38 protein-coding genes, 1 tRNA gene and 1 pseudogene (2 of these 40 cut by a window edge) are annotated in these 57,671 nt (G+C 69.5%); 25 read left to right on the top strand and 15 right to left on the bottom strand.

The window, feature by feature from the left end:
- Positions 1-352, bottom strand: the start of a protein-coding gene (locus tag IAG44_RS05795) for a LacI family DNA-binding transcriptional regulator (RefSeq protein ID WP_187746046.1). The gene continues 674 nt to the left of window position 1, outside the view; only the first 352 of its 1,026 coding nucleotides appear in the window; its start codon is at positions 350-352; its stop codon lies beyond the left edge, outside the window.
- Positions 353-520: 168 nt separating this feature from the next.
- On the opposite strand from IAG44_RS05795, the gene IAG44_RS05800 reads away from it, so the two are divergent.
- The 4 genes from IAG44_RS05800 to IAG44_RS05815 all read left to right on the top strand — a co-directional run bounded on the left by IAG44_RS05800 (position 521) and on the right by IAG44_RS05815 (position 4,190).
- Positions 521-1,714 (top strand): phytanoyl-CoA dioxygenase family protein, encoded by a 1,194-nt coding sequence (locus tag IAG44_RS05800; RefSeq protein ID WP_246561526.1) that lies wholly within the window; start codon positions 521-523, stop codon positions 1,712-1,714.
- An 11-nt stretch (positions 1,715-1,725) separates the two neighbouring features.
- Positions 1,726-2,493: an SDR family oxidoreductase gene (locus tag IAG44_RS05805; RefSeq protein ID WP_187746047.1), complete on the top strand. Its 768-nt coding sequence runs from the start codon at positions 1,726-1,728 to the stop codon at positions 2,491-2,493.
- Between the two features lie 48 nt (positions 2,494-2,541).
- On the top strand, positions 2,542-3,546 hold the full coding sequence (locus IAG44_RS05810; protein WP_187746048.1) for a Gfo/Idh/MocA family protein: 1,005 nt from the start codon (positions 2,542-2,544) through the stop codon (positions 3,544-3,546).
- Between the two features lie 200 nt (positions 3,547-3,746).
- A complete protein-coding gene (locus tag IAG44_RS05815) occupies positions 3,747-4,190 on the top strand; it encodes a GNAT family N-acetyltransferase (RefSeq protein ID WP_187746049.1) in 444 nt (147 codons plus the stop codon).
- Here the strand turns inward: IAG44_RS05815 and IAG44_RS05820 are convergent.
- The gene (locus tag IAG44_RS05820) at positions 4,171-5,619 is read right to left on the bottom strand and encodes an MFS transporter (RefSeq protein ID WP_187746050.1); all 1,449 of its coding nucleotides are present in this window, start codon (positions 5,617-5,619) and stop codon (positions 4,171-4,173) included. The two genes, IAG44_RS05815 and IAG44_RS05820, sit on opposite strands and share 20 nt — an antisense overlap.
- A gap of 103 nt (positions 5,620-5,722) precedes the next feature.
- Between IAG44_RS05820 and IAG44_RS05825 the strand changes: the two genes are divergently transcribed.
- Positions 5,723-6,583, top strand: coding sequence for a helix-turn-helix transcriptional regulator (locus tag IAG44_RS05825; RefSeq protein ID WP_187746051.1), 861 nt, complete (start codon positions 5,723-5,725; stop codon positions 6,581-6,583).
- Positions 6,584-6,626: 43 nt separating this feature from the next.
- On the opposite strand, the gene IAG44_RS05830 is transcribed toward IAG44_RS05825, so the two are convergent.
- The 4 genes from IAG44_RS05830 to IAG44_RS05845 all read right to left on the bottom strand — a co-directional run bounded on the left by IAG44_RS05830 (position 6,627) and on the right by IAG44_RS05845 (position 10,273).
- Positions 6,627-7,130, bottom strand: coding sequence for a GNAT family N-acetyltransferase (locus tag IAG44_RS05830; RefSeq protein ID WP_343075721.1), 504 nt, complete (start codon positions 7,128-7,130; stop codon positions 6,627-6,629).
- Positions 7,131-7,293: 163 nt separating this feature from the next.
- A complete protein-coding gene (locus IAG44_RS05835) occupies positions 7,294-8,205 on the bottom strand; it encodes an ATP-binding cassette domain-containing protein (protein WP_187746052.1) in 912 nt (303 codons plus the stop codon).
- Positions 8,206-8,210: 5 nt separating this feature from the next.
- A complete protein-coding gene (locus IAG44_RS05840; protein ID WP_187746053.1) occupies positions 8,211-9,251 on the bottom strand; it encodes an ABC transporter permease in 1,041 nt (346 codons plus the stop codon).
- On the bottom strand, positions 9,251-10,273 hold the full coding sequence (locus tag IAG44_RS05845) for a sugar ABC transporter substrate-binding protein (protein ID WP_187746054.1): 1,023 nt from the start codon (positions 10,271-10,273) through the stop codon (positions 9,251-9,253). The genes IAG44_RS05840 and IAG44_RS05845 overlap by 1 nt, the downstream gene beginning before the upstream one ends.
- Positions 10,274-10,480: 207 nt before the next feature.
- Between IAG44_RS05845 and IAG44_RS05850 the strand changes: the two genes are divergently transcribed.
- Positions 10,481-11,266 (top strand): GntR family transcriptional regulator, encoded by a 786-nt coding sequence (locus IAG44_RS05850; RefSeq protein WP_246561530.1) that lies wholly within the window; start codon positions 10,481-10,483, stop codon positions 11,264-11,266.
- Between the two features lie 3 nt (positions 11,267-11,269).
- Here IAG44_RS05850 and IAG44_RS05855 read toward each other — a convergent pair whose 3' ends face one another.
- From IAG44_RS05855 to IAG44_RS05865, 3 genes are all read right to left on the bottom strand, one after another.
- Positions 11,270-12,028, bottom strand: a complete 759-nt coding sequence (locus tag IAG44_RS05855) for an SDR family NAD(P)-dependent oxidoreductase (RefSeq protein WP_187746055.1) — start codon at positions 12,026-12,028, stop codon at positions 11,270-11,272.
- A 2-nt stretch (positions 12,029-12,030) separates the two neighbouring features.
- Entirely contained in the window at positions 12,031-13,209 is a 1,179-nt protein-coding gene (locus IAG44_RS05860; protein ID WP_187746056.1) for an acyl-CoA dehydrogenase family protein, read from the bottom strand.
- A 137-nt stretch (positions 13,210-13,346) separates the two neighbouring features.
- Positions 13,347-13,919: a TetR/AcrR family transcriptional regulator gene (locus IAG44_RS05865; RefSeq protein ID WP_187746057.1), complete on the bottom strand. Its 573-nt coding sequence runs from the start codon at positions 13,917-13,919 to the stop codon at positions 13,347-13,349.
- Between the two features lie 211 nt (positions 13,920-14,130).
- Between IAG44_RS05865 and IAG44_RS05870 the strand changes: the two genes are divergently transcribed.
- From IAG44_RS05870 to IAG44_RS05880, 3 genes are all read left to right on the top strand, one after another.
- Complete coding sequence (locus IAG44_RS05870) at positions 14,131-15,468, top strand: gluconate:H+ symporter (RefSeq protein WP_187746058.1); 1,338 nt, start codon at positions 14,131-14,133, stop codon at positions 15,466-15,468.
- Between the two features lie 14 nt (positions 15,469-15,482).
- Positions 15,483-16,814, top strand: a complete 1,332-nt coding sequence (locus IAG44_RS05875) for an enolase C-terminal domain-like protein (protein ID WP_187746059.1) — start codon at positions 15,483-15,485, stop codon at positions 16,812-16,814.
- A 157-nt stretch (positions 16,815-16,971) separates the two neighbouring features.
- Positions 16,972-17,784 carry an SAM-dependent methyltransferase gene (locus IAG44_RS05880; protein WP_187746060.1) on the top strand — a complete coding sequence of 271 codons (813 nt, stop codon included), beginning with the start codon at positions 16,972-16,974 and terminating at the stop codon, positions 17,782-17,784.
- A 333-nt stretch (positions 17,785-18,117) separates the two neighbouring features.
- Here IAG44_RS05880 and IAG44_RS05885 read toward each other — a convergent pair whose 3' ends face one another.
- Positions 18,118-18,606: a GNAT family N-acetyltransferase gene (locus tag IAG44_RS05885; protein ID WP_246561532.1), complete on the bottom strand. Its 489-nt coding sequence runs from the start codon at positions 18,604-18,606 to the stop codon at positions 18,118-18,120.
- Between the two features lie 47 nt (positions 18,607-18,653).
- On the opposite strand from IAG44_RS05885, the gene IAG44_RS05890 reads away from it, so the two are divergent.
- From IAG44_RS05890 to IAG44_RS05925, 8 genes are all read left to right on the top strand, one after another.
- On the top strand, positions 18,654-19,250 hold the full coding sequence (locus IAG44_RS05890; protein WP_187746061.1) for a TetR family transcriptional regulator: 597 nt from the start codon (positions 18,654-18,656) through the stop codon (positions 19,248-19,250).
- Positions 19,251-19,921: 671 nt separating this feature from the next.
- A complete protein-coding gene (locus IAG44_RS05895) occupies positions 19,922-20,932 on the top strand; it encodes an ATP-grasp domain-containing protein (RefSeq protein WP_187746062.1) in 1,011 nt (336 codons plus the stop codon).
- Positions 20,920-21,579 carry a hypothetical protein gene (locus IAG44_RS05900; protein WP_187746063.1) on the top strand — a complete coding sequence of 220 codons (660 nt, stop codon included), beginning with the start codon at positions 20,920-20,922 and terminating at the stop codon, positions 21,577-21,579. The genes IAG44_RS05895 and IAG44_RS05900 overlap by 13 nt, the downstream gene beginning before the upstream one ends.
- Positions 21,534-21,695 carry a hypothetical protein gene (locus IAG44_RS05905; RefSeq protein ID WP_187746064.1) on the top strand — a complete coding sequence of 54 codons (162 nt, stop codon included), beginning with the start codon at positions 21,534-21,536 and terminating at the stop codon, positions 21,693-21,695. Before IAG44_RS05900 ends, IAG44_RS05905 begins: the two co-directional genes overlap by 46 nt.
- Positions 21,696-21,828: 133 nt before the next feature.
- Positions 21,829-26,175: an NACHT domain-containing protein gene (locus IAG44_RS05910; protein ID WP_187746065.1), complete on the top strand. Its 4,347-nt coding sequence runs from the start codon at positions 21,829-21,831 to the stop codon at positions 26,173-26,175.
- Positions 26,176-26,690: 515 nt separating this feature from the next.
- Complete coding sequence (locus tag IAG44_RS44215) at positions 26,691-37,178, top strand: LamG-like jellyroll fold domain-containing protein (protein WP_187752527.1); 10,488 nt, start codon at positions 26,691-26,693, stop codon at positions 37,176-37,178.
- A complete protein-coding gene (locus tag IAG44_RS05920; protein ID WP_246561534.1) occupies positions 37,163-37,789 on the top strand; it encodes an SMI1/KNR4 family protein in 627 nt (208 codons plus the stop codon). The genes IAG44_RS44215 and IAG44_RS05920 overlap by 16 nt, the downstream gene beginning before the upstream one ends.
- A 1,334-nt stretch (positions 37,790-39,123) precedes the next feature.
- Positions 39,124-40,530, top strand: a complete 1,407-nt coding sequence (locus tag IAG44_RS05925; protein ID WP_187746066.1) for a tyrosine-type recombinase/integrase — start codon at positions 39,124-39,126, stop codon at positions 40,528-40,530.
- A 676-nt stretch (positions 40,531-41,206) separates the two neighbouring features.
- Here the strand turns inward: IAG44_RS05925 and IAG44_RS05930 are convergent.
- The 3 genes from IAG44_RS05930 to IAG44_RS05940 form a co-directional block, all read right to left on the bottom strand.
- On the bottom strand, positions 41,207-42,106 hold the full coding sequence (locus IAG44_RS05930; RefSeq protein WP_246561536.1) for a hypothetical protein: 900 nt from the start codon (positions 42,104-42,106) through the stop codon (positions 41,207-41,209).
- 1,250 nt (positions 42,107-43,356) lie between these two features.
- Positions 43,357-45,921, bottom strand: coding sequence for a CHAT domain-containing protein (locus tag IAG44_RS05935; protein ID WP_187752529.1), 2,565 nt, complete (start codon positions 45,919-45,921; stop codon positions 43,357-43,359).
- A gap of 215 nt (positions 45,922-46,136) precedes the next feature.
- The gene (locus IAG44_RS05940; RefSeq protein WP_187746067.1) at positions 46,137-49,541 is read right to left on the bottom strand and encodes a P-loop domain-containing protein; all 3,405 of its coding nucleotides are present in this window, start codon (positions 49,539-49,541) and stop codon (positions 46,137-46,139) included.
- Between the two features lie 180 nt (positions 49,542-49,721).
- Between IAG44_RS05940 and IAG44_RS05945 the strand changes: the two genes are divergently transcribed.
- The 3 genes and pseudogenes from IAG44_RS05945 (at position 49,722) to IAG44_RS43350 (ending at position 52,324) form a co-directional block, all read left to right on the top strand.
- Entirely contained in the window at positions 49,722-50,618 is an 897-nt protein-coding gene (locus tag IAG44_RS05945; RefSeq protein ID WP_187746068.1) for a serine peptidase, read from the top strand.
- Between the two features lie 309 nt (positions 50,619-50,927).
- Positions 50,928-51,293: pseudogene (locus tag IAG44_RS44720) on the top strand (hypothetical protein); the annotation flags it as partial.
- Positions 51,294-51,568: 275 nt separating this feature from the next.
- Complete coding sequence (locus tag IAG44_RS43350) at positions 51,569-52,324, top strand: site-specific integrase (protein ID WP_246561540.1); 756 nt, start codon at positions 51,569-51,571, stop codon at positions 52,322-52,324.
- Positions 52,325-52,355: 31 nt separating this feature from the next.
- Here IAG44_RS43350 and IAG44_RS05955 read toward each other — a convergent pair.
- Positions 52,356-52,429 (bottom strand) — tRNA-Pro (locus IAG44_RS05955).
- Between the two features lie 83 nt (positions 52,430-52,512).
- On the opposite strand from IAG44_RS05955, the gene IAG44_RS05960 reads away from it, so the two are divergent.
- The 4 genes from IAG44_RS05960 (at position 52,513) to IAG44_RS05975 (ending at position 56,756) form a co-directional block, all read left to right on the top strand.
- Positions 52,513-52,995, top strand: coding sequence for a DUF309 domain-containing protein (locus IAG44_RS05960; RefSeq protein WP_187746070.1), 483 nt, complete (start codon positions 52,513-52,515; stop codon positions 52,993-52,995).
- Between the two features lie 42 nt (positions 52,996-53,037).
- Complete coding sequence (gene cobF / locus IAG44_RS05965; protein WP_187746071.1) at positions 53,038-53,802, top strand: precorrin-6A synthase (deacetylating); 765 nt, start codon at positions 53,038-53,040, stop codon at positions 53,800-53,802.
- Between the two features lie 399 nt (positions 53,803-54,201).
- On the top strand, positions 54,202-56,265 hold the full coding sequence (locus IAG44_RS05970; RefSeq protein WP_187746072.1) for an MDR family MFS transporter: 2,064 nt from the start codon (positions 54,202-54,204) through the stop codon (positions 56,263-56,265).
- Positions 56,266-56,312: 47 nt separating this feature from the next.
- Positions 56,313-56,756 carry a hypothetical protein gene (locus tag IAG44_RS05975; RefSeq protein ID WP_187746073.1) on the top strand — a complete coding sequence of 148 codons (444 nt, stop codon included), beginning with the start codon at positions 56,313-56,315 and terminating at the stop codon, positions 56,754-56,756.
- Here the strand turns inward: IAG44_RS05975 and IAG44_RS05980 are convergent.
- A complete protein-coding gene (locus IAG44_RS05980; protein ID WP_187746074.1) occupies positions 56,743-57,543 on the bottom strand; it encodes a cobalt-precorrin-6A reductase in 801 nt (266 codons plus the stop codon). The genes IAG44_RS05975 and IAG44_RS05980 overlap by 14 nt on opposite strands.
- Positions 57,544-57,639: 96 nt before the next feature.
- Here IAG44_RS05980 and IAG44_RS05985 point away from each other — a divergent pair, with 96 nt between their 5' ends.
- Positions 57,640-57,671 carry the 5' portion of a methylenetetrahydrofolate reductase gene (locus tag IAG44_RS05985; protein ID WP_187746075.1) on the top strand. Its footprint extends 871 nt past the window's final position, so only the first 32 of its 903 coding nucleotides appear in the window; its start codon is at positions 57,640-57,642; its stop codon lies beyond the right edge, outside the window.

Here is a 57,671-nt window from a genome sequence, read left to right on the forward strand (position 1 = left end):
CGCGCCGGGCGATGCGCTCCAGGGCGGCGACGGTCTCGCGCGCGGGGCCGGTCTCACGGAAGTGGAAACGGGAGCGCAGGACCGCCGGGTGCAGGGCGGGCAGTTCGGCCTCCAGGGCGGCGCGTACGGCCGTCGTGAAGCGTTCCGGCGCCTGCATGACGATGTCCAGCATGAACGTCCGTCCGACCAGCCGGACCTGGGTTCGCTGGCGGTCGAGGTCGGCGATGGCCCGGCGCACCTCCTGCTCGGTGGAGGCGCGCACCCCGCCCCTGCCGTTCAGCACCCGGTCGACGGTGGCCTCGCTGAGCCCTGCCTGACGTGCGATCTCCCTGATCGGGAAGGGGTGCCCCACAGCTCGCTCCTCGTCCTCACCGCTCGCTGCCCGTCCTCGCCGGCGCCGGTTCTTGAGGGGTTTTTGATGGCCCTCTGCCGGTTGTTAGAGGGGTTTGTGCTGACAAGAATGACAGAGCCGCGGCACCCCGCGTCCCGAGTCGCCCTCCTGTGCCCCGAAAGGACGAGGATGTCCTTCTCACCCGAAGCGCCCGCCGCGCCCGCCGCACCCCCGGCGCCCGCAGCACCCTCAGCCCTCACCCCCGGCACCTGGCTCACCCCCCAGGACTGCGACCTGGACGCCTTCCGCGCTCTCGTCGAACGCGCCGCCGACCCGGCCGACTACCCGCGCGCGGCGTCCGTCGAGGACAACGTCCTCGTGTACGACAGCGACGCGCTGGACGACGGTCTGCTCCCCGAGCTGGTGCGCGCGCTCACCGACGGCCCCGGCGTCGTCCTGTTCCGGCGCGCCTTCCCCGATCCGGCGGTCGTCGACCGGATGACCTCGGTCTTCGAGGCTCTGCTGAACGAGCAGCGCGCGGCGGAGGCCCCCGCGGGCGACCACTTCGCGAAGCCGGGCGCCAACGAACGCGTCTGGAACGCCCTGGAGAAAGCCGCCCTGTACGACCCGGCGGCGTTCGCCGACTACTACGCGAACCCGGTCCTCGCGCTCCTCGCGCGCGCGTGGCTGGGCCCCGGTTACCAGGTCACCTCGCAGGTCAACGTCGTCAACCCGGGCGGTGCCGCGCAGACCGCGCACCGGGACTACCACCTCGGGTTCCTGTCCGCCGAGGCCGTCGCCGCGTACCCGGAGCACGTGCACCGGCTGTCCGCCGTCCTGACCCTCCAGGGCGCGGTCGCGCACTGCGACATGCCGGTGGAGTCGGGGCCGACGCTCTATCTGCCGTACTCGCAGACCTACACCCCTGGATATCTGGCGTGGCACCGGCCCGAGTTCCAGGCGTACTTCAAGGAGCACCACGTCCAGCTCCCGCTCGCCAAGGGCGACGCGGTGTTCTTCAACCCGGCGGTGTTCCACGCGGCCGGCACCAACCGCACGCTCGACGTCCGCCGCGTCGCGAACCTCCTCCAGGTGTCGTCGCCGTTCGGGCGGGCCATGGAGACGGTCGACCGGGAGGCGATCGCCAACGCCGTCTACCCGGCGCTGGTCCAGCACGCCGACGACCCCGCGTGGGTGGAGCGGGTGATCGCCGCGAGCGCCGAGGGCTACGCCTTCCCCACCAACCTCGACCGTGACCCGCCGGTCGACGGCATGGCCCCGCCCTCGCAGGCGGACGTCGTGCGCCGGGCGCTCGCCGAGGGCTGGACCACCCGGGCCCTGCGGGACGCGCTGCGGGCCGGCGCCGTGCGGCGCGAGAGCTGAAGGGGACCGGCATGGCACTCCTGAAGGACAAGGTCGTCCTCGTCAACGGCGGCAGCCAGGGCGTGGGCGCGGCGATCGCACGCGCGTCCGCGCGCGAGGGCGCGAAGGTCGTGATCACCGGACGGCGTCCCGGGCCGGGCGAGGCGCTGGTGGCCGAGCTGGGCGGCGACGCGCTGTACGTGCGCGCGGACCTGTCCGACGCCGAGCAGGCGAAGGCGTCCGTGGCGGCCACCGTGGACGCGTACGGGCGCGTCGACTGCCTCGTCAACTCCGCGGGCCTCACCGCGCGCGGGACGCTCCTGGACACCACGCCCGAGCTGTTCGACGCGCATATCGCCGTCAATCTCAAGGGGCCGTTCTTCGCGATGCAGGCGGCCGTCGCCGACATGCTGGCGCGCGAGGCGCCCGGCACGGTCGTCAACATCATCACCTCCTCGGCGCACGGCGGTCAGCCCTTCCTCGCCCCGTACGTCGCCGCCAAGGCGGGCCTCGCCGGGCTCACCCGCAACGCCGCGCACGCCCACCGCTGGGACCGGATCCGCATCAACGGCCTGAACATCGGCTGGACGGCCACGGAGGGCGAGGACGCGACCCAGCGGGCCTTCCACGGCGCCGAGGACGGCTGGCTCGCCGAGGCGTCCGCGAAGCTGCCCATGGGCAAGCTGGGCCAACCCGACGAGATCGCCGACTTCGTCGTCCTCCTGCTGTCCGACCGGTCGGGCGTGGTGACCGGTTCGGTGATCGACTGGGACCAGAACGTCCTCGGCGGCCTCGACTGAACCCCCTTCCCCCCTGTTTTTCGCACCACCTCTAGGAGCTGCACCCCCATGCGCATCGGAATCCTCGGCCTCGGCCGCATCGGCGCCTTCCACGCCGAGACCCTGTCCGGACTCGACGCCGTCGACTCTCTCGTCCTCACCGACCCCTTCGCGGACGCCGCCAAGGCCGCCGCCGAGAAGTTCGACGCGGAGGTCGTCGACTCGCCCGAGGCGCTGCTCGCGGCGGGCGTGGACGGCATCGTCGTGGCCGCCGCCACCGACGCCCACCCGGCGCTGATCCTCGCGGGCGTCGAGGCGGGCGTGCCGGTCTTCTGCGAGAAGCCGGTCGCCAAGACGATGGCCGAGGGCGTCGACGTCCTCAAGGCCGTCCAGGGCAGCGGTGTGCCGATCCAGATCGGCTACAACCGGCGCTTCGACGCGGGCTTCGTCGCCGCGCGCGCGGCCGTGCAGGCGGGTGAGCTGGGCACGCTCCACACCGTCCGCTCCACCACCCTCGACCCCGCGCCGCCGCCCGCCGCCTACGTCGCCGCGTCCGGCGGGATCTTCCGCGACTGCTCCGTCCACGACTTCGACATCATCCGCTGGGTGACGGGCCGCGAGGTCACCGAGGTGTACGCGGTCGGCGGCAACCGGGGCGCCGACTACATCAAGGACGCGGGCGACGCCGACACCACGGGCGCGGTCCTCACCCTCGACGACGGCACCATCGCCGTCGTCTCCAACTCCCGCCACAACGGCCGCGGTTACGACGTCCGCATGGAGGTCCACGGCTTCACCGACTCCATCGCCGTCGGCCTGGAGGACAAGCTTCCCCTCCGCTCGGTGGAACCCGGTGTCACCTTCCCCGCCGGCACGCCCCACGACTTCTTCATGGACCGCTTCACCGCCGCCTACCGCGCCGAACTGACCGCCTTCACCGAGGTCGTCGCCGGCACCCGCCCCTCCCCCTGCACCATCGAGGACGCCCTCGAAGCCGGCTGGATCGCCGACGCCTGCACCCTCTCCCTCCACGAGCACCGCCCGGTGACCATCTCGGAGGTCCGGGGCGGCTGAGCGACGGGGGTGTGATGCGTGATGTGTGATGCGTGATGTGCCGCACGACTACATGGCTGTCGTGCGGCACATCACGCGTCGTGTACCGGGCGGGTGGGGGTGGTACATCACGCGTCATGTGCCGGGCGGGTGAGGGTGGTACATCACACATCACGCGCCACACATCACACATCACGCATCACACATGCCACCCTCCCCCCATGCCCACCACCATCACCCCCGCCCACATCACCGACCTCCCCCGCCTCCTCGCCGACCACCCCCGCTACTGGGGCGACCGGGACCTCCGCGCACTCCATCTCCGCGCCCTGGTACAGGAGTTCCCCGACACCTGCCTGACCGCCCGTGCCGAGGACGGCATCCGTGGGTACCTGATCGGCTTCGTCACCCCGGTCGGTACCGGGTACGTGCATCTCGTCGCCGTGCGCGACGACGCCAGGGGAACCGGGCTGGGCCGGGAGCTGTACGCGGCGTTCGGCGAGGCGGCGCGGGCGCAGGGTGCCGTGCGGTTGAAGGCGATCACGAGTACCGGCAACGCGGGGTCGATCGCGTTCCACCGTTCGCTGGGGTTCGACGTGAGCGTGGTGGACGACTACAACGGGCCCGGCGAGCCCATGGTCGTCTTCACCCGAACCCTCGCTTGACACGGGGCAGTTGACGCAGCGCGATCGCACCGAGGGCGATGTGGAGCAGCCCGGCCACGACGACCGCGACCTGGTACCCCACGACGAACGCCGACGTCGCCGCGTACCCCGACTCGCCGCCGACGCCGGTGAGTTCACCCGTTCCGTGAAGCCGCTGGACCCACGCCGCGAGGGAGCCGAGGAGCGCGATGCCGAGGGCGTTGCCCAACTCGTTGGCGGTCTCGGCGATCGCGGCGGCGGACCCGGCGCGCGAGAGGGGGACGGCGCCGACGGCCGTGTCCGCGACGACGCTGAAGGAGATCCCGTACCCGACGCCCGCGACGACGGTGGACGCGAGATACCAGCCGAGCCCGCCGCCCGTCCCGATACCGGCGAGCACCAACATGCCGGCGGCGACGAGGAGATGGCAGGCGACGAGCGCGGCCCGCGTACCGGTGCGGATCACCAGCGCCGGCGTGACGACACAGGTGACCGTCAGCACCACCGCCCCCGGCAGCGCGGCCGACGCCGCCTGAAGGACCGTCAGCCCGAGAACCGACTGGAGGTACACCCCGCCGAGATACGCGGACGCGGACCAGGCCGCCAGCGGCAGGAACCCTGTGGCCACGGCGACCGCGAACACCCGGTCCCGGAACAGCCGGACGTCCAACAGCGGCTCCTCCAAACGGAGTTGGCGCCGCACGAACCAGCCGAGGACGACCGCTCCGCCGACGCCCGTGACCACCGCACCGGCGTCGGCCCCTTCGGCGGCCGACTGCTTGACCGCGTGGACGACCGCCAGGATCCCCACGGCGGACGACACGACACTCGGCAGATCAACCCGATCACCCCAGTCACCCCGCCCGCCCCGCACCTCGCGCAGCAGCACCGGCGCCAGCCCCAAGAACCCCACGACCACAGGCAGGTTGACGAGGAACACCGACCCCCACCACAGCCCGCTCAGCAGCCATCCGCCGACCACGGGACCGATCCCGAACCCGGCGGCGAAGGTGGCCGCGAAGATCCCGATCGCCCGCGAGCGCTCCCGGGGATCGGCGAACAGCCCGCTCACCACGGCCAGCGCGGACGGCAGCAGTGTCGCCCCGGCCACCCCCATCAACGCCCGGCAGACGATGAGGAGTTCGGGACCGGGCGCGAACGCCGCACCCACAGACGCCAGCCCGAACGCCCCCGTACCCGCCATCAGCAGCCGCAGCCGCCCGTACCGGTCCCCGAGGCCCCCGAACGCGACGAGCAGCGCACCGACGGCGAACCCGTACGCGTCCAGGATCCACAGCGCCTGCCCGTCGGTCGGCTCCAGCGCCTCGGCGATCCGGGGCATCGCCAGGAACAGCACGGACCCGTCCATCGCCACCAGCAGCACCGGCCCGAGCATGACGGCCAGCCCCCACCAGGCCCGCGAACGGGCCGCGACATCAACAGAGTTCATGTGGACGACGGTGCTGCGGGCGCCACCGGTCAGCCATCCCCCCGCTATGGGTACACCTCGCAGGGGCACCCACCATCCACGCCGGCCCGCCTACGCTCACCTCATGGAACTGGAGACCCTGGGCGCCTACTTGAGGACCCTCCGCAGTCGCGTCACCCCCGTCGGCGCCGGACTGCGCGTCCACGGCACCGCCCGCCGCGTCCCGGGCCTGCGCCGGGAGGAACTGGCCCAGCTCGCCGGGGTGAGCGTCGGCTACTACACGCGGCTGGAGCAGAACCAGGCGGGCACGGCGTCCGAACAGGTCCTGGACGCGCTGGCCCGCGTGCTGCGCCTGGACCGCGCCGAGACGGCCCACCTGCACAACCTCGCGCGCCGGCAGGCGAGTTCACAGCACCGGCGGCTGAAGCGGCCGGCGCCGGAGACTCCGCACCCCCGGGTCCTCGCCCTCCTCGCGTCCCTGGGCGACCGCACGCCCGCCGTGATCCTCGGCCGCCGGGGCGACGTCCTCGCCTGGAACCGCACCGGACACGCGCTGGTCGCCGAGCACGTCCCCTTCGACGCGCCGCACGATCCCGCCCAACGCCCCTGCATCCCACGGATGTTCTTCCTCGACCCCCACACCCGCGCCCTCCACCGCAACTGGAGCGACCTCGCCCGTATCCACGTCGCCTACCTCCGCCTCACCGCCGGCCGCCACCCCACAGACGCCCACCTGACCGAACTCATCGGCGAACTCGCCATAAACAGCCCCGAGTTCGCCGCCCTCTGGCCCCAGGGCGAGGTCGCCGACTGCACCGTCGGCACCATGCTCCTACGCCACCCGACCGTCGGCGACCTGACCGTCGACTACCAGGTCTGGCTCCAACCGGACAGCCCGGACCACCGCTTGGAGGTCTACACCCCGAACGACCCTTCCTCTGCAGACGCGTTGAGCCTACTCAGCGTCAACTCGACAGCCCACTGAGCCTCATCCCAACACCCCGCCCGGCCTCAGCCGAACACCCCACTCAAGCTCGACCCGACACCCCGCCAAGCCTCAACTCCGCACCCGCACATGCAGATGCCCCTCCAACGGATACACCGGCGGCAACGCATCCAGCACCCCCCGCAAGCCCATACCCACCCTTCTCCGCGACCCGGCAGGACGCCACGTTGTCGACCTGATGGATCAACTCCACCCGCTCCAGAGCCGGATACTCCCCGAACGCCCACTCCGTGAGCCCCCGCAGCATCTCCGAGGCGACTCCCCGCCCCCGCGCGGCGGCAGCCGTCCAGTACCCGACCTCGGCGACGGCGGCACCCGGCCGCTTGAGCACCGCATGCCCCAACACCCGCCCGCCCGCCTCGACAACCGCGAACGCCAGCCGCTCCCCACGAGCCCACCCCCGCCGCTGCTCCCCGATCCACCGCAGGGCATCGCCCTCGTCACCGATGTCGAGACCGCCCCAGTGCCGCAGAACCGGGTCCCGTCCGGCCTCCACCAGCGCCGGCGCGTCCGACTCCCCCCCCACGCCCGCAGGAACAGCGCGGAAGCCGACCCCGAAGAGCCGGCTTCCAGCGCGATGACGATCTTGTCCATGCGGAACATGCGGAACACACGGACAGCGTAAGCGGACGGCGTAAGACACTCATGTCCCGCCCCCCGAACGCCGGTTCACCCGCCCCCCGGAGCGTTCATGACGCACCCTCAGATACCCCCGAAGCCCCGGCCCCCTCCGCCTCCGCCCCCACCGCGTCCGGCAGCTCATCCACATCCACCCCCCGAACCTGCGCCAACTCATGCTTGAGCGCCGCCAGTTCGGCCCCACCGGCCATGTGGTTGGTCAGCTCCTCCAGGCTCACCTCACTACGCGCCGCACTCAACTCCAGCGTCCCGAGCCGCAGGACGCTGAAGTGGTCCCCGACCATGTACGCGTGATGGGGATTGTGGGTGATGAAGATGACCCCGAGCCCCCGGTCCCGCGCGGCGGCGATGTACTTGAGCACGACCCCGGACTGCTTGACCCCGAGCGCGGCGGTCGGCTCGTCCAGGATCAGCACGCGCGCACCGAAGTAGACGGCACGGGCGATGGCGACACACTGCCGCTGCCCGCCGGAGAGCGTCCCGATGGGCTGTTCGAGGTCGTCGAGGACGATCCCCATGTTGCGCAGTTCGTCGTCGGCGGTCCGCTTCATCCGCTCGATGTCGAGCCGCCGCACGGGCCAGGGCCCTTTGGTCATCTCGGAGCCGAGGAAGAAGTTCCGCCAGACGGGCATGAGCGGGACGGTCGCGAGGTCCTGGTAGACGGTGGCGATGCCCTGCGCGAGCGCGTCACGCGGGGTGGTGAACCGCACCGGCCGCCCGTCGACGAGGAATTCGCCCTCGGTGTGCTGGTGCAGCCCCGAGATGATCTTGATCAGGGTGGACTTGCCGGCGCCGTTGTCGCCGAGGACGCAGGTCACCTTGCCGGGGTGCACCTGGAGCGAAACCCCGTGCAGGGCACGGATGTTGCCGTACGCCTTGCCCGCGCCGCGCAGTTCGACGATCGCGCCGGTCGCGGGGGCGTCGTCCGCGAGAACCGCCCCATGTGTTCCTTCGGTCGTCATGGAAGTCACCTCCGGGTGGCCGTGCGCTGGATCCACAGGTTGATGAGGACGGCGCCGAGCAGCATGACGCCGAGGAACGCCTTGAACCAGTCGGGGTTCCAGCCGGCGTAGACGATGCCCTGCTGGACCATGCCGAACATGAACGCCCCGAAGACCGGGCCGATCGCGGAGCCGGAGCCGCCGGTCAGCAGGCACCCGCCGATGACGGCCGCCGCGATGTAGATCAGCTCCTGCCCGACGCCCTCGCCGGACTGCACGGTGTTGAAGGAGAACAGGTTGTGCATGCCGATGAACCAGGCGCCGAAGCCGACGGCCATGAACAGGGTGATCTTCGTGAAGTTCACCGGGACCCCGACCGCGCGGGCGGACTCCTTGTTGCCGCCGACGGCGAAGATCCAGTTGCCGTACTTGGTGCGCAGCAGGATCCAGGTCGCGAGCGCGGCGAAGACGATCCACCAGACGACCGTGATCTTGATCTCGACGCCGCCGACGTCGAAGGAGGAGGCGAAGACCGTGCGGGCCTGGTCGAAGCCGTCCATGTCGCTGATGTCGTCGCTCGCGACGTTGCCCGTGACCAGTTTGGTGACGGCCAGGTTGACGCCCTGGAGGATCAGGAACGTGCCGAGCGTGACGAGGAAGCTGGGCAGCCCGGTCCTGACGACCATCCAGCCGTTGAACGCGCCGACGGCCAGCGAGACGATCAGGGCGACGATCACGCCGGTCCACACGTTCATGGTGAGCTGGTAGCTCAGCATCGACGCGGTGAGCGCGGAGGAGATGACCGCGACGCCGGACGAGAGGTCGAACTCGCCGCCGATCATCAGCAGCGCGACCGGCAGGGCCATGATGCCGATGGTGGACGACTGGTAGAGGACGGTGGCCATCGAGCCGCCGTCGCGCAGCGTGGGCGCGGCGATCAGGAAGAAGACGAAGACGGCCGCCGCGCCGAGGAAGACGCCGACCTCGGGGCGCGCCAACCACCGTACGGCCAGGGCGCGTTCCCTGGTGCGGCCGTCCTTGAGGGGGGCGAGCTGTGCGGTGCTCATCACCGGGTCCCCTTCGCCGCGTACTCGGCGACCTTCGCGACGTTGGTCTTGTCGACGAACGCGGGCCCGGTCAGGACGGCCTGCTCGCCGCCGCCGCTGTAGTTGCCGTTGTTCTTGTAGAGCCACAGCCCGTCGACGGCCAGGTAGCCCTGGAGGTAGGGCTGTTGGTCGACGGCGAAGGTGATCGTGCCGGCCTGGACCGCCTTGACGAGTTCCTTGTTGAGGTCGAAGGTCGCGACCTTCGCCTTCGAGCCCGCCTCGGAGACCGACTTGGCGGCGGTGAACGCGAACGGGGCGCCGAGGGTGACGACGTGGTCGATCGCGGTGTCCTGGCGGAGCTTGGCGGTGATCGTCGACTGTACGGACGGCATGTCGGTGCCGTTGACGTACAGGATCTCGGTGGTGCCCTTGAAGGTCTTCTTCAGGCCGTCGCAGCGCTGGGTGAGGCCCACGTTGCCCTGTTCGTGGATGACACAGGCGACCTTCTTCGCGCCGTCGGTGTTCAGCCGGTTGCCGAACGCCTCGCCCGCGACGGCCTCGTCCTGCCCGAAGAATTCGAGGAGGCCGAGCCGCTTCCAGTCGCTCATACCGGAGTTGAGGCCGACGACGGGTATCCCGGCCCGCTGCGCCTTGGCGAGGACGGCCTTCAGCGCGTCGGGCTTGGCGAGGGTGACGGCGATGCCGTCGACCTTCTGGTCGATGCCGTTCTGCACCAGGTTGGCCTGGTTGCCGGCGATCGGGTCGTGGGAGTAGACGAGTTCGATGTTGTCCTTCTGGGCCGCGGCCTCGGCGCCCTTGCGGACGGTGTCCCAGAAGGTGTCGCCGGGGGCGGCGTGGGTGACGAGGGCGACCTTCATCCGCGGCGTGGTGGCCTTCCCTGCGGAGGCGCCGGACGCGGCGCGCTCCTCGGCCTTCTTGCCGCCTGAGCTGCTGGAACATCCCGCGAGGGTCAGGGCCGCGGCGGCGGCGAGGGCCACGACGGGGACGAGTTTGCGGGGGCGGGCTGGCGTTGCACTGTCCATCTTTCCGGCACCTCACTGTGCGGGACGCTGCGCTGTTGGGACGGGATCAAAGCCCCTGCCGAACCCGGTGTCAATACTTTGTTAAGACATTACTTCAGGAACAGGTCAGAATGTCAGAACAAATCATTGACAGGGGTGGCCACCGGGACCTACACCTGAGGAACGCACACTCCGGAGCCGATCTCTACCCCCGAGGAGGTGCCTCGCATGCCGAAGACCGGTGCGCGGGCCCGCGCCGTGTCCGCCTCCGCGCTGGACGCCGTGCACTTCGCGCTGGACCGGGGCAGCCCCGTCCCGCTGTACTACCAGCTCGCCCAGCAGCTGGAGGCGGCGATCGAGCACGGCGAGCTGGCGCCGGGCAACCTCCTCGGCAACGAGATCGACCTCTCGAACCGGCTCGGCCTCTCCCGTCCGACCGTCCGCCAGGCCATCCAGTCACTCGTCGACAAGGGCCTCCTGGTCCGCCGCCGGGGCGTCGGCACACAGGTCGTGCACAGTCAGGTGAAACGCCCCCTCGAACTGAGCAGCCTGTACGACGACCTCGCCGCCGCGGGCCAGGGCCCCACCACGGTCGTCGTCCGCAACGAAGTCCTCCCCGCGCCCGCCGATGTCGCCGCCGCCCTCGCCGTCCCCGAAGGCAGCGAGGTCATCCACATCGAACGCCTGCGCGCGACGCACGGCCAGCCGGTCGCCCGCCTCTCCAACTACCTCCCCCCGAACCTCCTCGACCTCTCCACCCCCCACCTCGAATCCACCGGCCTCTACACCCTCTTCCGCACGGCCGGCATCACCCTCCACAGCGCCCGCCAGACCATAGGCGCCCGCGCGGCAACTCCCGAGGAAGCAAAGCTCCTTGAGGAAACCCCGGGCGCGGCGCTCCTGACGATGCAGAGAACGGCGTACGACGACACGGGCCGCGCGGTGGAGTACGGGACGCACATCTACAGGGCGTCCCGGTACGCCTTCGACTTCCAGCTCCTGGTGCGGACGTAGGGCCTACCTCGGCGCCATCCTCAACGCCCCGTCCATCCGGATCGTCTCCCCGTTCAGGTAGTCGTGGTCGACGATCGCCAGCGCCAGCTTCGCGTACTCCTCCGGCGAGGCGAACCGGTGCGGGAACGGCACGCCCGCCTCCAGGGACGTCCGGAACTCCTCCGAGACCGTCCCCATCATCGGCGTGTCCACGATGCCCGGGGCGATCGTGCACACCCGGATCCCGTACTGCGCGAGATCCCGCGCGGCGGGCAGCGTCAGCCCGACGACACCGCCCTTGGACGACGCGTAGGCGGCCTGCCCGACCTGCCCGTCGTACGCGGCGATGGACGCCGTGTTGACGATCACCCCGCGCTGCCCGTCACCGTCCGCCTCGGTCGCGGCGATCGCCTCGGACGCGAGCGCGAGCACGTTGAACGTCCCGACGAGGTTGATCTGCACGACCTTCGCGTACAGCGCGAGATCGTGCACCCCCTTCTTCCCGAGGATCCGCATGGACGGCCCGATCCCGGCGCAGTTGACGACGGCCCGCAGCGGCACGTCCGCCCCAGCGGCGGTGGCGACGGCGGCGGCCACCTGCTCGGGGTCGGTGACGTCGGCGGCGACGTACGTCACCCCGTCCACCGAGGGCGCGTTGTCGATCCCGGACTTGAGGTCGACGGCGAACACCTGCGCACCGGCTTCGGCGAACGCCCTGGCCGTCGCGGCGCCGAGACCGGACGCCCCGCCCGTGACCAGCGCGGCGGTCTGTGCGAGCTGCATCATCACTCCTTGCCGAGGACGGTGAGCGCACCGCCCTCGCTCCGGTCCAGCGCACGCGAGATCACCATGCGCTGGATCTGGTTCGTTCCTTCGAAGATCTGCATGACCTTGGCCTCGCGCATGTACCGCTCGACGGGGAAGTCCCGCGTGTAGCCGTACCCGCCGAGGACCTGGACGGCGTCCGTGGTCACCTTCATCGCGTTGTCCGTGGCCACGAGCTTGGCGATGGACGCCTCGCTGGTGAACGGCAGCCCCTGGTCCTTCAGCCGCGCGGCGGCCAGCGTCGTCGCGCGCGCGGACTCGACGGCCGCGCCCATGTCCGCGAGGACGAACGCGAGCCCCTGGTGCTCGATGATCGGCTTGCCGAACGTCTCGCGCTCGCGCGCGTACCGCACGGCGTGGTCGAGGGCCCCCTGCGCGAGGCCGGTGGCGACGGCGGCGATCCCGAGCCGTCCGCAGTCCAGCGAGGCGAGCGCGATCCGCAAGCCCTGGCCCTCCTCCCCGATCCGCCGGGCGACCGGCACCCGGACGTCGTCGAACCGCATCGTCGCGGTCGCCGAACCGGTCAGCCCCATCTTGCGCTCCGGCGGGTCGGCGCTGAGCCCCGGGGTGCCGGCGGGGACGAGGAAGCAGGTGATGCCGTGCGTGCGGTCCTCGGACGTGCGCGCCATGACGGTGTAGAAGTCGGCGTAACCGCCGTGCGTGGTCCAGGCTTTGGCGCCGTTGATGACGTACTCGTCGCCCTCGCGCACCGCGCGCGTACGCATGGCCGCCGGGTCGGAGCCGGCGTGCGGCTCGGAGAGGCAGTACGCGCCCAGCAGTTCCCCGCCGAGCAGTTCGGGCAGCCACTCGGCGCGCTGCCGCGCCGTCCCGAACCGGGCCAGCGGGAAGCAGGACAGGGCGTGCACGGAGATCCCGACGGCGACGCTCGACCAGACGGCGGCGACCTCTTCGAGGACCTGGAGGTAGACCTCGTACGGCTGGCCCGCCCCGCCGTCCTCCTCCGCGAACGGCAGCCCCAGCAGACCACTGCGGCCGAGCGTGCGGAAGACGTCCCGGGGGAACTCCGCCTCGGCCTCCGCGTCCGCGACGCGCGGCGCCAGCTCCTTCGTGGCGAGGGTCCGCGTGAGCCGGACGAGGTCGAGGGCGTCCTCGGTGGGCAGGGCGCGAGTGGCGGGCACGGTGGCCTCCCCGGAAGGAAAACGATACTGGAACGAGTACCTGCGTATCATTAACAGTACTCCAGTGAGGCGTGCGGGAACAGTGCTCTGCCGCTTCCGGCAAAGGTCGGGTAATACGACTTACCTCCGGCCCACGACTACGACGACACCGCGTGCACGATCAGCGAGGCCAACTGCTCGTACGCCTCCGCGTCCGACAGCCCGGTCCGCGCCTTCAGCTCGCCCCCCTGGATCTGCCGCATGGTCGCCGCCGCCACCTCCCCGACGAACCCGGCGTGCACGTCCCGGAACGCCCCGTGCGCGACCCCGTCCGCGATCAACTGCCGCACCCGCTCCGACGCCCAGCGTGTGTTCGCCTCGTACACCTCGCGCGCGGGCGGGAATTCGGCCACGTCGTCGACGAACCGGCGCGAGAGCGGGCGCAGTTGTTCGGCGACGGCCGTCAGGTAGACCCGGACCCGGTCGGCGGGGTCGGCGGTCTGCGCGACCCGCTTCTCGACGGCCTCGGTGGCGCCCCGGAAGTAGTGCTTGACCGCCTCGACGACCAACCCCTGCTTGCTGCGCGCCAGTTGGTACAGGGTCGTCTTGGAGCACCGCAGCCGCTCCGCGAGGTCGTCCAGCGTGAGATCGGCGAACCCTTCCGCCGTGACCAGTGCGACGAGACGTTCCAGCAGGTCCGCCTGGCGGGCGGTGCGGCGAGCGGAGGGCATGATCCCAGCGTAGTCCAGAAGTGACCGGTGAGTAGGGACCGCGCGAGCGAACCGTTTCCGCGCCGCCCACCCGTGTCATTCCGTCCCTGCACGCTCATTGATTAACTCCCGTCCACATATCTAACCTTCGTCTCAGGACATAGACAGTTGCCGTGCACAGACAGTCGCAGGACATAGCCAGCGTTTCCGTTCGCCCGAAAAGGAACCGCACATGCCGCTCGTGGTCGTCGGGATCAGCGTCCTGGTCCTCCTGTTCCTCATGACGAGGCTCAAGCTCAACGGCTTCGCCGCCCTCCTCCTGGTCGCCGTCGGCGTCGCGCTGGTCAGAGGTGTCCCGGTGGCGACGATCCCGGACGTCCTCGCGGACGGCGTCGGCGGGCAGATCGGCGACACGATGCTGACGATCGGGCTCGGCGCGATGGTCGGCCGGGTGATGGGCGACTCGGGCGCGGCGCAGCGCATCGCGGACAGGCTGCTCGCCGTGTGCGGGCCGCGCGGCGTGCAGGCCGCGATGGTGCTGACGGCGATGCTGATCGGCGTGACGATGTTCTACGAGGTGGCGTTCGTCATCATCGTGCCGGTGGCGTTCACCCTGGTCAGGGTCACGGGCGCGAACCTGCTGTGGGTGGGCCTGCCGATGTCGATCGCGCTGTCGACGATGCACAGCTTCCTGCCGCCGCACCCGGGCCCCACGGCCGTCGCCGCGACCTTCCACGCGTCCGTCGGACTCACCCTGTTCTACGGCCTGTTCATCGCCGTCCCGATCGGCGCGGCGATCGCCCTGGTGTGGCCGCGGCTGCCGTTCGTCCGCGCGATGAACCCGAGCCTGCCGACGGGACTGGTCGGCGAGCGGGTCTTCGAGGAGGACGAGCTGCCGGGCCTCGGCTGGTCGCTGGGGGTCGCGCTGCTGCCGGTCGCGCTGATCGCGGGCGCCGCCGTCACCGACATGGCGACCGACTCGGAGTCGGGCCTCGTCCACACCGTGGAGTTCGCCGGCTCGGCGCCGGTCGCGCTGCTGCTGACGCTCCTCGTCGCGATCTGGGCGTTCGGGCCGCGGATCGGGCGGAGCCTGGAGGAGGTCAGCGCGTCCTGCCGGGGCGCGGCGCAGGCGATGGCGATGATCCTGCTGGTGATCGGGGCGGGCGGCGCGTTCAAGCAGGTGCTGGTGGAGGGCGGGATATCCGACTACATCAAGGACGCCACCGACGGCTGGTCGATCTCGCCGATCGTCCTCGCCTGGCTGGTCGCGGTGATCCTGCGGGTCGCGCTCGGCTCGGCGACCGTCGCCGTCGTCACCGCCTCCGGTGTCGTCCTGCCGCTCGTCGCGGGCAGCGGGGTGCATGCCGAGATCATGGTCCTCGCCGTGTCCTGCGGCTCGATCGCGTTCTCCCATGTGAACGATCCGGGGTTCTGGATGTTCAAGGAGTACTTCAACCTGTCCGTCGTGCAGGCCCTCAAGACGCGCACGACGTACACGACCGTCCTCGCGGTCCTGGGCCTCGGCGGCGTGCTGCTGCTGGAACTGGTCCTGGACACCATCGGCACCTGAAAGGGATCCCCGTCATGCCCCAGCCCGTCGTCACCCGCTACTCCGTGCACCCCGTCGCGGGCCGCGACTCGATGCTCCTGAACCTCTCCGGCGCGCACGCCCCCTTCTTCACCCGCAACGTCCTGGTCGTCGAGGACTCCGCCGGCCGCGTCGGTCTCGGCGAGGTCCCGGGCGGGGAGGCCATCACCCGCACCCTGCGCGACGCCGAACCCCTGGTCGTGGGAAGCGAGTTGGGCGACCACAAGCGGGTGCTGCGGGCGGTGTCGGAGACCTTCGCCGGTCGGGACGCGCACGGCAGAGGCGAGCAGACCTTCGACCTCAGGACGACCGTCCACGCCGTCACGGCGATCGAGTCGGCGCTCCTGGATCTCCTGGGGCAGCACCTGGAGGTGCCCGTCGCGGCCCTCCTCGGGGACGGCAAGCAGCGGGACGCCGTCCGCGTGCTCGGCTACCTCTTCTACGTGGGCGACCCCGACCGCACCGACCTGCCGTACGTGCGCGAGCCCGGCGCGGACGTGGAGTGGTACCGGGTGCGCCGCGAGGAAGCCCTCACGCCGGAGGCGGTCGTGCGGCAGGCGGAGGCGGCGTACGAGCGGTACGGGTTCCGGGACTTCAAGCTGAAGGGCGGTGTGCTGGCGGGCGCGGACGAGGTCGAGGCGGCCCTGGCGCTCAAGGAGCGGTTCCCCGAGGCGCGGATCACCCTCGACCCCAACGGCGCCTGGTCGCTGGCCGAGGCGGTCGAGCTGTGCCGTCCGCTGCGCGGCACCCTCGCCTACGCCGAGGACCCCTGCGGCGCCGAGGGCGGTTTCTCCGGGCGGGAGATCCTGGCGGAGTTCCGCCGGGCGACCGGGCTGCCGACGGCCACGAACATGATCGCCACCGACTGGCGCCAGCTCACCCACGCGCTCGCGCTCGGCTCCGTCGACATCCCGCTGGCCGACCCGCACTTCTGGACGATGGCCGGCTCGGTCCGCGTCGCCCAGCTCTGCAACTCCCTGGGCCTGACCTGGGGTTGCCACTCCAACAACCACTTCGACATCTCGCTCGCGATGATGGCCCACTGCGGTGCCGCCGCCCCCGGCGCGTACAACGCCCTCGACACCCACTGGATCTGGCAGGAGGGCCTGGAACGCCTCACCGTCGAGCCGCCGCGCATCGTCGCCGGTGAGGTCGCGGTGACGGACGCGCCCGGTCTCGGCGTCACGCTCGACCCCGACCGGCTGCGCGCCGCCGAGGCGCTGTACGAGGAGCACGGGCTGTCGGGGCGCGACGACGCCGTGGGGATGCGCTACCTCGTCCCGGAGTGGACGTTCGACGCCAAACGGCCGTGTCTGGTGCGGAGTTGACCAACTCGGGCCGGTAGCCGGGGCGGTCGTCAACTGCCGTCGGGGGCACGGGATTTCACGGGCGGGCCCCGGAGCCGGGCGGCCTTCGCCCCGTGCCAAGATGAGGTCCGAACAGTGACCGGCTCTCTGGAGCCCACCGCCAGGACGGAGCCCGCCCATGACCGCCCCCGACCCCATCACCCGCCCGCCGAAGATCGACACGAGCCGTCCGCACCCGGCGCGGATGTACGACTACTTCCTCGGCGGCAAGGACAACTACCCGGTCGACCAGGAGGCCGCCGAGCGTTTCATCGCGGCGGCCCCCGAGGTGAAGGTGGCCGTCCGGGCGAACCGCGACTTCATGCGGCGCGCCGTGCGGCACGTGGTCGGCGAGGGCGGCATCCGGCAGATCCTCGACATCGGCACCGGCCTGCCGACCGAGCCCAACGTCCACCAGATCGCCCGCGAGATCGCGCCGGAGACCCGCGTCGCGTACGTCGACAACGACCCCATCGTCGGCACCCACTCCATGGCCCTCCTGGACGACGACGAGGGCATCTCCGTCGTCCTCGCGGACCTGCGCGAGCCCCGCGCGATCCTCGACCACCCGGATGTCCGCAAAGTCATCGACCTGAACGAGCCGGTCGCTCTGCTCCTCGTCGCCGTCCTGCACTTCGTCAAGGACGAAGAGGATCCGGCCGCCCTCATGACGACCCTCCTGGATGCCCTCCCCGCCGGCTCCTACCTCGTCCTCACCCACGCCACCGTCGACTTCCACGAGGACCGCCGCGCGGACGCCGTCGCCGTCTACAAGAACGCCTCCGCGACGATGAACCCCCGCCCCCACGCCGAAGTCCTCACATTCTTCGGCGACTTGACCCTGCTGGAGCCCGGCCTCGTCACGGTCCCGTCATGGCGCCCGGACGCCGCGCCCGATCCGACGCTGCCGCCGATCGGGTTCTACGGGGGTGTGGCACGCAAGGACGCGTAGCGGGTGGGGGTTGGTGGCGGGGGCGGGTCGGCAAGCCGGAGGCCGGTGGACGAGGGCCAGAGGACGGGGGCCGGTGAGCAAGAGCCGGTGGACAAGGGCCGGTTGGCAAAGCCGGCGGGCGAAGGCCGGTGAGCGGGGACTGGCGGGCGAGGGCCAGGGGGCAGGAGCCGATGCGCGGGAGCCAGGGGGCGAGGGCCGGTGAGTGGAGGCTGGTGCGCGGGGCCGGGAGACGAGAGTCGGCGGGCGGAGGCTGTGAGCGGAGGCCGCCGGGCGAAGGCCAGTGGGCGACGCCCCCCGGCCCGGGCAAGCCCTACCCGGCTCCACCCCGCCCCGTCACAGATCCCGGCGCCACGTCTGTCCGACGAGATCGTGCCCGAAGCTGTGGTGCGGTTCCTCCGCGACCAGCTCGAACCCCTGCTTCCGGTAGATCCGCCGGGCGGCGTCGAGCACGTCGTTGGTCCACAGGGTGATCGCGCCGTACCCGGCCTCACGGGCGTACGCCAGGCAGCGTTCGACCAGCCGGTTCCCGAGTCCCAGCCCGCGCGCCGCCGGATCGACGAGGAGCATGCGCAGCCGCGCCGTCCGCTCGTCCTCGCGCACGCAGAAGACGCACCCGGCGCGCGCCCCGTCGACCTCGGCGATCCAGGCGGCCCGCGGCCCGGCCCCGTCCGCGTAGTCGGCGGCGATCCGCGCGACGAACCGCTCGAAGCCGGCGTCCCACCCGAACTCCCGGGCGTAGAACTCCCCGTGGGCCATCACCACCCACCCCAGATCACCGGGCACGCCCAACGGCCGCAGGACCACCTCGCGCTCCACCGTCACGCCCGCACCCCCAGCGACTGAAACGACTGTTTCAGTAGACTACGGCGGTGACTCCGCCCGAAGCAATCCCCTCCGCGCGCCGTCAGGAACTCCTGGAAGCGGCCTACGCGTACGCCCTGCGCACCGGCCTCACCGGCCTGTCCCTCCGCCCGCTCGCCGAGGCGATCGGCTCCAGCCCGCGCGTCCTGCTGTACCTCTTCGGCAGCAAGGACGGCCTGATCCGTGCCCTCCTCGCACGGGCCCGCACCGAGGAACTGGCCCACATCGAACAGCTCCCCACCGGTGAACTGCACGAGACCGCACGGGAGTTGTGGCGCTGGCTCGCCGCCGACACCCACCGCGGCCTGCTGACCCTCTGGGTCGAAAGCTACTCCCGCTCCCTGACGGACCCCGACGGACCCTGGTCCGACTTCGCCCGCGACACCGTCACCGACTGGCTGACCCTCCTCGCCACCGCCCAGCCCCCCGCCCTCCGCGACACCGCCCCCGCCCTGGCCCGACGCACCCTCCTCCTCGCCGTCCTCCGCGGCGCCCTCCTCGACCTCCTCGCCACCGGCGACACAGCCCGCACCACCGAGGCGGTCCACCTCCACCTGTCGACCCACCCGGAAAGCCCGCCCTCCCAGCCTTGCGAGAACGACTGACGACGCTCAGGTCGGCGCAGCCACAGCAACACGTCGAAGGCCCCGCCGGATCTCTCCGACGGGGCCTTCGACCCACGACTCCACAAAGTCGGGACGACAGGATTTGAACCTGCGACCCCTTGACCCCCAGGAGTAAGGGTCAGGAGGATTATCCTGACATAACAGACTAATTATGGACGCGAGTTGTGAGCGAACGACCATCACGTTCACCATCGTGCACACCGTGTGGTCCCCAACTGGTCCCCAACTCTGCAACTCTGCTCCACCGTCAGAGCACCCACCCAACAGACAATCCCTGGCGTACGGGACTCAACCGCATCGTCGGGCCTCCGACGTGATCACCATGCCCAGTCCGGTCGCCGCCCTCGGCACCGAGTTCCCGGACGCCACCGGCTATAAGGTTCTTCGGCACCGCCGACCGGCTTGCCGGTTTCGATGGCGTCGCCCAATCCCCCGAAATCCTGGGAAGATCAGCGGCGACCTGCTTCGGCCTTGACGCTACGTTCTACGACCGTAAACACGCCGCATCCAGGCCCTCCGTCGATGTACCAACGCCCAGTGGGCCCTTCTACGCGAAGGACGGTGTTACTCAGTAACTGCGACGGGGCGAGCGGAAAGCGCGGAAACCGGTCTGCGCCGTACGTCACCGCGCATACCTATACGATCCCGGTATGAGATCGTCCGCCGCGTCCCGGAACGGAGGCACGCCGTCCGAAGCGTCGGAAACCGCCGATCGGCATCCTCCGGCTCTGCTGGTCGGTGATCCTCAAGACCCGCACATGGCGGCGGTGCTGGCCCGGCTCCCACGCCGCGGCACGATCGTCGTCGACGCCGCCTCGCTGCCCGACACACTGCACTATCTCGATCTCCAGCACATCACCCTGCTCGATCAGTGCGGACGACCCGTGCGCCTCGGCGTGGACAATCCCGCCCGAGGGTGGATCCGGCGGCTCGCACCGGCGGGTTGGGACGCCGGCGCCGTGCTCGGTGGTCCGGCCGCCGCCGCGCTCGCCGCGCGCATGACGCTCCTGGCCGCTCTCCTGAGAGACGACAGCATCACCTGGCTGACTCCCGTCGACGCTCTCTTCGCAGCCGAGAACAAGATCGTGCAGTACCGGACGGCTCATGCCGCGGGTGTCCGCACCCCTACGACTGTCGTCAACGGCCTAGCGGCCGACCTGACGGCAGTCCTCGGTGAGCCATTCGTCGTCAAGCCCTTGGGACCGGCCAACTTCACAGGTGTCGACGGCCAGGAGCACGTCGTGCACGCGCGCACGGTGAACGCCGCCGATCTCGACGGAACCGATCTGCTCGACGCCCCCTTCCTCGCTCAGCAGCGCCTCACAGCACGGACGCATCTGCGGATCGCCACGGTCACCGACCACGCTTGGACAGCCGAACTCGACGCAACAGGGCTGCCACTCGACTGGCGCCGCTCTCCTGCGGCGCACCACGCCTTCCGTCCTTCGTCCCGGTGGCCGCAGGCAGAACGCGCTGCTCTCGAACTCGCCGCACGGCTCGGAACCGGCTTCACCTGTCAGGACTGGATCGTCGACGCGGACGGACCCGTTTTCCTCGACCTCAATCCCGGCGGCCAGTGGCTGTTCCTGCCGGACAACGCGACCGCGCAGATCGCCGATCACCTCGCCGGCTGGCTGGGAGACGCTGAATGTCGACCGTGACCGGCCGGTTCGCCGAAGCTCGCCTCTACCTGGTGTACTGCGCCGCCGTCCTGTGGCCGGGCCGCTCGCTGCCCACCTTCGCCGAACCTCACGTTTCCACCGTCACCCTCGACCACCTCCAGCCCGACGACCTCACCTTGGTGATCGAGGAAGGCCGCCGCCAATTCGACCGGCAGGCGGCCGACCTGGACCGCATCCGCAACCGGGCCGGCGCTCTGGCCACCGTCTCGCTGGCCCTGACCGTCGGCCTCGTCTCACGGACCCACGACATGATCTCCGGACCGTGGCCGCTCACCGCCGCGTGGGTCCTGTCGTGCCTGCTCGCTCTCCTGGCCGTGGCCGGAGCCTGCGCGGTCATGGCCGGACGTGCGGTTCTGGGTCGGATGGACACCGGACTCGTCGCCCAGATGCCTCATCCCGTCCAGAAGTCGCTGGCCGCCGGATACGTCGAGCACGTCGGCGCTGGCGAGGAGACCGTCAGAACCGTTCTCACGGTCCTGCGCGATGCCGTGACACTGGTCGTCGTCTCCGCCCTGATCTTCCTCGTCCTGCTGCTCTGCACGCTGCGCAGCAGTCCCGCCACCGACACCACGGAGCCGAAATGCCCAACCTCTACGACCTGCTCGCGGACCACACCCCCGAGATGACCGAATCCACCCCTACCCCCGGCACCCCGCCGACTCCCGGAACCTCCTACACCGCCTCGGTCGAAACCATCGACAACGACTGCTCCGGAAGGCTTCTCGGGACCCTGAACATCTGATCCGACGCCGACGAGCTGCCGGACTGCGCGTCCGATTCCGCAGGGCAGGTCACCTGTGACAACCCTGTCCGACCGGCGAGCGGAGCAGGGCTGCGCAGCGGTAGGTTCGAGGTCCTTGCCAAAGGGGGACCGTATGGAGTTGGAGAGATTCTGCGTTCCTGTGGGGGACCGCATTCCTGTCGACTCCGACGGGTTCCTCGTCTCTTCGTCGTTCTGGTACTCCGGATCGTGGACGGCCGTGCCGCTGGCCGAAGCGTGCTCCGCCTCCGCCGTCCTGCTCGGGGAAGCCGGCATCGGCAAATCACACGCGCTGTCCACTGTCCTCGAGGCACGCAAGAACAGCCGGAACTCGGGCGCTTGTGCGCGGGTCGACCTCGGGGAGGTCCGGTCCTGGGAAGACCTGACCCGCAAGGCCCGCCCGGTGCTCAGCCGGCTTCCTCCCTCGTCGCCATCATCGGGTCCCGCCCCAGGGGACGACAGGGCTCCGTCCGAACACCTTCTTCTCCTTCTGGACGGTATCGACGAATGCCAAGCCACCGGCAAAGAACTCGCCGGCTGGTTCACCGACCTGGCCGACGCCTACGACTGCCGCTCGCTCCAGGTACTGATCGCGTGCCGCCGCATGGCCTATACCGACACACTGCGGCAGGCCGTCGCAACGGCCTTCGGCATCACCGACGACCACACCTACGCCCTGGCTCCTCTGCGCCAGAGCGACTTGACCGACGCTGCCAAAGCCAGAGAAATCGATCCTGACCGGTTCGTCGAGGCCGTGTCAGCCGCCGGCGCCCAGTCGCTCGCGCGCACCCCTCTGGCCCTCGGCCTGCTCCTGGACACGTTCCTGGAGCAAGGCTCGCTGCCAACGACCCGCGCAGACCTGTACGCGTTCGCTCTCCCTCACGCGGTCATGCACCAGGGTGAGGACCGTGCCCCGCAGGAACTCGTCGGGAGCCAGGACCAGCGGTTCGCCATCGCCGCCCGCCTCGCCTGCTACTGCCTGCTCACCGGTGCCGACGGCATCACCATGATGCGCCGTCCCGACCCAGGCAGAACCCTGCTGCCGATCGACGCCTTCCTCGGCGCTCGCGAAGACACCGCCGGGGAAAGCTTCGTCATCGAGCGTCCCCTCATCGAGAGCGTTCTGCACAGTTCCCTGTTCAGCAGCCGCGGTCCGGCAGCCGCCGGCCCCGCCCACGCCTCCATCGCCTCCTACCTCACCGCACGGCACCTCTGCGACCATCGCCTTCCCCAGGAGCAACTCCAAGGACTCCTCGTACACCGCGGCGAGATCGACGCCCCCGGCATCCCGACGGACCTCCACGAGTTGGCCGCATGGATCGTCGCCATGCGACCGGACCTGGGGCCGTGGCTGATCGCGACCGACCCACACGCCATCGCCTCCTACAGCTCCCACGTCAGCGACCCTCACTGCATCGAGCTCATCGTCGACGGCCTATTGGAACAAGCCCGCGAAAATGCTCCACGAAGCGACCGTTACTGGCAGTACGTGACGTCCCTGCGGCACCCCGGCCTCTCCGGGCAACTCACGCGAGCCCTCAACGAGGCCACGACTCGTCCGACGCAGGGCGTGCACGAACTTGAACTGATCCTCACGCTCGCCGCCGAGAACCAAGTGGCAGAACTCCTTCCCGCTGTGGCATCCATCGCGTGCGACCCGCAACGGGATCACGGACTGCGCCGCACGGCCGCCCAGTGCGTCCGCCGCGCGGCCGGGAACACGGGTACTCCCCTCCTCAAACCCATCCTGGCCGAACTGGCGCGGCATCCCGAACGCGACCCTGACGACAGTCTGCGCAGCGCCGCGCTCGACACCTGCCATCCCTGGCTCACCACCGATGAACTCGTCGCGGCCCTGACTCCGCCACGAACCAATCCGAGTTCCTACTCGTATGTCTGCACACGCATCCCGTCTCTCCTCACGGACGACCAGGTCACGCCGTTCTTGAACTGGGCCGGCACACGGGTGATGGATCCCGCTTCCCCCTGGGCAGGCTGGTCCGGCGCGGACACGGTGATCGAAGGTCTCCTCGACCGAGCGCTGAGCGGGCCGAACGCCGAAGCACGCGTCCCTGTCGTCGCGGCATGTCTGCGCCCTTACCTCCGCAGTTACCCGTCGTTGGCAGTTCCCGCCCCACTCCGCGCCCGGCTGAACGATCCCGGCGACCAACGACCCCGTCTGCTGCGCCGCGCATTGGTCCACGAGTTCATCGCCCTCGCCACAGACGCTGAAGACGCGTTCCAGTTGGCCGAAGGGTGGGACACACACCCCAGACATGCCTTTCGCTGGAACCCCGCGAGCGACATCGGCGGCGAACGGGAGCATCGCACCAGCCTGCTCGACGCCGTCGATCTCGCCTGGCTCGTGGACATCGAGATGGACCTCACCGACACTCAGGCTCCCCACGCGTGGCCTGCGCTCCAGTACGTGTGGCACTTGGCCAAGGTCACCGATGCCGGACAGGACATCGCGTGGGACACACGCGGCACCAGGGTCTGGTCGAAGGTGTTCGCTCACGACTTCGAGGCCATCCCCATCGACAGTCCCTACGCCGACCAGCTCAGAAGCAGAGAAGCTCGTCGGCAGGCCCGGACACAGCCTTGGGACGGCCGCGCCGAATACGTCTCCAACACCCGCACCCTGCTCGCGCAAGCCGAGTCAGGCGATGGCGACAGTTTCGTGGTTCTGTTCAGACACCTGCACTACGACCCGGAAACCGGCGGATACGCCGTGACCGACTTCGACAGCGACCTGTTGTCGCTACCCGGCACCACTGTCCTCCCGGAGGGGCACGGTCCTCGGCTGCTGACCGCTGCCCGCCGCTTCGTCACGGAGAATCTTCCCGAAGACGACGGCTGGATCAATACCCGCGACGTCCCCTGGCAGCCCTGGGCGGCGGTCGCAGCCTTCACCACGCTCATCCGGGACAAGGCGCTGATGACTCTCCCCGCGAGCCAGTGGCGTGCCTGGGCCCCCTCTCTCCTCGCCTTCCCTCTCACCAGCACGGCTGCCCGGCACATCGACCCGCGCCTTCGGCTGCTCGAGATGGCACACCCTCATGCCGCTCAGGAGCTGGAAGCCACCTACGACACGCTGGTGCGGAAGTGCTTCACGGCGCAAGAGTCCCAAGCCGCACTCGACCTGGTCTCCGCCATCTGGAGCTCGGAGTTGGAGACACGTCTGCTGCACACGCTCACCGACCTCACCGCCCAGGCCCACGAGAACCCGACCGGTCCGGCTGGCCATGAAGTACTCGTTCGTGTCCTCTCCGCTCTTCTGGAACACAGCAGCTCCCCGATTCGCCACCAGCCCCTGGAACGATTCGGCGCACCGCTGCGCGATCCCGACCCCGCGCACGACGATCAGTTGGACGCCACGTACCTCCGCGTCCTCCTCGACAAAGCACCCGAGGACATCTGGCCGACAGCAGAGCACCGTCTCCTGGCCGACCCCACCGTTCTCGATGCCGTCGCCGAGTCCTTCCTGTACTCCAACCGCACCCAGCCGTGGCTCGCCCGGCTCTCCACCCCAGCCGTGGCCCAGATCGCCCGACTCCTCCTCGACCACAACTCGCCGGCGTCCTCCTCGGACCTCCCCCCGACCCAGCACAGCACCGTCGTCCTCAGCCACCTCGCGTCCCGCGCGACCGACGAAGCCATCCACTTCCTGAGCACCCTGGCAGGTGAACGGCCCCAGAACAGCGTTCTCCAGGAACTGCTCCAGGAAGCCGAACAGACCCGCTGGGAACGCTCCTGGGTTCGTCCCACCCCCGACGAATTGAGCAAACTGATCCAGGACCCCCGGCGCCGCCTGGTGAAAGACGGAACAGACCTCCTGGACCTCGTCCTCGTCCTCCTCGCCAAGATCCAGGAAGACCTGACGCAAGGGACTCTCCCCGCAGCGATCCTGTGGAACGAAACCAAGTTCGGCACCCTCCCCGGCGGGAAGAAGACAGCGCAGCGGCTGCGCTTCCCCAAGGACGAGAACCTGGTGTCCGACTATCTCGCTCACTCTCTGCGCCGCGAACTCACCGACAACGGCATCCTCATCAACCGCGAGGTGCAGGTCTACCGCAACATCAAAGGAGCGGGCGACCGCATCGACCTGCTCCTACAGGCACCCACCGCGACACCACCACGCCGAGACGAACCCATCGCGCAACTCGCCATCGAGGTGAAAGGCAACTGGCACGACAAGATCGCCACAGCCATGGAGACCCAGCTCGCCGACGACTACCTCACCGCGCTCCACACCCGCAACGGCCTCTACCTGATCGCCTACTTCCCCCACGACCAGTGGACCGCGAGCGAACGCAAACGGCCATCGGCCGGCCAGACCTGGGAAAGCCTTCGGGAGACCTACGACGCCCAGGCCGCTCAACTCAGCGAGAGGAGGAATCTGGACGTCCGTGCGTTCGTACTCGACTGCTCCCTTCGCGACTCCGCTTCACGCAACACGTGACCGGCACTCCCACGGCCACCAGCTGTCCCCGCGACGACGGGCATGAGCACGACGGCAACGGCCCCAGCCTCGGCGGACCCCCGGCATCGGCCCCGCACCGACAGCCGACTCGCTGGTGTCCGGCTCATAAGGCGCAGACGGCGCCGGATGGTGCAGCTCCTCGCGGACCTTCGTGTAGCGCTGGTACTCAGTCGCTGCGGCGGCCGAGATGAACACGGTGGCGCCCAGCGCCATGGAGATCCCCGAGTTCGGACCGGCCAGGTCCTTGCGCTAGCGGAGTGCTACCGGTGCGGGACGCAAGGCAAGCTGGAGAAGTTGCCCGACATAAGGCGATGAATCTGTGTAGATTTTTTGTATTTTCAGGGGTGATCATTTTCACTTCTCATGACTTGATCATGAAAATCCCTTGTGTCCACCCTTAAAAAATCTTTAAATCTCCCTCGCTCTTGATCTTCTGGGTGGGGGGATTCACCGTGCGTCCAGCACGTCCGCTTGTCATCGCTGTCGCCTTCGTCATGGCTGTCCTGGCCGGTACCGAAGGGGTGGCGTCCGCACAGACGTTCACCGCCCCGCGTCCAGAGTCGGTCGAGGCTCCTGAGCAGCGATGGGGTTCGGCGGACGGCCACCCGTCTACGGCCACTGCGGGTGAGACGTCGGCGAACGCATCCGGCGGGCGGCGCGGTCACACGGCCGCGCCGGGGGAGTTGCCGCCGGAGAGCGGAGTCTCGTCCGTCGTCGGCGCGGCGAACGCGCCAGTCCCGGACGCGGAGACGGCCCCGGTGACGGTGCGGACGGCTGAGCCGAAGGGCTTCGACGCCGCGACGAGCCGTGAGGTCGTGGGCGAACGGGAGCGCACCTCCCGCACGTTCGAGAACACGGACGGCACTCTCACCACCCGCTTCTACGACGAACCGGTCAACTTCCAGAACGCCGCAGGCAACTGGACGCCGATCGACACGACTCTGAAGCCGGCCGCGCAGAGCCACGGGCACCTGGGGCAGGCGGTCAGCGCTGCCGAAGACGGCTGGAAGATCACGGCCGGTGACGCGGAGACCACCTTCGCCGGGCACGCCGACGGAGCGCCGCTGGTGTCGCTGCGGACGGGCACGGACACCTCGGTCGGCTTCTCGATCCAGGATGCCGCCCACGCTCCGGGCGAGGCCGACGCGAGCACGGTCGTCTACCGGAGCGTGCGCCCCTCGGCGGACGTCCGGTTCGTCGCCGGCGGGACCTCGGTCAAGGAAGTCATCACCCTCGACAGCGCCGACGCCCCCACGGAGTGGATCTTCCCACTGCACACGCAGGGTGTGACGGCCCGTCTGGAGGCCACAGGCGCGGTGACGTTCCGCGACGCGGCGGGCGGCGTGCGGGCCACGATGCCGGCCGGGTGGATGGAGGACGCGAACCTCGCTCCCGACTCCAACCAGGGTGAGATATCCACCGGGGTCCGCTACGAACTGCTCGACGTCACCGGCGGCCAGGCGCTGAAGGTGTCGCTGGACACGGAGTGGCTGAACGCGCCGCAGCGCGTCTTCCCGGTGAAGGTGGACCCGACCGTCACGACCGTGACCTCGACCAACGCCACTTCCGGCACCTACGTCCAGTCCCCCTATAACGCTGACTTCTCCGGTGACACGAACGTCAAGATCGGCACGTACGACGGCGGCGGTCACAAGGCGGCGGCGTTCCTGCGGTTCGCCGGTGTCGAGAACACGCTGAAGAACGCGTGGGTGGTCGGCGCCCGTCTCGCCGTCTACAACACCTGGTCGTATTCCTGCACGGCCCGCCCCGTGACCGTCCACGCCATCACGTCGAACTGGGCGGAGTCGACCACCAGGACCTACCCGGGTCCTTCGACGGGTTCCGCGCTCTCCTCGAAGTCCTTCACCCACGGCTGGCGTCCGGAGGGGCAGACCGCCTACCCGTGCGGGGCCGCGGCGTGGGAGTCGATCCCGCTGGGGTCGGCGGGCCGGCAGTTGGTGGACGACTGGACGCACGGCCGGAAAAAGAACTACGGCCTCGCGCTGAAGGCGTCGACCACGGACTCCAAGGCGTGGAAGAACTTCGGCTCCGACGACTACCCCAACGGCAAGCCGTCCCTGGACGTGACCTGGACGAAGTACGGCGCCACCTACAAGCTGGGCGAGTTCGTCACCCCGATGACCGCGACCAGCGAGGGCGTCTTCAAGGTCACGGTCACCAACCGGGGCCAGCAGACCTGGCCCAAGGGCGGCAACTTCACCCTGCGGTACCTGCTGTACGACGCGGCGGGCAAGGAGATCACGGACACCTCGAAGATCCGCTGGTCGACGATGCCTGCCGATGTCCCGCCGGGTGCCACGGTCACCGTCGACGCGAAGATCGCACCTCTCACGCCGGCCGACTACACGCTGGCCTGGACGATGAACGACAACGGCGTCGCCACGTTCAGCGGCGCGGGTGTCCCGGTGTCGGCGATGCGGGTGTCCGCCGTCAACGTCCCGCCCTATCTGACCGGTGCCGCCCCGGCGTCCGGCGCGGTGGTCAGCACCCTGACGCCGACCTTGTGGGCCTCCGGCGCCGACCGCGACCGTTACCCCAAGGCGCTCCAGTACCAGTTCGAGGTCTGTGAGGTCGAGGGCAAGAACACCCGCAAGAACTGCAAGACGGGTCCGCGGGTCTCCTCCCAGCAGTGGGCGGTCACCAGCGGCTGGCTGTCCTGGTCGAAGACGTACGCCTGGTACGGGTACGCCTACGACGGCAGTTCCACCTCCACACGTCCCGGCCCTTCGCTGCTGACGACCCAGGTGCCGCAGCCGGTGATCACCAGCCACCTCGGCGGCTCCGACAGCGGGCGTATCTTCGGTGAGCGCTCCGGGAACTACGCGACCTCGGCCACGGATGCCGCGGTGCCCACCGTCGGCCCTGAACTGTCGGTGACGCGCACCTACAATTCGCAGGATCCGCGGCAGAGGAACGCCTTCGGCGCGGGCTGGGCGACCCGCTGGGATATGCGCGCCGAGGCGGAGAGCACCGGCAGCGTCGTCCTTACTCTGGCGACCGGCACCCAGGTCCGCTTCGGCAAGAACGCCGACGGCACCTACGCCGCCCCGTCCGGATCCGCCGGTGTCCTCAAGGCGCAGTCCGGCGGCGGCTGGACCCTGCGCGACGGCTCCGGAACCCTCTCCACCTTCAGCTCCGCCGGACTCCTGACGAAGATCGCGGACGGACACGGCCGTGCTCAGGAACTCACCTACACCGACGGCAAGCTGACGCAGGCCAAGGACGTGCTGTCCGGCCGCACCCTGACGTTCACCTGGTCCGGCGGACACGTCACGGCCGCCGAGACGAACGCGGTGAACGGCACCGGCACGGGCCTGAAGTGGGCCTACACCTACGACGGGGACCGCCTCACCAAGGTCTGCCCGCCCTCGTCCACGACCGAGTGCACCGTCTACACCTACGAGAGCGGCAGCCTGTACCGCAGCACGGTGCTCGACGACGGCCCCACCGGGTACTGGCGCCTGAACGAGCCCGAGGAGGAGAGCGCGGCCAGCGAGGCCGTCTCCAACACCGGCCTGAACGACGCCCTCTACCGTGACGTCACCCGCGGCGCCACCGGAGCCCTGTCCGGGACCGGGAACAAGGCCGGCTCCTTCGACGGCGCCGACTCCCACCTCGCCCTGCCCGACGACGCCCTGGGCTCCTCCCCGTTCGCCTCGGTGGAACTGTGGTTCCAGACCACGAAACCCGGCGTGCTGCTCTCCCAGGCCAACGAGCGCATGGAGGACGTCGACCCGTCCGTCAGCCAGTCCACCCCGCTCCTGTACGTCGGCACGGACGGCAAGCTGCGCGGCCAGTTCTACTTCCCCGGCACCACCTGGACCCCGCTGACCTCCACCGGTGCGGTGAACGACGGCTCCTGGCACCACGTCGTCCTCTCGGGCGCGGGCACCACCCAGACGCTCTACCTCGACGGCGTCGCGGTCGGCTCCAAGACCGGCGTGATCGACCACCTCGAACAGCGCTACACCTACGTCGGCCTGGGCTGGACCAGCGTGCCCTGGGCGGGCATCGACAAGACCGACCAGCTCGGCCACTTCACCGGGTCGATCGACGAGGTCGCCGTCTACGGCCACACCATGGACGCGAGCACGGCCGCCGCCCACTACGCGGCCAGGACGGCCGTCTCCCGGATCACCAAGGTCATCCTGCCGTCCGGACGTGTCAGTTCGGAGGTGTCGTACGACTCCGACACCGAACGTGTCACGCAGGCCAAGGACAACAACGGCGGGGTGTGGAAAGTGTCCGCGCCGGCCTACTCGGCGGGCTCCGCCGCCTACAGCGACGCCGTACGCGCCTCCGGACCCAACGAGTACTGGCGCCTGGGCGACCGGCGCGGCACCACCGCCGCCACCGCGCTGCCCGAAGGCTCCGACGGAACCTACGGCGACAACGCCGCGCTCGGCACGTACGGGGCTTTCGCCGCCGGTGACGACACTGCCGTCGGCCTCAGTGGCGACTCTTACGTCCAGCTCGCCGACGCCTCCCTCAGCGGTGCCGCCCTGTCGGCTGAACTGTGGTTCCGCACCGACAAGCCCGGCATCCTGCTCACCGAGTCGAACACCGACATCAGCGAGGACGAGGTCCCCTCCCGCGCCACCCCGCTGCTGTACGTCGGCACCGACGGCAAACTGCGCGGCCAGTTCTACTCGGACACCACCAACTGGACGCCTCCGGCCTCCAAGAGCACGGTCACCGACAGCCAGTGGCACCACGCCGTCGTGACCGGCAACGGAAGCACCTCCGCCCTCTACGTCGACGGAGCTCTCGCCGGCACGGTGTCCGGCGCGATCACCCATCTCGACCAGACACGGATCTTCCTCGGCAAGGGCCGTACCGGCAGCCGCTGGGCAGCTCTCGACTCCACCGACCCGTGGGGGCACTTCAGCGGTGCCCTTGACGAAGTCGCCTTCTACCCCAAGGCCCTCACCGCGGCCGAGATCGGCGCGCACTACCGCTCCCGCACCGGCATGGTCACCGGCGACGGCCCGCACTACCGCGGCGCTGTCACCGTCGACGCCCCGGCCGGATACTGGCGCCTCGACGAAAGCACCGGGACCACCGCTCACAGCCAGGTAGCCGTCCTCGACGGCGACGGCACCTACACCAACGCCACGCTCGGCGCCGACGGCGCCTTCGGCACCGGCGACAACACCGCCGTCACCTTCAAGGGCAACGGCTACGCCGAGATCCCCGGCTCTATCCTGCGCGGCTCCACCGACCTCGCCGTCGAGCTCTGGTTCAAGACCACCAAGGCCGGCGTCCTGATCGGCGACCAGTCCGCCCCCATGGGCGCCACCGTCACCGGCACCTACGCGCCGCTGCTGTACGTGGGCACCGACGGCAAACTCAACGGCAAGTTCTTCTCATCCGGCCTCGGCACCGCGAAGGTCGCCTCCGCCGACTCCGTCACCGACGACCAGTGGCACCACGCCGTCGTCACCGCCACCGGCACCGCCCAGACCCTCTACCTCGACGGCGTCCAGGCCGCCACCCTCACCGGAGCCGTCAACCACCAGTCCAACACCCGCACCTACATCGGCGCCGGCTTCGCCAAGAACTGGCCCGCCGCACCCGCCGATGCCAGTTACTTCACCGGCCAGATCGACGAAGTCGCCGTCTACCAGCACGGCCTGAGCGCCGACCAGGTCGCCGAGCACTACCGCTCGCGCGAACACTCCGGCAGCTCCGCCCTGGCCATGACGGTCACCGTCACAGACCCCGTCGGCGCCACCACCAGCACCACCTACGACGCCCTGCGCGGCCAGCGCCGTACCGCCACCACCGATGCCGACGGCGGCGTCACCACCTACGCCTACGACACCGGCGGCTACCTCCACACCGTCACCGATCCGGCCGGTCACTCCACCGTCACCGGGCACGACGCCCGCGGCAACACCGTCTCCACCACCACCTGCCGCGACGCGGGCTCCTGCGCGACGAGCTTCACCACCTACTTCCTCAACGCCGGTGATCCGCTCGACCCGCGCAACGACAAAGCCCTCACCCAGCGCGACGCCCGCTCCACCGGCCCCGCCGACAACCGCTACCGCACCACGTTCGCCTACAACACCCTCGGCCTGCCCACCGCCGCGACCCGCGCCGACAACACGGCCGCCACCACCACCTACACCGCAGGCACCGAAGCCGCCGTCGGCGGAGGCACTGCCCCAGCCGGCCTCGCCCTCACCCAGACCACCCCCGGCGGCGCGAAGACCTCCTACCGCTACTACGCGAGCGGTGACCTCGCCGATGTCACCTCCCCCTCCGGACTGGTCACTTCGTACACCTACGACGGCCTGGGCCGTAAAACCGCCGAGAAGCAGGTCTCCGACAGCTTCCCCGCAGGCGTCACCACCGCCTACGGCTACGACCAGGCATCCCGCATCGTCAGCGAGACCGGCACGGGCGTGAAGAACGAGATCACCAACACCGTCCACACCGCCGCGATCACCCGCACCTACGACGCCGACGGCAACCTCCTCACCGAGACGACGAAGGACACCACCGGCGGCGACGCGGAACGCACGACCGTCAATCACTACGACGAACACGGCCTCAACGACAGCAGCACGGACGCCGAGCAGAACACCACCACCTACGAACACGACCTCCTGGGCCGCGTCACCAGCCAGACCGACCCCGCCGGCACCCGCCAGACCTACACCTACACCGCACGCGGCCAGCACGCCACGACCGTCCTGAACGACTGGACCGGCGACCCGTCCGGCACCACCCGCGACCTGACCGTCGCCGCGAACGCCTACGACCCCTCCGGCCGACTCGCATCCACCACCGACGCCATGGGCGCCACGACCGCGTACACCTACTACGACGACGGCCTCCCCGCCACGACCACCGCACGGCAGGTCACCCAGGCCGACGGCACCCGCCACGACATCGTCACGCAGGCCGACACCTACGACCTGGCCGGCCACCTCACCCGCCGCACCACCGGAAACGGCACCACCACCCAGACCTTCACCGTGGACGCCCTCGGCCGCACCACCGCAAGCGTTCTGGACCCCGGAGGACTGGGCCGCGCCACCACCTACACCTACGACAGCGACGACCGCGTCACGGAGACGGCCCAGAGCATCGCCGGAACCGGCAAGCTCATCACCACCTCCGCCTACGACGCCGCCGGCAACGTCACCCGGCAGACCGCCACCGACGGCACCACCACTCACACCGTCACCACCACCTACGACCGCCGCGGCCTGCCGCTGACCACTGTCAGCCCGCGCGGCAACACCACCGGCGCCGACCCCGCCGCCCACACGACCACCTACCGCTACGACGCGCTCGGCCGCCTCGTCCAGCAGACCGCCCCGGCCGTCCAGACGGAAGAGAACAACGCCGCGCCCACCACCCTCAACCCGGCCACCCTGACCGGCTACAACACCTTCGGTGAAGCAACCGAGGCCAAGGACCCCCGCGGCAACATCACCCGCGTCCAACTCGACCGCCTCGGCCGGACCACCACCGTCACCCTCCCCGATTACACCCCGCCTGGCGCCACCGCCCCCCTCACCGCCACTTCCCGCACCAGCTACACCCCCACCGGCCTCCCCCAGACCACCACCGACCCGCTCGGCCGCGTCACCCGCTACGCCTACGACCAGCTCGGCCAACTCCTCACCCGCACCGACCCGGCAGCCGACGCCACCGCCGCCCTCGCCGCCGAGACCAACTCCGCTCTCCTCAACCCCACCAGCACCGACGGCGGCGGTATCACCCGCTACACCTGGACCCCCACCGGCCTCCAGCTGTCGGCCACCGACCCGCTGGGCGCCCGCACCGAATCCACCTACGACGAACTCGGCCGCACCCTCACCGCCACCACCGTCGAGCGCCGCCCCACCACGGCCAACCTCGTCTCCCGCTACACCTGGGACGACGCGGACAACCAGACCGCCTCGACCACCCCCGCCGGCGTCACCACCACCAGCACCTACAACCCGGCCGGCGAAGCCAAGACCGTCACCACCCCCGCCGGAACGACCAAGTTCGACTACGACGGCCTCGGCCGCCGCACCCAGACCACCGACGCCACCAACCGCCGCACGACCACCACCTACGGCGCCCTCGGCAACGCCACCGCCACCACCGACTACGGCACTGGCACCACCGCCCTGCGCACCGTGAACGCCGAGTACGACGCCGAAGGCAACCTCACCGCAGCTGTCTCACCGCAGACCAGGGCCCGCACCACCTACACCTACGACGCCCTGGGCCGCACGACGCAGCAGACCGAACCCCTCTCCGCGACCACCTCCATCACCACCTCGTTCGGCTACGACGCGGCAGGCAACCGCACCCGGCTCACCGACGGCCGCGGCAACACCACCACCTACACCTTCACCCCCTGGGGCCTGCCCGAATCCACCATCGAGCCCTCCACCCAGGCCCACCCGGCGACATCCGACCGCACCTGGACCACCGTCTACGACAAGACCGGCCAGGCCGTGAAGGAACTCCTGCCCGGCGGCGTCCAGCGCGAGAAGACCTACGACGCCCTCGGCCGCCTCACCCGGGAAACCGGCACCGGCGCCGAAGCCGCCACCACGACCCGCACCCTGGAGTACGACCTCGCCGGCCACCTCACCGCCACCGGCACCGCGGACGCCCTCACCCGCAACACCTACACCTACAACGACCGCGGCCAACTCCTCACCGCAGCAGGCCCCGGCGGCACCTCGGAGTACAGCTACAACGCCGACGGCGCCATGACGATGCGCAAGACCGGCGCGGGCACCACCAGCTACGGCTACGACACCGCCGGCCGCATCGACTGGACCGCCGACGGCATCACCGACAACCAGATCTGGTACGACTTCGACGCCGCAGGCCGCCCGAAGCAGGAGCAGTACGCGACCAAACCCGCAGGAGCCACCGCCTACACGGCCACCGCCAGACGCGCCTACGCCTACGACGAACTCGGCCGCCTGAACACCGACACCCTCACCACCGTCGACGGCACGACCACCGTCGCCTCCACCGCCTACGACTACGACCTCGACGACAACCTCACGTCGAAGAAGACCACCGGCACCGCCGGCGCGGGCACCAACACCTACGCCTACGACCAGGCCGACCGCATGACGTCCTGGACCAAGGACGGCACCACCACCGCCTACACGTGGGACGCCTCCGGCAACCGCACCCAGGCCGGCACCAGGACGGCGACCTTCGACGCCCGCAACCGCCGACTCACCGACGGCACCACCACCTTCACCTACACCGCCCGCGGCACCCTCGCCTCGACCACCAACGGCACCGGCACCCCGCGCACCCTCACCTCCGACGCCTTCGAACGCAAGATCACCGACGGCGCCACCACCTACACCTACGACTCCCTCGACCGCATCCAGACCCGCGGCACCACGACCTTCACCTACGACGGCGGCTCCAACAACCTCGCCACCGACGGCACCACCACCTACAACCGAACCCCCGACGGCGCCCTCCTCTCCTACTCCACCGGCACCACCAAGCAGTGGGCCCTCACCGACCAGCACACCGACCTCGTCGCCGGCCTCACCCCCGACGCCACCCAGACCACCAGCTCCACCACCTACGACCCCTTCGGCACCAAAACCACCACCACCGGCACCACCCCCGCCCTCGGCTACCAGTCCGGCTGGACCGACCCCACCACCGGCGACATCAACATGGCCGCCCGCTGGTACCAGCCGGGCACCGGGTCCTTCGGGTCTCGGGACACCTGGCAACTGGAGCCCAATCCTTCATCACGTGCGAACCGGTATCTGTATGGCGGCGGAAACCCACTCTTGAGGACAGACCCAACCGGCCACGACTGGAGTTTGCGCGACGCCCTCCACGTTGCCGAAACCTTGATCAGGCCAAGCCCGATCGGTGTCTTCTTCACCGTCTATATGGGAGGAAGCGACAGCATCGGTGACGAGTGCTACGGCATGCCGTGCTACCTCCTCTACACCACCACCTCAAGCAAAAGCCAGTTCTGTGACACGCACTCGTGGACCGTGCAGTGCGGTGGAGCACCGGTATCCAGAGGCGGGTCAGGTTCCAGAGGCAGCGGGTACCACGGAGGGGGCTCCTCCTACCGTGGAGGCGGTTCCCCTTACAAGGACAAGCAGTGCAGTGGTTCATGCACGGTTCAACCGACCAAGCCTCCGAAACCCCCGATCGACCAGAACCCCAACGACGGCCCGAATCCCCGGACCGCTCCTGACCGCCCGATCGCCTTGCCGGAGTGGGGCTCAGGACTTGCAGGGTGGACTGTCGCCCAAGGCGTTGACCTGGTCGTCAGCGGTGCAAGGGTTCTCGGCCTCCTGGCAGCAAAGCTCTTCGACCCCGAAGACTTGATCGATCTCCTGCCGGTACCCAAGGATGAGCCCGGCGGGAAGAACAAGGGCCGGCAGCGCCAGGACGAGAAGTGCGACGACGGTCCGGGTGTGAGTCCGACAGGGCATGCGGTGTACCTGCCGCGCGAGCGGTACTACGACACCTTTGAGAAGCGTTGGGAGTGCCGAGCGACCGGCGTGTACGGTCTACTGGACCAGAGCGACTACAACAAGGGACGTAAAGCACCAGGAACCAACACCAACGATTCCACGCAGCCCCCAGGGATGAGGGAGATCGTTTCTCAGGGACACAGAGCCGCCAACGGTCACCTGATCCCCGCCGCGGCGACTGGTTCCGGGATCGACTTGCGAAACCTCGTGGCGGAGTACGAGAAGACCAATACCCCATACCTCAACCACGGGGTGGAGAAGGAAATCAGAAACGCGATCAAATCAGGCAAGCACTTGGCGATTTCAGTGACCCCGCATTACGGGAATTCGGGTAGTGGAATTCCTACCGAGATCGAATACAACTACGGAACCGTGGAAGACGGAACCATGAAGCACTGTGTGATATCACAGTCACCCGCGGGCGGAACCACCCGAGGAAGCAAAGATTGCCCACGGAGGTGAAAGAGATGCAGAAAAAATACCTCACACACGTGCTGGAAATGCTCGGCGCGCCCTTGCGGCGACACCAAGCCCCTGAGGCATGGCACAAACTGGAGAGCGAGCTGGGTGCAGGTCTCCCCCCGGACTACAAGGAGATTGTCGACGCCTACGCCCCAGTCAAGATCAACGGCCATCTGTACCTGAGCCACCCGGCGATCGAACCCTGGAACTTGGGCGAGTGGATTCACAGCACGGCCGAGGCGTGGTCACAGATCGAATGGGACGAGGACGAACCTGAGGGCGACCCTCGCGTGTCCCTCGGTGTGCCCGAGCTACTCTTCGGCACCCCGGACGGCCTGATCCCAATCGCCTCGACCGACCGAGGAGAGACGATCTTCTACGCACCGCAGGGAGCCCTGGGAGCAGGGGCGCTCTTCATCGAGAATGGTGAGGGCGAGTTCTTCGAGTACTCCTTCTCGTTCGTGGAGTGGCTGTACCGCTGGCTGATCGGCGAGGAGGTTACCGGGCCGGGTGGTGGCGCCTTTTATCCAGGGCCTGTAGCGCTTATGGACCTTCCCATGTCTCCGGAAGACCCTCAAGAGACTCGGTACGGGCCGCCCCGTGGTATGTGACTTGACGTACCTCGTGAGCCCGTAACACGATCATGATCGTGTTACGGGCTCTATTGCCCAGTACTGTGCATTGGGAGTGGACGGCCCGTCCCCGGCACAGACTCATTCGCGCTCAGCGAGCGGACCTGCCCAGCAGAGCGAGGCCCGCACACACGGCGGTCTCGTCATGGTGCGGAACTGGCCGACGCCGGTCGACGGCGACCACGTGGTGGTGGGCCAGCGGACGTCGGCCCGGATCAGGAGCCTGGGCTGTCCTGCCGAAAAATCTGGTGTGCGCAGGCCATTGGCGACATCGTCGACTTCGGACTCACCCATTTACTCAATGCCTCGTCCACGCGCAACCCCGGCTGGGGGACTCTCCACTACGCCGCGCGCGACTCGACGGCAAGGCCGGCACTGCGCAGTGACCTCTACTCGTTCGACTGTGTCGTCTACGAGACGATCACCGGCTGGTCCCCCTTCGCCCACCACCAGGACCCGGTCACCGTCATCTGGGACCACGCCGCCAAAGTTCCGGACCAGCCACGCGATCTGCGCCCGGGTGCACCACGGCCGCTCGACCACCTCGTGATGAGCCTGCTAAAAATCCCGACGCCCACACGGTCACGGCAGCACTCCAGCAGATCGAGTACGTCTCCGATCACGCCGCCGACCCTCATGTGGACACCAGGCACGTCGCCGAGATCCAACAGCTGGAACTCTATCCAGCACATGTGACAGCCCCCTGGTCCACCACCCCCGATGTACTCGACGCCCGCCCCCGGCACGCCCATCTCCCCGGTGAATCCGGCGATCCCCGTGGCGCGGCAGTCCTCTACCAACGCCTCACCCAGGACTGCGCCCGCCTCGTCCCTCCGGACGACGACCTGCGTGAGCCACCGGGTCGGACACCTGCGTCGGCGTACACGGTGCCGCTGCCGCTCAAGGCATGGCTGTGGTCGACCTCTCCCAGCCGAAGATGCCGGTTCTCACGTCGGGCTGCGTACTCAGGGCATCCTCCGTAACCCGTCCGCACCTCAATTGCCTTCCGGGGCGACCGAGGATCGTTCCAGCACACCCCGGCCCGGCTACCAGCTGTCGCAACCCGTAGATTCGCAACCTCACGGGGTGCACGACCAGGCATTTAGCGCTCAGCGGAGGACGGCGTCACGTCGTACGAGCGACGATGGCGCGTCAGCAGACCTCCGCGTCCTGATCGACTGGATCCACTCGCAAAACGCCCTACCGCACAGCCAAGGGAACCTCGCAGGTCACGCTGCCCATTCCGGGCCCGGTGGTCGCGTGTGGTCGCACACTGGAGACAAGCACTTCCCCGCCTCCCGGAGGCGATCCCCATGCGCACCAGCACCAGCACTGGCCGCGGCCGTGTCTACCGCCGCTGCGGCTGCAGAGACCCCCAGCACCACCAGCTCGGCGCCCTCTGCCCCCGCCTCACCACGGACAGCGGCCACGACACCTGGACCTTCGCCGTCGACCTCCCCAACCCCGGCCCGCACCGCACCACCGTCCGCCGGGGCGGCTTCCCCACCCACGACCTCGCCGAACAAGCCCTCACCCGCTTCCTCGACGGCCAGGCCGTCGGATACAACGCCGACCCCAGCCAGACCGTCGCCGACTACCTCACCACCTGGCTGGAGACCAAAGCCCTCATCCTGAAGCCGACCACGATGGCCCGCTACCGCGACTACGTCCACAACGACCTCGTCCCCGCCTTCGGCACCCTCAAGCTCGACCAGCTCGCCCACCGTCACATCTCCGCCTACGTCACCCGCCAGCTCGCCACCGGCCGCGGACACGTCACCCTCTACCGCTGCCTCGCCACCCTCTCCAGCGCCCTCGGCGACGCCGTCCGCGAACACCGCCTCCCCCACAACCCCGCCTCACCCCCCGTCCTGCACCGCCCCCCATCACCGGAACGCAGAATCTGGACCGCCGAAGAAGCCGCACGCTTCCTCACCCACTGCCACCAGGCCGACCCGCAGATGGCCGACCTGTTCGAGTTCCTCATCGGCACCGGCCTGCGCAAAGGCGAAGCCCTCGCACTCCACTGGACCGACGTCCACCTCCCAGAGGGCGTCCTCTACGTGCGCTGCACCCTCTCCGCCATCGACAACAACCACCTCGTCATCACCACCCCGAAAACCCGCTCCAGCCGCGGATGGGTCGCCATCTCACCCCGCGTCGCCACCGCCCTCCACCACCAGGCACAAAGATCACCCCGCACCCACAGCGATCCCAGCGACCCCTTCACCGGACTCGTCTTCCACCGCCCCGACGGACGCCCCCTCGCACCCCACCACGTCCTCGACCGCCTCCACCAGCTCTCCGCCGAAGCCGGCGTCCCACAGATCACCGTCCACGACCTGCGCCACCTCACAGCCACCATCACCATCAGCGCAGGCATCCCCCTCACCGTGGTCTCCAAGACCCTGCGCCACTCCACCCTCTCCACCACCGCGAACATCTACAGCCACCTAACCCACCAGGCAGCCCGCCAAGCCGTCGACACCATCGACCACACCCTCACCACAGCCCAGAACAGCAGCCGCGCACCCAGCCGCCCCGCATGGCTGCGACCACCCCGCGACCACCTCCACCGCCTCCGCCAAGCACTCCACCGGCACCACACCCCCACGCCACCGGCCTTCAGCCTCACAGCCTCCCGACCACAGACCGCACACGCGACCACACTGCGACCACCACGGCCCCAGACACACCGGAAGCCGCCCTCCCAGAAATGAGAGAACGGCTTCCGACCTGCGACTTCAAAAGTCGGGACGACAGGATTTGAACCTGCGACCCCTTGACCCCCAGCAGGATTATGCCGACATAACAGACTAATTATGGACGCGAGTTGTGAGCGAACGACCATCACGTTCACTGCCGTGCACACCGTGTGGTCCCCAACTGGTCCCCAACAACGCAGCTCTGCCCTGCCATCTGACACCCGCCCAGACAGACGCTCCCGGTGTACGGAGCCCAACCACATCGTCGGGCCTCCGACGTGAGCGCCATGCCCAGTCCAGGCGCCATCCTCGGCACCAAGTTCCCGGAGGCCGCCGGCCGCATGACGGTCTTCGGCACCGCCGACCGGCTTGCCGGTTTCGGTGGCGTCGCCCAGTCCCCCGAAATCCCAGGAAGATCGGCAGCGACCTGCTCCGACCTCAACGCTACAACCGCAGACTCCAGCGCGTGCTCTCCGTCTCGGCGCTGTTCAGCGTCCGGTGTGCTGCGAGAAGTCCCGTCGGTTCCACGACCGCAAACACGCCGCATCCCGGCTGTCCTCGTCCTCGCCCGTCGACGCGTCAGCGTCCGGTGGACCCTCCTACGCGAGAGACGGCGCTACGAACTGGCACATCTGCCGCCGCTTGTTGCCTGACAGGCAGCATGTGGAATCGGTCGCCAAGGCGAAGAGTCTCACTCGTCCGGTGTGCTGTGCGAGTGCGATGTTCCTTCGGCCTGTGTGCGGTCGGCGAGATCGAGAGGGTTCTCGAAGCTCGGGCCGGGGCGGCGGCCCGGAGCAAGGTCGTCGTCGGGGCTGGTGAAACCGGGACGGTCGTATCCGATCTTGGGCAAGCGGCTGTTCGACGAAAACGGCGGAGGCGTCCGGGGGACCGCTGCGGACGCCGGGTCGGCGCCCTGTGTGGTGAGGGCCTCGCGGAAGTACGGCAGGAACCCACGCTCCAGCAGGGCCGTCCGCCAGGCTTCTCTGGCCCGCGCGACCTCCTCCGCCTGCTCGTTGTACAGCCCCGCCGCCACTGCAGGCCGGTTGCGCAGCGCCGTGAGCAGCAGGCCGACAGCGGCGACCAGGATCGCCAGCACCGTGACCACCCCGAACACCCAGCCCGCCGTGACCAGCGCCCCGGCGAACGCCGGGGCCGGGTCGAGCGCCTTGAGGAGGTAGCCGACGAGCAGGAACACCACCGCAGCCGCCCCAGCGACGACGAGCGTGCGCACGGCGGCAACGGCGCCGACCCTCGCACCGGCCGACTCTGCGGCGCTCTCGCCCAGAGGAGAGGCGAATCCCAAACCTTCGGCGGCAGGCTTCCCGGCGTCCGGGGCACTGGACACGGAAGCGGACGGCGCCGGGGGGCGCAGTTCCTCGCGGACCTTCGTGTAGTGCTGGTACTCGGTCGCCGCCGCGGCCGTGATGAACGCGGTGGCGCCCAGCGCCATGGTGCGCAACTGTTCCGAATTGAGCCGGTGGCCGATACCGGCCAGTTCCAAGTGGTGCGGGGCGGAGCGCAGCGCCTCGTCGAGGACCCGCTCGTACTCCTGACGGTCCTCACTGTGCAGGTGCTGCGGAACGCTGTCCATGAGCCGGTGACGGGCGGGGGCCCGTGGCGCGAGCGACGTGCCCGGTTGTTCCCGGGAGTCTCCGTCGGGGCCGGGCAGCGTGTCGTCGCAGGCCAGGCCGACGGAGGAAGGGGCCTGCCGGGAAGTCGGGAGGCGGGTCCGGGACAAGTCTGGTCGCACCCCGATACCGACCAGTGAGGCCAGCAGACGGCGACTTGCGGGAAGGCCACGCTGCTGCTCGACCGTCGGGAGCCTTCGCCGTCGGCGGCTGACGCCCAGCGCGTAGGCCGCCAGACGCCTGGACCAAGCTGTGCCCATGCCGTTCATGTGTTCTCCCCCTCCCGCGCAAGTCGTCCAGGCGACAGCGGGGGCGCATCGGGTTGCGTACGACCAGTCGTGGAGCCGTCGGCGGAAGAGAACGGAATGTCCCTGTGCGTCACCGGTCGGCCGTTCCGCGGCTCGAACCGCGGACGGCCCGCAACGGGCTCTCCAGATGTCTGTGCGGGATCAGCAGGTGCGGAGGGCGGCTGAGGCACTTCGGCAGCCAGCACCGGAGGCTGCGGCGGCGCACCGGTGAGCGCGTCGCCGACCGACTGGACACGACTGAGCTGAGTCAGGAGAACCGGCGCGGAGAGACCGACCACAATCGCCGCGTAGGCGCCGCTGATCTGTCCCGTGGTACCGAAGAGCACCGCGGCACCCGCGCCCATGCCGCTGTGCAGCAGCGCGGCGACGGACTCGACACCGGGGTCGAAGTACTCCCGAAACCGTGGAGGCTCGCCCGCGTCCCCCGCTTGACGGTACCCACGCCGATCCGTCTGCCAGTCCAGGAACCGGGTGTACACCTCCAGAAGCCCACGCAGGGCCCCGCCCGCCGCACCCAACACAATCAGCGTCGGCACATCCACAACGGCCCCCGGAACCCAGCACGTTGAGCTCCGCGTCCGGAGCCTGCGGCACGAGCGTAGAGTCCCTGAACAGCCGCTGGCCACACCCTCGCCCGCCCCAGAAGGACTCTGCGGCGAATTAGGTCCGACGCGGTCGCAACCCGGTCAACCGGCATCCGGTCGTTGACACAAACAGACTGACCACACCACTCCGCCGGCGCAATGCCCCGGAGCGCCTCGAAGGCCAGGACATGGCGAGGCCCCAACCGAATCCCGTCGGCGGACCCCTCACCCGTGCTCTTCAGTAAGGGACCCTGCACCACGCAGGCCCCTGGTCGTCTACAGCTGATAGTCGTTCCCGCTGTAGCCCGCGCGTTCGGGCAGTCATACCGCCCCGAACGCCGTGAACGCCCACCCCGTCGCCTGATGCAACGCATCCCCCGGCACCGCCCCCCGCGCGTCCCGCAGAGCCTCCGCCAAAGAGAGCCCAGCGGCCAATCCTTTGTGCAAGGCAAGCATCAGAGGAACGACAGCCACGTCATTGACCGGCGCAGTGCTGGCCACCATCCCCGCAGTGCCCAGCGGCTGTAGCGCGTTGATCAGTGCAAGCAACTCATCCGCGCTTGCGGAGGCAAAGCGGGCGGTGTCGCAGCTGGAGAGGATGATCCGGTAGGGGCTGCGGTCGAGGCGTTCGAGGTCGTGGACGATGAGCGGCCCGTCGGCCATCCGCAGCGCGGAGAACAGCGGGCTGTCCGCGCGGAACGTGCCGTGCGCGGCGATGTGCGCGAGCGCCGCCCCGTCCAGCTCCGCGAGCACCCGGGGCACGCGCGCCCCGTCGTGCTCCAGGACCACCGGACGCCCGTACCGCCCCGCGACCTCCGGCACCTCCGCGCCGCCGGACGCGAGCCCGGGACCGCGCACGAGGACGTGCCGCCCGCCCGACGGCGGCAGCGTCTCCTTGGCCCGCAGCCAACTGCTCGCCGACGGCGACACGCTCAGCACCCGCTCGCGCAGCGCGGGCAGCAGCGCCCACGGCACCCGGTGCAGGCGCGCGGGCGGCACGACCACCACCGGGCCGTCGCCCAGGTGCTCGGCGGCAGGGCCGAGGAGCAGTTGCTGGAGGCGGCGGCCCATCTCCTCGACCAGCGGCAGCCGGCTCTCCGCGCCGGGGTGGGCGAGCCGGCGCAGGGCCGCCTGGACGTGCTCGGCCTCCCGTTCCGCGTCGGCGAGGAGCCCGCCCGCGAACCGGCGCACCCGGCCGCCCCCGACGAGCAGCACCTGCACCCGCCCGTCCAGCACGGCGAGTTCGACGAGCCGCCCGCCCTCCAGACGCTCCAGCAGCCGTCCCACGTCGAAGCGGTCGCCGCCCTCGGGGGACTCGCCCCGGATGTGCAGGGTCCGGGAGCGGATCTCGCGTTCCAGGCGCCGCTGTTCGCGCTCCAGGGCGGGCAGGGGGCGCCCGGAGATGCGGGCCTGCTCCGCCTGGTCGGCGATGACGCGAAAGGCCGTCAGACCGCTCAGGAGGGCCGCGTCGGCGGGCGGCCGGGTCGGCGGCGCCGACAGCACCGTCGCCCGCCAGCGCTCGGACCACATCAGCAACTGCCTGGGCCCGCCCCGCTCCAGGCTCACCTGCTGCGCCAGCGCCGCGAGTTCGGCGCCCAGCGCCGTCGCCCGCGCGCGCAGCTCCGAGGTACTCAGCGTCATCCGGTGGTCGTCCAGGACCTTGAGACCGCGCCGGCACGCCTCCAGGGCACCCCGTCCGGAGCCCGCCGCGCGTGCGCGCAGGGCCTGGGCCGCCCAGCCCGTCACCCGGGCCAGCGGAGGCCCGCTGTGCCGGCTGCGGGCGGCCACGGCGAGATACCGCTCGGCGTCCGACGTCCAGTCCAGGCCGAGCGCGATACGGCCCGCCAGCAGCCACGCCTCGGGCGCGGCGGGCGCCCCGAAGGAGGCGAGCTTCCCGGCGACCTTCGCGGCGTCCGCCACCAGCCGCCCCGACTTCCGGCCGGCCGTCAGTTTCGCCTCGATCAAAACCAGTTGCGCGTGCGCCTCCCACCAGGAACGCCGCTGCGCCGCGAACAGCCGGACGGCGACCGCCGCGCGCGCGATCGCCGTATCGGTGTCGCCGCCGAGGCGGGCCGCCTTCGCCGCCGTCAGCAGCAGCTCCGCCCGGCGCGTGGACTGGCCGCCGGTGCTGTCCAGGACGCCGATCGCCGCGTCCGCCTCCGCCAGCGCCTCCGGGGCCAGGCCCGCCGCCATGAGGACCTCGCAGCGCCGGATGTTCAGCATGATCACAGGGGCGCCGAGCTTCGCGTACCGCTCCTCCGCGTCGTCCAGCAGACTCAGCGCGCGCGGGATGTCACCCGAACGGAACGCGGCGATGCCCTGGCTCTCCAGCGCGTCCGCCTTGTCGTGCTCCTGGCCGGTGGTGTCCCACAGCGCCTGCGCCGCCGCGTAGTCGGCGTCCGCGCGGTCCACCGCGCCCAGCGCCAGGTGCACCGTCGCGCGCAGGTTCAGCGCCCGCGCCGTCCAGATCGTGTCACCCACCTGACGCAGCACCGGCACCGCCCGCCGCAGGTCCTCCAGCGCCTGAGGGTGATGACCGAGCACCCCCCACGAGTACGCGCGCCTGAACAGCACCCGCGCGCGGGTGTGCCCCGTACCGCGCTCCACCCCCCGCTCGAACGCGGCGAGACCCTGCCGGGTACGGCCCGCGTGGACCAGGGCGACACCCAGAGTGCCCAGGATGTCCGCCTCGCGGTCGGCGGAGTCCGCGCGGGCCGCCAAGTCACGGGCCCGGCGCAGATGATGCAACGCAAGCTGCAGATCGCCCCAGTCGCGCTGCCAGATGCCGATCACCTGATGGGCGACCGACGCGTGCAGAGCGGGCGGATCCGCGCGGAGCAGTTCCTCCGCCCGCGCCAACGCCTCATGGGGGGCGGCGAACACCATAGGCAGCAGTTCGAGGACCGCAGGGTCTTCTTCCACGGCTCCGTCGACGACGCTCTTGCCGTGTCCCGGTCCCACTTCTCCTCCCCTCCGCGACTCGCCCTGTTCAACCGGCAGCGTGTGTGAAGCCAGCAACTTCGTGCTTCCTTCAGGGTGGCATCTCAGCGTTTCAGAAGTTCCGTCCGGGCCGCGTTGATCAACGTTCAGCACGGTGGCCATCAGGTGCCCCCGATCGATGGAACATCCAGGACAAGGGCCGCTATGACGTCTGCAGATGTCACCAGAATGACATCATCGGAACTCGTGGCTACCCCTGTGACGGCTGCTGGCAGACTAAAGGTGCTGACACATGTCCCGGTAGTGAGATCCCACAGCGTGATGCGACCCGATTGATGGCCGGTCACCGCCAGAGCCCTCCCGTCCAGATCGGATATGGCCAAGCTGGTAACGGCATCGCCCTGGCAATCAGTCATTTCCAGTCTACGCACTCCGGCGACCAAATCCCAGAGATAAACGACCCCTCTCTTGCCGGCCGAGACTACGTGGGGATGCCCGTCAAGATGGATGACTGCCAGCGCGGTAACAGACCCAGCATGGCCGATCAGATCATGGAAAACAGTGCCAGAATTAAAATCCCACACCTGTATGCGACCATTGTCAGCGCCAGCAATGACGTAAAGGAAGTCCTTCATCTGTACCGTCGCCAATGCATCCACCCATGCTCCATGACCGACGAGTTCTCCGATCTGCTCACCAGCGACCAAATCCCATATACCAAAGCCTCCATAACCTCCGACGAGAAGGCGGTGACCGTCTGCGATTTGCACAGCCGCCATGCTGGTTGCGACTGCACCACGATTGGAAATTTCACGGTCCAACTCGTCAGCCAGTGGATTCCAGATTCGTATCCCTCCGTCCCCTCCCGTGACCACGCGAAAGTATTCAGGACCATCGAAAATCGCAATAGCCTGAATCTCGGATACGGTCAGGAGACCTCTCCCTCTACCTACTACCGGTTCACCTAAAATTTTCCCGCTGCACACGTCCCAGAATTCCACGCTTCCAAAATACCCGCCGGTGACCGCGCACGGCCTGTTCTGCATAGTGAAGGCTCCGAGTACAGTCGGAGGGGAAGCCGTGGCAACTGCCCAGCGAACCGCCCAACGCATGGATCGTTCCAAGGTCATTTGCAGCGGCCGGTTTTCGCTCAACACTGCGCTCATTGCCAGGATTTGGCGCCGGGATTCGAGAGAGATGGGTTCTCTTTCCGTAAAGGCGTGTTCATAGTCCGCCGCGTTCGCCTCGGCCTGCTCGCTCAAGGGTTCATCAAAATGCGCCAGGAGCGCGAGGAGGACGGACGGGTCGGCGATCACGAGATAGTCGCCGTCTTCGAGGACCTGATCCAAGCAGTCGGCGTCAGCGGCATGCTGCGGCAGGTGACGCTGCAGATACGGTGCAGCAAGATGCCACAAGGGGCGTGCATGCTCATCGCGTTGCACAGACTCGATGAGCCCTTGGTACAGCCGCGTCCGGTCATCGGAACTTGCTGACTGGCGCCACCAGTCAGCAACTCCGCGGTGGAAGAGTCGATAGAGAGTCGTGCCGTCCTCCTCCACACTTCGGCTGAGGTAGAGGCGTGCCTCGTTATCGAGCAAGCGATACAGCGCCTTCAGCGGAACTTTCCGGCCCTGGCCCGTAGGATCGAACGCCATGACGCCAGCAAGTACTGTTTCCGGCATACCCTGGCCTTGAGCAAAGGCCAGGGCGGTCAGGATGGCTTGCAGGAGAGGCTGGTCGCCATGACGCTGCAGGTCCATCTCCAGCAGATCGGGGAGATTCTGCGGGACAGCGCAACCGAGCCGTATCGCATCTTCAGCCAGGGCGCTATGCACGGTGCTGGACAGCGCATGGTTCACGTAGACGCCGGCGGTGAGAAATTCTCCCAGACGCAGGTAGTCCGGCACTGGGTCAGCAGGCTCGCCGCCGATGTCGGCCAGCCGTTCAGCGATCGCCTTCGCTAAATTAATTCCGGCACGCCGCATAGGACCGGCAGTATACGGGCCAGCTGCCGCCAATAAACGCTTGACATAGACGAACAGGTCTTCACATAATTCCGAAGGTCTCGTAGTGTCGAGATCGAGAATCTCGTATGCATTCTGGGCGGCAAGCAGGAGGTTGACCCTGATATCTTTCCGCGTGGCGATCAATAGTCGCACCGGACCTGCATGTCGGCGAGCCAATGGGTAAAGCAATGCTTCGATAATCTTTTCGGGATCATCCGATTCGTCGAGAGAATCGATGAGGATCGTGATGGGGCGATCGGACCGCTGCTGGATTTCCTGTAAGAGGATGAAGAAAGAGGCAGCCGATTGCTCGCTGGAAGACGTACCAGCCAAGAGCGGTTCGGGAGCTGCGCTCTCCAACCGGCGTAACTGCGCAGACAGGGACCACACCATGTCGTTGAGGCTCATGTGGCGCGCGTGGACAACGACCAGCCGGTCGTTCGTTCCGGGAACTGTGTCGGCAACGCCGTGCCACAGCGGCTTGGTGAATTCCCTAAGGTCTGGAAGCCCTGCGCAGACAAGCATGCCGAGTAGAGCTGACTTGCCGACACCCGGTTTTCCGGTGACAACGCGCACAACAGGGTCGGCACGTTCGGAGTCCAGCCAGTTCGAGAGGCGGCTCAAGTCGTCACGGCGTCCGCTGAAGTACCCCTCACGCCAGTCCCGTTGAACGGGTTCGGCACCGCCTGCGCGGCGCATGAAGTGCACAGGGTCCACACCCAGGTCGGCCAGGAGTGCGATCGCGGGCGGCAGTTGCTCCTCGGGGGCAGTCTCACCGAAGCCGGGATTCGGAAAGAAGGGCAAGGCTGAGAGGTCGGCATGGCTGGGTACCAGGCTCGTCACAATGCTCTGCGGCAGACCTTCCTCCCGAGCCACGAGCTCACGTACGGCTGTCTCGACTTCCCTCCACACCGTGTTCGCCGGGATGTAGCGGACCGATGGGTCGATACGCAGTTCGCCGCGACGATAGAGGTCGAGGACATGGACCAGCGCCCGGCTGAGTCGATAGCCGAATGCCTGGTCTCGCGGTCCCGTTGCGGCCAGGACCCAGGCTCGGCGTTGGGCGACATCCATCCGTGCGTGCCAGGCCGTGACGGCCGCCTCACCTGCATAGCAGACATCCAAGATAAACAGGGTGAGAGGACGGTGGCGGTCGGGATGGTCTTCGATCGACTCGATCCAACCGGCGACAGATTGCCGGAGGCGCATCGCATCCTGGCCGAGGATGTACAGCTTCTCGCTACCGCCATCCGCCAGCTCGCCGTGCCCTACGACATGCACGATCAAGACCGCGACATCCGGCGAGGTCACCAGCCCGTCAATCAGCTGCCCATAATCGGCGTGCCCCGGAGGAACGGCAAACTCTTCATACTCAAACCCAGACAGAGCCTGGGCTACGGCACGGGCATGGACAGGTGCGTTCGCCAACGGGTCAAGGCCCAGCCGAGGCGCCAAGCCGTCCTCGTCACGTGCGAGCGAGAGACCGAGTGCCAGCACAACCCGCCGCCCGGAACCACCCCCGTGACGTCCAGCAGCCTCCACCCCGGCCGACTTCTCCATCCGTACGCCTGGTTCCTCCCACCTCGGCCACGCTCGCACCGACCTTAGACGCTCGCCTTCTCTCCACGTACGAGATCGCTCGAATCCAGCTCCATTGACGGGGCAGCCGAGTCATACTGCAGGCTCTCAGCCACGTGTCGAGAAGGGCATGGAGCCATGAGGACAGCTGCGCCTTCCACCGTGAACGGCGAGGACACCGTTACCATCGTCGCCGTTCACGGGGTAGGCAACAGTTTCGGCGCAGAGATCTCCAGTGAACAGAAGGAAGAACTGCGAGCAATCCGAGCAGCGTCCTGGACACGTCATCTGGCCGAGGGCCTCGGTGTCCCTTCCGATCACATCCACCTCGACTTCGCGTACTACGCCGACAAGCTCCTCCCTGGCATCGTCGAGCAGGGAACAGCCGCCCTTGACGAACTGGACGATCCGCTGGAACAGCAGATGCTGGCAGCATGGGCCGCACACCTCGGCGTTCCCCCCGAGATCGCCCAAGGGCGCCTCACCGCTCCGTTGCGTCAGATCACGGCCTGGGTCGCCGACCGGTTTGACCTGGCTGAAGGCCCATTGAAGGTCTTCATCCGCCTGCTGTTCCGCGAGGTGGCCGCCTATCTCAGGGAGCACGATTCACCTCATCGCCTCGCAGCACGCGACGAAGTCGCCGCACGCATCGCGCAAGAGCAACCAAGAATTGTGATCGCGCATTCCCTCGGTTCAGTGGTCGCCTATGAAGCGCTGCATGCCCATCCCGAACTGCGACCCGAACTGTTCCTCACGCTGGGCTCTCCACTGGCCCTTCCCCGGGCCGTGTTCCACCGGCTGTCACCCACTCCGGCTGGGCCCGGACCGAACCCACAGGGCCAACGCCCACCCGGTGTCAGCCGATGGATCAACATCGCCGATCCAGGCGACCCCGTAGCCATCCCTCCACACCTGGCACGCTACTTCAAGGGGATCACCAAAGACCACACAGCCGCCATCGCTCGCTACGACTTTCACCAAGCCAAGAACTACCTCCGCTCCGCTGCCACCGCAGCCACCATCAACCCGTACCTCACCACCCGTGGCAGCCGTTCATGAGGGTCCGCGCTCAGCAAGGAGGAAAGCAGGGACGGCACACGATGATGTGCTTGATAGCGGTACAGGCCAGCCCCTGACACATCCCTCAGCACTTCTCGGGCAACCGGGCCATGGCCGGCTACCGGTGCCAATATCGCTCTGGATCGACTTCCCCTCCGGAAGGTAGCGCAGGTACGAGCAGCGAGGGCGGCATCCCTTGACGCTCGTCCAAGGGAATCCCACAGGTCACGCCAGCCCCTTCAGGCCCGGTGGTCGCGTGTGGTCGCACACTGGAGACAAGCACTACCTCGCCTCCAGGAGGCGATCCCCATGCGTACCAGCGCCGGCCGCGGCCGCATCTACCGCCGCTGCGGCTGCAGAGACCCCCAGCACCACCAGCTCGGCGCCCGCTGCCCCCGCCTCACCACAGACAGCGGCCACGGCACCTGGACCTTCGCCGTCGACCTCCCCAACCCCGGCCCCCACCGCACCACCGTCCGCCGGGGCGGCTTCCCCACCCACGACCTCGCCGAACAAGCCCTCACCCGCTTCCTCGACGGCCAGGCCGGCGGATGCAACGCCGACCCCGCCCAGACCGTCGCCGACTACCTCACCACCTGGCTGGCAACCAAAGCCCTGGTCCTCAAGCCCACCACGATGGCCCGCTACCGCGACTGCGTCCGCAACGACCTCGTCCCCGCCTTCGGCACCCTCAAACTCGACCAGCTCGCCCACCGACACATCTCCGCCTACGTCACCCGACAGCTCGCCGCCGGCCGCGGACGCGTCACCCTCTACCGTTGCCTCGCCACCCTCTCCAGCGCCCTCGGCGACGCCGTCCGCGAACACCGCCTCCCCCACAACCCCGCCTCACCCCCGTCCTGTCACGCCCGCCATCACCGGAACGCAGGATCTGGACCGCCGAAGAGGCAGCACGGTTCCTCACCCACTGCCACCAGGCCGACCCGCAGATGGCCGACCTGTTCGAGTTCCTCATCGGCACCGGCCTGCGCAAAGGCGAAGCGCTGGGGCTGCACTGGGACGACGTCCACCTCCCGGAGGGCGTCCTCTACGTGCGCTGCACCCTCTCCGCCATCGACAACAACCGCCTCGTCATCACCACTCCGAAGACCCGCTCCAGCCGCGCCTGGGTCGCGATCTCACCCCGCGTCGCCACCGCCCTCCACCGTCAGGCACAACGATCTCCCCGTACCCGCGGTGACCCCGGTGATCCCTTCACCGGACTCGTGTTCAGCCGCCCCGACGGACGCCCCCTCTCACCCCACCACGTCCTCGACCGGCTCCACCAGCTCTCCGACGAAGCCGGCGTCCCCCAGGTCACCGTCCACGACCTGCGCCACCTCGCAGCCACCATCACCATCAGCGCAGGCGTCCCGCTGACCGTGGTCTCCAAGACGCTGCGGCACTCCACTCTGTCGACCACCGCGAACGTCTACAGCCACCTCACCCGCCAGGCGGCACGCGAAGCAGTCGACACCATCGACCGCACCCTCACCACAGCCCAGACCCGCCGCACACCAAACCGCCCGGCATGGCTGCGACCACCGCGCGACCACATCCACCGCCTCCGCGAGGCTCTCCGCCGGCTCCGCGCCCCCGCGTCCCCGGCCTTCAGCCTCACGGCCTCCCGACCGCAGACCGGACGCGCGACCACACTGCGACCACCATGGTCCCGGACACGACAGAAGCCGCCCTCCCAAACCTGAGAGAACGGCTTCCGACCTGCGACTTCTCTAGTCGGGACGACAGGATTTGAACCTGCGACCCCTTGACCCCCAGTCAAGTGCGCTACCAAGCTGCGCCACGTCCCGATGCGCGCCCCACAGAGGTGCGATCGCGCGAACAGAACTCTACCCCACCGGGGGCACCGCTCCGAAGGCGGGACAATCGGGGTATGACGAACGCGGTGGAGGGCCGGGACCGGGACGGCGAGGGGCGGGCGAGGAACGCGCGGCCGAGGGACGGCCTGGGCAGGCCCCTGCCGTACGGCGCGGAGGGGGTCGAGAGGCAGCCGGAGGGCGTCGTGCGGGGCCCGGCGCGGACCGTCGACGAGGCACAGGCGCTGCTCGACGCCGGCAAACCCTTCCATGCGCACGAGGTCTTCGAGGACGCCTGGAAGACCGGCCCCGACGAGGAACGCCCCCTGTGGCGCGCGCTCGCGCAGCTCGCCGTCGGCCTGACGCACGCGGCACGCGGCAACCCGACCGGCGGCGCGCGCCTGCTGCGTCGCGGCGCGGACGAGGCCGCGCGCTGGACGGGACCGGCGCACGGGATGGATCTCACCGGCGTCGTCGCGTGGGCGCGCGCCCTCGCGGACGAGGTCGCGGCGGACGGCCGCACCGTGGATCCGGCGTCGCGGGCACCCCGGCTGCGCTGACCGCCGACCGCGTTGTCAGTGGCGTACGGCAGACTCAAAGGCGTGCGAGAGATTCATGTCATCGGTATCGGCGCGGGCGACCCGGAACACCTGACGCTGCAGGCGGTCAGGCTGATGCGGTCGACGGACGTGTTCTTCGTCCTGGACAAGGGCGAGGTCAAGAGCGACCTCACGGACCTGCGGCGCGAGATGCTGCGCACGCACATACCGGAGGGGTCGTACCGCGTGGTCGAGGCCCGCGACCCCGAGCGGGACCGTACGGCGGGCTCCGCCGCGTACTCCCCCGCCGTGGGCGACTGGCGCAGCGCCCGCGCGGACATCTACGAGCGGCTGATCGCCGAGGAACTGGGGGAGGACGAGTCGGGCGCGTTCCTCGTGTGGGGCGACCCGTCGCTGTACGACAGCACGATCGCGATCCTCGACGAGGTCCTGGCGCGCGGGAATGTCGCCTTCGCGTACGACGTCGTCCCGGGCGTCAGCAGCGTCTCGGCGCTGGTGGCCCGGCACCGCACGGGGCTGAACCGGGTCGCCCGCCCCGTCCAGATCACCACCGGCCGACGGCTCGCGGAGGGCTTCCCGGAGGGCGTGGACGACGTGGTGGTGATGCTGGACGCGCACCAGGCGTTCCGGGCGCACACGGACGACGACGTCGACATCTACTGGGGCGCCTACCTCGGCACACCGGACGAGATCCTGGTCTCGGGCCCGATCGCCGAGGCCGCACCCCGCATCGAGGAGCTGCGTGCCGAGGCGAGGGAGCGCAAGGGCTGGATCATGGACACGTACCTGCTGCGCCGCAGGCCATAACCGGAACGCCGGCCCGGCGGGCCCCCTCGGCCCGCCCCCGACCCTGCCTGCCCCGAGCCGCCCGGCTCTCGATCCTGCCCGGCCCCCGGCCCCGCCTGCCCCGGGCCACCCGCTCCTCACCCCAGCCGGACCCAGCCACCCGCCCCTCGACCCCACCTGCCCGGACCACCTGCCCTCCCCGGTCCCGCCAGCCCTCGACCCCACCTGCCCCCTCGGTCCTGCCCGCCCCGGACCACCCGTCCCTCGGTCCAGCCCGCCCCAGGCCCCCCGCCTCTCCATCCCGTCCGCCCCGAACCCCCCGCCCCTCGGCCTCGCCCGCCCCCGGCCGCCCGGCTCCCGTGACCGCCCGGTCGGCCCTCCCCGCGTGCGGCCCCGCCCCCACGGCGTGATGGTGGCCCCGTGACCGTCACCCAGGATTCCCCGCCCGCAGCGCAGCCCCCGGTGCTGGACGCCCGCCGCCGCAACGTCGTCTTCGTGACGATCGTCCTGGGCATGCTCCTCGCGGCCCTGGACCAGACGATCGTCGGCACGGCGCTGCCGACGATCGTGTCGGACCTGGGCGGCGCCTCCCACATGTCGTGGGTCGTCACGTCCTACCTCCTCGCGGAGACCGTCGCGACGGTCCTGGTCGGCAAGTTCGGCGACCTCTTCGGCCGCAAGGTCGTCTTTCAGGTCTCGGCGATCGTGTTCATCACGGGCTCGTTCCTGTGCGGCCTCGCGACGAACATGCCGCTGCTGATCGCCTGGCGCGCGGTGCAGGGCATCGGCGCGGGCGGCCTGATGGTGACGGCGATGGCGCTCATCGCGGACGTCATCCCGCTGCGTGAACGCGGCAAGTACCAGGGCGCGATCGGCGCGGTGTTCGGCGTGGCGACGGTCATCGGCCCGCTGCTCGGCGGCCTGTTCACCGACCACCTGTCGTGGCGGTGGGCGTTCTACGTCAACGTCCCCATCGCGATCGCCGTCGTCATCGCCGCCGCGCGCACGATCCCGGTCGTGAAGTCGGCGTCCCGCCCGGTCATCGACTACCTCGGCATCGCGCTGGTCGCGGTCGGCGCGAGCGCGCTGATCCTGGCGACGAGCTGGGGCGGCAACGAGTACGCGTGGGGCTCCGGGACGATCGTCGGCCTGTTCGTCGGCGGGGTGATCGCGCTCGGCCTGTTCTGCTGGGTGGAGACGCGGGCGGCCGAACCGATGCTCCCGATGCGGCTGTTCAGGAACCCCGTGTTCACGGTGTGCTCGGTGCTCAGCTTCATCGTCGGGTTCGCGATGCTCGGCGCGATGACGTACCTGCCGAGTTATCTCCAGTACGTCGACGGCGACTCGGCGACCGTCTCCGGGGTGCGGACGCTGCCGATGGTGATCGGCCTGCTCATCGCGTCGATCGTGAGCGGCAACGTCGTCAGCCAGACCGGGAAGTACCGGATGTTCCCGATCGCCGGGTCGCTCGTCATGGGGGCCGGCCTGTATCTGATGTCCCTGATGGGGCCGTCGACGGGCGCGTGGCTGGAGTCGCTCTACATGTTCGTCCTCGGCATCGGGATCGGTCTGTGCATGCAGGTCCTGACGATCGCCGTGCAGAACACCGTCGACTACGCCGACCTCGGCACCGCGACCTCCGGCGTCACCTTCTTCCGCACGCTGGGCAGCTCCTTCGGCACGGCCGTCTTCGGCACGATCTACGCGAACGCCCTGACGCCGAACCTGCGCGACGGCGTCGCCGAGGCGGCCAGGACGGGCACGGCGGACGCGGCGACGCTCACGAAGGCCGCGCTGAGCCCGGACGGCGTCCACGCCCTGCCCGCGCGGACGGCCGCCCCGATCATCGGCGCGTACGCGGACACCATCCAGACGGTGTTCCTGTGGACGGTCCCGGTGGCCGCGCTGGGCTTCCTGGTCGCGCTCCTGCTCAAGCAGGTCCCCCTGCGCGACAGCGCCCGCGCCGGCTCGACCGACCTCGGTGAGGGCTTCGCCTCTCCGCACAGCGCGAACTCGCACCGGGTCCTGGAGACCTCCGTCGCGAAGATCATCGGCGGTACGAGTCTCGACACGACCCGGCACATCGTCGAGAACTCCGACACCCGGCTCGACATCGCCGGCGCCTGGGCCGTCATGCAAGTCGAACTCTTCACCCGGCTCGTCGGCCACGCCGGCCTCGGCCTCATCGCCGCGCGCCGCCACCTGCCGCCCGAGGTCCTGCTCCCCGTCTTCGACCGCATGGTCGACGAGGGCTACCTCACCCGCGACGGCTCCCTCCTCTCCCACACCCCGGCGGGCGCCCGCGAGGCCCGCCTCATCACCGAGGCGTGGGGCACCTGGCTGAAGGACCACGTCGAGCGGGACATCGGGCGCCCGTCCAGCGAGGAGCTGCGGGCCGCCGTGGACGCGATCGCCAAGCGGCTGCTGGTGGAGGACCTGAGCAGCGGGGTACGGGAGCGGAAGGAGACGGTGACGGCGGGCTGAGGGGCCGGTGACGGCGCGCTGGGGGGCGCGGGCGCGATACTTCTCCCATGGCACCCGTCCGCTTCTACGACACCCGCGAGGAACTGCACCAGTACACGGACTCGGTGCTCGTCCGCTGCCCGCGCTGCGACCGCCTCGCCCACCGCGAGACCCACCGGTCCAAGGCGGCCGGCGAGACCTCGCGGTGGCGGGTGATCTGCCGGTCCTGCGGACTGTCGTGGGCGCGGTGGACCCCCGACAAGTGCCCCCTGACACTGTGGCTCCAGGCCGACACCCGGCACGGCACCGTCTGGGCCTACAACCTCGAACACCTCACCCTGCTCCGCGACTTCGTGGCCGCCGACCTCCGCGAACACGCCCCCTGGTACGAGCACGAGCACCGCCGGATGACGCTGGTCGCCCGCCTCCCCGCCTGGCTGAAGTCCGCGAAGAACCGCCCCGAGATCCTGCGCACGATCGACCGCCTGCGCGCCTCGGTCACCACCCCCTGAGCCAGTCCAGCGCGCCCCCGACGTCCCCGACGACCGGCACACCGGACGGCACCGGGGGCCGGCGGACGACGATCACCGGCACCTCCGCCTCCCGCGCGGCGACCAGCTTCGCGGCGGTCGCGGCGCCCCCGCTGTCCTTGGTGACGACGAGGTCGAGCCGGCGGTCGCGCAGCAGCCGGCGTTCGTCGTCGAGGGTGAACGGCCCCCGCGTGAGGAGCACGTCGCAGTCGGCCGGCAGCGGCGGCTCGGGCGGCTCGACGGACCGGGCGACGAAGTGGACGCCGGTGACGTGGGCGAAGGCGGCCAGCTCCAGGCGCCCGGTGGTGAGCAGGACCCGGCGTCCGAGACGGGGCACCAGCTCGGCCGCCTCCGCGAGGGACCCGGCGTCGTGCCACCGGTCCCCGGGCCCCGCCGTCCACCCGTCCCGGCGCAGGACGAGCAGCGGCACACCGGTCTCGGCGGCCGCGGCGACGGCGTTGCGGGTGATCCGGACGGCGAAGGGGTGGGTGGCGTCGACGAGGGCGGTCACCCGGTGTTCCCGCAGCCACGCCGCGAGCCCCGCGGCCCCGCCGAACCCGCCGACCCGTACGTCCCCGGCGTGCGCGGCGGGCCGGGAGACACGTCCGGCGAGCGAGATCGTCACCTGAACCCCGTTCACCCGAACCCCGCTCACCGGCACACCGTTGACCGGCACCCCGCTCCCCCGCGCCCCGTCCACCGGCACCCCGCTCAGCGCGGCGGCCAGCTCCCGTGCCTCGGTCGTCCCCCCAAGAATCAGCACGTGCATGGGGACGACCCTACGAGACGCCCGCCACAGCGCCGGACCGCGCCCGGTTGTTAGCCTGGGCCGCCCTTTTTCACCAGGTGAGGAACACGACGACGCATGACGGCAGCCCCGCACCCCCTGTTCCTCGA

The sequence above is a fragment of the Streptomyces roseirectus genome (genome assembly GCF_014489635.1).
In the GTDB taxonomy this organism is placed as follows: Bacteria; Actinomycetota; Actinomycetes; order Streptomycetales; family Streptomycetaceae; genus Streptomyces; species Streptomyces roseirectus.

What these genes read in the sequence shown, in the direction of transcription:
- IAG44_RS05835 (WP_187746052.1), bottom strand. Translation starts at nt 8,205, where the DNA reads ATGACGACCGAAGGAACACATGGGGCGGTTCTCGCGGACGACGCCCCC.
- IAG44_RS05870 (WP_187746058.1), top strand. Translation starts at nt 14,131, where the DNA reads ATGCCGCTCGTGGTCGTCGGGATCAGCGTCCTGGTCCTCCTGTTCCTC.
- IAG44_RS05865 (WP_187746057.1), bottom strand. Translation starts at nt 13,919, where the DNA reads ATGCCCTCCGCTCGCCGCACCGCCCGCCAGGCGGACCTGCTGGAACGT.
- IAG44_RS05980 (WP_187746074.1), bottom strand. Translation starts at nt 57,543, where the DNA reads ATGCACGTGCTGATTCTTGGGGGGACGACCGAGGCACGGGAGCTGGCC.
- IAG44_RS05855 (WP_187746055.1), bottom strand. Translation starts at nt 12,028, where the DNA reads ATGCAGCTCGCACAGACCGCCGCGCTGGTCACGGGCGGGGCGTCCGGT.
- IAG44_RS05930 (WP_246561536.1), bottom strand. Translation starts at nt 42,106, where the DNA reads ATGGACAGCGTTCCGCAGCACCTGCACAGTGAGGACCGTCAGGAGTAC.
- IAG44_RS05935 (WP_187752529.1), bottom strand. Translation starts at nt 45,921, where the DNA reads ATGGTGTTCGCCGCCCCCCATGAGGCGTTGGCGCGGGCGGAGGAACTG.
- IAG44_RS05810 (WP_187746048.1), top strand. Translation starts at nt 2,542, where the DNA reads ATGCGCATCGGAATCCTCGGCCTCGGCCGCATCGGCGCCTTCCACGCC.
- IAG44_RS05975 (WP_187746073.1), top strand. Translation starts at nt 56,313, where the DNA reads ATGGCACCCGTCCGCTTCTACGACACCCGCGAGGAACTGCACCAGTAC.
- IAG44_RS43350 (WP_246561540.1), top strand. Translation starts at nt 51,569, where the DNA reads ATGGCCGACCTGTTCGAGTTCCTCATCGGCACCGGCCTGCGCAAAGGC.
- IAG44_RS05840 (WP_187746053.1), bottom strand. Translation starts at nt 9,251, where the DNA reads ATGAGCACCGCACAGCTCGCCCCCCTCAAGGACGGCCGCACCAGGGAA.
- IAG44_RS05910 (WP_187746065.1), top strand. Translation starts at nt 21,829, where the DNA reads ATGGAGTTGGAGAGATTCTGCGTTCCTGTGGGGGACCGCATTCCTGTC.
- IAG44_RS05845 (WP_187746054.1), bottom strand. Translation starts at nt 10,273, where the DNA reads ATGGACAGTGCAACGCCAGCCCGCCCCCGCAAACTCGTCCCCGTCGTG.
- IAG44_RS05800 (WP_246561526.1), top strand. Translation starts at nt 521, where the DNA reads ATGTCCTTCTCACCCGAAGCGCCCGCCGCGCCCGCCGCACCCCCGGCG.
- IAG44_RS05815 (WP_187746049.1), top strand. Translation starts at nt 3,747, where the DNA reads ATGCCCACCACCATCACCCCCGCCCACATCACCGACCTCCCCCGCCTC.
- IAG44_RS05895 (WP_187746062.1), top strand. Translation starts at nt 19,922, where the DNA reads ATGAGATCGTCCGCCGCGTCCCGGAACGGAGGCACGCCGTCCGAAGCG.
- IAG44_RS05825 (WP_187746051.1), top strand. Translation starts at nt 5,723, where the DNA reads ATGGAACTGGAGACCCTGGGCGCCTACTTGAGGACCCTCCGCAGTCGC.
- IAG44_RS05940 (WP_187746067.1), bottom strand. Translation starts at nt 49,541, where the DNA reads ATGGAGAAGTCGGCCGGGGTGGAGGCTGCTGGACGTCACGGGGGTGGT.
- IAG44_RS05805 (WP_187746047.1), top strand. Translation starts at nt 1,726, where the DNA reads ATGGCACTCCTGAAGGACAAGGTCGTCCTCGTCAACGGCGGCAGCCAG.
- IAG44_RS44215 (WP_187752527.1), top strand. Translation starts at nt 26,691, where the DNA reads ATGGCTGTCCTGGCCGGTACCGAAGGGGTGGCGTCCGCACAGACGTTC.
- IAG44_RS05900 (WP_187746063.1), top strand. Translation starts at nt 20,920, where the DNA reads ATGTCGACCGTGACCGGCCGGTTCGCCGAAGCTCGCCTCTACCTGGTG.
- IAG44_RS05905 (WP_187746064.1), top strand. Translation starts at nt 21,534, where the DNA reads ATGCCCAACCTCTACGACCTGCTCGCGGACCACACCCCCGAGATGACC.
- IAG44_RS05820 (WP_187746050.1), bottom strand. Translation starts at nt 5,619, where the DNA reads ATGAACTCTGTTGATGTCGCGGCCCGTTCGCGGGCCTGGTGGGGGCTG.
- IAG44_RS05875 (WP_187746059.1), top strand. Translation starts at nt 15,483, where the DNA reads ATGCCCCAGCCCGTCGTCACCCGCTACTCCGTGCACCCCGTCGCGGGC.
- IAG44_RS05925 (WP_187746066.1), top strand. Translation starts at nt 39,124, where the DNA reads ATGCGCACCAGCACCAGCACTGGCCGCGGCCGTGTCTACCGCCGCTGC.
- IAG44_RS05850 (WP_246561530.1), top strand. Translation starts at nt 10,481, where the DNA reads ATGCCGAAGACCGGTGCGCGGGCCCGCGCCGTGTCCGCCTCCGCGCTG.
- IAG44_RS05960 (WP_187746070.1), top strand. Translation starts at nt 52,513, where the DNA reads ATGACGAACGCGGTGGAGGGCCGGGACCGGGACGGCGAGGGGCGGGCG.
- IAG44_RS05880 (WP_187746060.1), top strand. Translation starts at nt 16,972, where the DNA reads ATGACCGCCCCCGACCCCATCACCCGCCCGCCGAAGATCGACACGAGC.